46 protein-coding genes and 3 pseudogenes (1 of these 49 running past the window's edge) are annotated in these 57,671 nt (G+C 34.0%); 42 read left to right on the top strand and 7 right to left on the bottom strand.

Annotation, left to right across the window (positions count from 1 at the left end; genetic code table 11):
- The 5 genes from CD31_RS18330 to CD31_RS18305 form a co-directional block, all read left to right on the top strand.
- Positions 1-60: the 3' portion of a multicopper oxidase family protein gene (locus CD31_RS18330; protein WP_036079784.1), read on the top strand. It extends 1,476 nt beyond the left edge of the window; the window shows 60 of its 1,536 coding nt (coding positions 1,477-1,536); the start codon falls outside the window, past its left edge; it ends in the stop codon at positions 58-60.
- A gap of 680 nt (positions 61-740) precedes the next feature.
- Entirely contained in the window at positions 741-1,574 is an 834-nt protein-coding gene (locus CD31_RS18320) for a heteromeric transposase endonuclease subunit TnsA (RefSeq protein ID WP_009374053.1), read from the top strand.
- Positions 1,555-3,705: a Mu transposase C-terminal domain-containing protein gene (locus tag CD31_RS18315; protein ID WP_009374050.1), complete on the top strand. Its 2,151-nt coding sequence runs from the start codon at positions 1,555-1,557 to the stop codon at positions 3,703-3,705. The genes CD31_RS18320 and CD31_RS18315 overlap by 20 nt, the downstream gene beginning before the upstream one ends.
- Complete coding sequence (locus CD31_RS18310; RefSeq protein WP_036079781.1) at positions 3,702-5,330, top strand: ATP-binding protein; 1,629 nt, start codon at positions 3,702-3,704, stop codon at positions 5,328-5,330. The genes CD31_RS18315 and CD31_RS18310 overlap by 4 nt, the downstream gene beginning before the upstream one ends.
- A 19-nt stretch (positions 5,331-5,349) precedes the next feature.
- Complete coding sequence (locus CD31_RS18305) at positions 5,350-7,191, top strand: TnsD family Tn7-like transposition protein (protein WP_036079778.1); 1,842 nt, start codon at positions 5,350-5,352, stop codon at positions 7,189-7,191.
- 96 nt (positions 7,192-7,287) lie between these two features.
- Here CD31_RS18305 and CD31_RS23880 read toward each other — a convergent pair.
- A pseudogene (locus tag CD31_RS23880) lies at positions 7,288-7,401 on the bottom strand (cytochrome c biogenesis protein CcdA); the annotation flags it as partial.
- Between the two features lie 337 nt (positions 7,402-7,738).
- On the opposite strand from CD31_RS23880, the gene CD31_RS18300 reads away from it, so the two are divergent.
- From CD31_RS18300 to CD31_RS23875, 3 genes are read left to right on the top strand one after another with little or no spacing between them, the layout of a single operon-like run.
- Positions 7,739-8,311 carry a DeoR family transcriptional regulator gene (locus tag CD31_RS18300; RefSeq protein ID WP_009374044.1) on the top strand — a complete coding sequence of 191 codons (573 nt, stop codon included), beginning with the start codon at positions 7,739-7,741 and terminating at the stop codon, positions 8,309-8,311.
- 14 nt (positions 8,312-8,325) lie between these two features.
- Positions 8,326-9,078 carry an urease accessory protein UreH domain-containing protein gene (locus CD31_RS18295; RefSeq protein ID WP_009374042.1) on the top strand — a complete coding sequence of 251 codons (753 nt, stop codon included), beginning with the start codon at positions 8,326-8,328 and terminating at the stop codon, positions 9,076-9,078.
- 14 nt (positions 9,079-9,092) lie between these two features.
- Positions 9,093-9,977, top strand: a complete 885-nt coding sequence (locus CD31_RS23875; protein ID WP_009374041.1) for a cupredoxin domain-containing protein — start codon at positions 9,093-9,095, stop codon at positions 9,975-9,977.
- A gap of 75 nt (positions 9,978-10,052) precedes the next feature.
- On the opposite strand, the gene CD31_RS18285 is transcribed toward CD31_RS23875, so the two are convergent.
- The 3 genes from CD31_RS18285 to CD31_RS18275 all read right to left on the bottom strand — a co-directional run bounded on the left by CD31_RS18285 (position 10,053) and on the right by CD31_RS18275 (position 13,515).
- The gene (locus CD31_RS18285; RefSeq protein ID WP_009374040.1) at positions 10,053-10,667 is read right to left on the bottom strand and encodes a methyltransferase family protein; all 615 of its coding nucleotides are present in this window, start codon (positions 10,665-10,667) and stop codon (positions 10,053-10,055) included.
- A 114-nt stretch (positions 10,668-10,781) separates the two neighbouring features.
- Complete coding sequence (locus tag CD31_RS18280; RefSeq protein WP_009374038.1) at positions 10,782-13,160, bottom strand: heavy metal translocating P-type ATPase; 2,379 nt, start codon at positions 13,158-13,160, stop codon at positions 10,782-10,784.
- Positions 13,153-13,515, bottom strand: a complete 363-nt coding sequence (locus CD31_RS18275; protein WP_009374036.1) for an ArsR/SmtB family transcription factor — start codon at positions 13,513-13,515, stop codon at positions 13,153-13,155. The genes CD31_RS18280 and CD31_RS18275 overlap by 8 nt, the downstream gene beginning before the upstream one ends.
- Positions 13,516-13,914: 399 nt before the next feature.
- On the opposite strand from CD31_RS18275, the gene CD31_RS18270 reads away from it, so the two are divergent.
- From CD31_RS18270 to CD31_RS18190, 15 genes and pseudogenes are all read left to right on the top strand, one after another.
- Positions 13,915-14,979, top strand: a complete 1,065-nt coding sequence (locus CD31_RS18270) for a flavin-containing monooxygenase (protein ID WP_009374035.1) — start codon at positions 13,915-13,917, stop codon at positions 14,977-14,979.
- Positions 14,980-15,069: 90 nt separating this feature from the next.
- Positions 15,070-15,516: a MarR family winged helix-turn-helix transcriptional regulator gene (locus CD31_RS18265; protein ID WP_009374034.1), complete on the top strand. Its 447-nt coding sequence runs from the start codon at positions 15,070-15,072 to the stop codon at positions 15,514-15,516.
- 254 nt (positions 15,517-15,770) lie between these two features.
- Entirely contained in the window at positions 15,771-16,097 is a 327-nt protein-coding gene (locus tag CD31_RS18260) for an ArsR/SmtB family transcription factor (RefSeq protein WP_036079775.1), read from the top strand.
- Entirely contained in the window at positions 16,090-17,148 is a 1,059-nt protein-coding gene (gene arsB / locus CD31_RS18255; protein ID WP_016993623.1) for an ACR3 family arsenite efflux transporter, read from the top strand. Before CD31_RS18260 ends, arsB begins: the two co-directional genes overlap by 8 nt.
- 12 nt (positions 17,149-17,160) lie before the next feature.
- Positions 17,161-17,580: an arsenate reductase (thioredoxin) gene (gene arsC / locus CD31_RS18250; protein ID WP_016993624.1), complete on the top strand. Its 420-nt coding sequence runs from the start codon at positions 17,161-17,163 to the stop codon at positions 17,578-17,580.
- Position 17,581: 1 nt separating this feature from the next.
- Positions 17,582-17,941, top strand: a complete 360-nt coding sequence (gene arsD / locus CD31_RS18245; RefSeq protein WP_009370518.1) for an arsenite efflux transporter metallochaperone ArsD — start codon at positions 17,582-17,584, stop codon at positions 17,939-17,941.
- 1 nt (position 17,942) lies between these two features.
- Positions 17,943-19,712 (top strand): arsenical pump-driving ATPase, encoded by a 1,770-nt coding sequence (arsA, locus tag CD31_RS18240; protein ID WP_009370516.1) that lies wholly within the window; start codon positions 17,943-17,945, stop codon positions 19,710-19,712.
- The gene (locus tag CD31_RS18235) at positions 19,709-19,990 is read left to right on the top strand and encodes a HesB-like domain-containing protein (protein WP_009370515.1); all 282 of its coding nucleotides are present in this window, start codon (positions 19,709-19,711) and stop codon (positions 19,988-19,990) included. The genes arsA and CD31_RS18235 overlap by 4 nt, the downstream gene beginning before the upstream one ends.
- 65 nt (positions 19,991-20,055) lie before the next feature.
- Complete coding sequence (locus tag CD31_RS18230) at positions 20,056-20,280, top strand: hypothetical protein (RefSeq protein WP_009370514.1); 225 nt, start codon at positions 20,056-20,058, stop codon at positions 20,278-20,280.
- Between the two features lie 105 nt (positions 20,281-20,385).
- Positions 20,386-21,741, top strand: a complete 1,356-nt coding sequence (locus CD31_RS18225; protein WP_009370513.1) for an FAD-dependent oxidoreductase — start codon at positions 20,386-20,388, stop codon at positions 21,739-21,741.
- 442 nt (positions 21,742-22,183) lie between these two features.
- Positions 22,184-24,070 carry a TnsD family Tn7-like transposition protein gene (locus CD31_RS18215; protein ID WP_009370511.1) on the top strand — a complete coding sequence of 629 codons (1,887 nt, stop codon included), beginning with the start codon at positions 22,184-22,186 and terminating at the stop codon, positions 24,068-24,070.
- 296 nt (positions 24,071-24,366) lie between these two features.
- Positions 24,367-24,750 (top strand): annotated as a pseudogene (locus tag CD31_RS18210) (heteromeric transposase endonuclease subunit TnsA); the annotation flags it as partial.
- A 246-nt stretch (positions 24,751-24,996) separates the two neighbouring features.
- A complete protein-coding gene (locus CD31_RS18200) occupies positions 24,997-25,743 on the top strand; it encodes a hypothetical protein (protein ID WP_036079765.1) in 747 nt (248 codons plus the stop codon).
- Positions 25,744-26,261: 518 nt separating this feature from the next.
- Positions 26,262-29,846 (top strand): serine/threonine-protein kinase, encoded by a 3,585-nt coding sequence (locus CD31_RS18195; RefSeq protein WP_036079762.1) that lies wholly within the window; start codon positions 26,262-26,264, stop codon positions 29,844-29,846.
- Between the two features lie 111 nt (positions 29,847-29,957).
- Complete coding sequence (locus CD31_RS18190; RefSeq protein WP_036079760.1) at positions 29,958-31,340, top strand: phospholipase D-like domain-containing protein; 1,383 nt, start codon at positions 29,958-29,960, stop codon at positions 31,338-31,340.
- A 622-nt stretch (positions 31,341-31,962) separates the two neighbouring features.
- On the opposite strand, the gene CD31_RS18185 is transcribed toward CD31_RS18190, so the two are convergent.
- The 3 genes from CD31_RS18185 to CD31_RS18175 all read right to left on the bottom strand — a co-directional run bounded on the left by CD31_RS18185 (position 31,963) and on the right by CD31_RS18175 (position 35,274).
- Complete coding sequence (locus CD31_RS18185; protein WP_036079757.1) at positions 31,963-32,997, bottom strand: YdcF family protein; 1,035 nt, start codon at positions 32,995-32,997, stop codon at positions 31,963-31,965.
- A 238-nt stretch (positions 32,998-33,235) separates the two neighbouring features.
- The gene (locus CD31_RS18180; RefSeq protein ID WP_036079754.1) at positions 33,236-34,456 is read right to left on the bottom strand and encodes a PD40 domain-containing protein; all 1,221 of its coding nucleotides are present in this window, start codon (positions 34,454-34,456) and stop codon (positions 33,236-33,238) included.
- 563 nt (positions 34,457-35,019) lie between these two features.
- Positions 35,020-35,274 carry a GlsB/YeaQ/YmgE family stress response membrane protein gene (locus CD31_RS18175; protein ID WP_016991561.1) on the bottom strand — a complete coding sequence of 85 codons (255 nt, stop codon included), beginning with the start codon at positions 35,272-35,274 and terminating at the stop codon, positions 35,020-35,022.
- Positions 35,275-35,915: 641 nt separating this feature from the next.
- On the opposite strand from CD31_RS18175, the gene CD31_RS18170 reads away from it, so the two are divergent.
- From CD31_RS18170 to CD31_RS18080, 19 genes and pseudogenes are all read left to right on the top strand, one after another.
- A complete protein-coding gene (locus CD31_RS18170) occupies positions 35,916-37,508 on the top strand; it encodes an ATP-binding protein (RefSeq protein WP_036079752.1) in 1,593 nt (530 codons plus the stop codon).
- A gap of 85 nt (positions 37,509-37,593) precedes the next feature.
- Positions 37,594-38,271, top strand: coding sequence for a response regulator (locus tag CD31_RS18165; RefSeq protein WP_036079749.1), 678 nt, complete (start codon positions 37,594-37,596; stop codon positions 38,269-38,271).
- A gap of 39 nt (positions 38,272-38,310) precedes the next feature.
- A complete protein-coding gene (locus tag CD31_RS18160) occupies positions 38,311-39,267 on the top strand; it encodes a tripartite tricarboxylate transporter substrate binding protein (RefSeq protein ID WP_036079746.1) in 957 nt (318 codons plus the stop codon).
- Positions 39,268-39,578: 311 nt separating this feature from the next.
- The gene (locus CD31_RS18155) at positions 39,579-40,871 is read left to right on the top strand and encodes a CitMHS family transporter (RefSeq protein WP_036079742.1); all 1,293 of its coding nucleotides are present in this window, start codon (positions 39,579-39,581) and stop codon (positions 40,869-40,871) included.
- 284 nt (positions 40,872-41,155) lie between these two features.
- Entirely contained in the window at positions 41,156-41,638 is a 483-nt protein-coding gene (locus CD31_RS18150; RefSeq protein WP_036079739.1) for a VOC family protein, read from the top strand.
- A 482-nt stretch (positions 41,639-42,120) separates the two neighbouring features.
- The gene (locus CD31_RS18145) at positions 42,121-42,813 is read left to right on the top strand and encodes a stalk domain-containing protein (RefSeq protein WP_036079736.1); all 693 of its coding nucleotides are present in this window, start codon (positions 42,121-42,123) and stop codon (positions 42,811-42,813) included.
- A gap of 201 nt (positions 42,814-43,014) precedes the next feature.
- The gene (locus tag CD31_RS18140) at positions 43,015-44,373 is read left to right on the top strand and encodes a TraB/GumN family protein (RefSeq protein WP_036079826.1); all 1,359 of its coding nucleotides are present in this window, start codon (positions 43,015-43,017) and stop codon (positions 44,371-44,373) included.
- A gap of 184 nt (positions 44,374-44,557) precedes the next feature.
- Entirely contained in the window at positions 44,558-45,511 is a 954-nt protein-coding gene (locus CD31_RS18135) for a sugar kinase (RefSeq protein ID WP_036079733.1), read from the top strand.
- 12 nt (positions 45,512-45,523) lie between these two features.
- Positions 45,524-46,144: a bifunctional 2-keto-4-hydroxyglutarate aldolase/2-keto-3-deoxy-6-phosphogluconate aldolase gene (locus tag CD31_RS18130; protein ID WP_016992813.1), complete on the top strand. Its 621-nt coding sequence runs from the start codon at positions 45,524-45,526 to the stop codon at positions 46,142-46,144.
- 13 nt (positions 46,145-46,157) lie between these two features.
- Complete coding sequence (gene uxuA, locus CD31_RS18125) at positions 46,158-47,222, top strand: mannonate dehydratase (RefSeq protein ID WP_016992812.1); 1,065 nt, start codon at positions 46,158-46,160, stop codon at positions 47,220-47,222.
- Positions 47,223-47,231: 9 nt separating this feature from the next.
- Positions 47,232-48,253, top strand: a pseudogene (locus CD31_RS18120) (zinc-binding alcohol dehydrogenase family protein).
- Entirely contained in the window at positions 48,246-49,079 is an 834-nt protein-coding gene (locus CD31_RS18115; RefSeq protein ID WP_036079729.1) for an SDR family oxidoreductase, read from the top strand. Before CD31_RS18120 ends, CD31_RS18115 begins: the two are co-directional and overlap by 8 nt.
- A gap of 36 nt (positions 49,080-49,115) precedes the next feature.
- Positions 49,116-50,381: an MFS transporter gene (locus CD31_RS18110; protein ID WP_052125406.1), complete on the top strand. Its 1,266-nt coding sequence runs from the start codon at positions 49,116-49,118 to the stop codon at positions 50,379-50,381.
- Positions 50,382-50,402: 21 nt separating this feature from the next.
- A complete protein-coding gene (locus tag CD31_RS18105) occupies positions 50,403-51,902 on the top strand; it encodes a UxaA family hydrolase (RefSeq protein WP_036079726.1) in 1,500 nt (499 codons plus the stop codon).
- 12 nt (positions 51,903-51,914) lie between these two features.
- Positions 51,915-53,180 (top strand): mannitol dehydrogenase family protein, encoded by a 1,266-nt coding sequence (locus tag CD31_RS18100; protein WP_052125405.1) that lies wholly within the window; start codon positions 51,915-51,917, stop codon positions 53,178-53,180.
- Entirely contained in the window at positions 53,168-54,175 is a 1,008-nt protein-coding gene (locus CD31_RS18095) for a zinc-binding alcohol dehydrogenase family protein (protein WP_036079722.1), read from the top strand. The genes CD31_RS18100 and CD31_RS18095 overlap by 13 nt, the downstream gene beginning before the upstream one ends.
- Before the next feature lie 15 nt (positions 54,176-54,190).
- Positions 54,191-55,189 carry an ureidoglycolate dehydrogenase gene (gene allD / locus CD31_RS18090; protein ID WP_036079719.1) on the top strand — a complete coding sequence of 333 codons (999 nt, stop codon included), beginning with the start codon at positions 54,191-54,193 and terminating at the stop codon, positions 55,187-55,189.
- A 73-nt stretch (positions 55,190-55,262) separates the two neighbouring features.
- Positions 55,263-56,261 carry a LacI family DNA-binding transcriptional regulator gene (locus CD31_RS18085; protein ID WP_036079717.1) on the top strand — a complete coding sequence of 333 codons (999 nt, stop codon included), beginning with the start codon at positions 55,263-55,265 and terminating at the stop codon, positions 56,259-56,261.
- Positions 56,262-56,403: 142 nt separating this feature from the next.
- Positions 56,404-57,615, top strand: a complete 1,212-nt coding sequence (locus CD31_RS18080) for an MFS transporter (protein ID WP_036079714.1) — start codon at positions 56,404-56,406, stop codon at positions 57,613-57,615.
- Positions 57,616-57,671 lie beyond the last annotated feature (56 nt).

Raw genomic sequence — 57,671 nt, 5'->3', positions numbered from 1 at the left:
CACTGCCATGTCCTTGAACATGAAGAAAATGGTATGATGGGGCAAGTTGAAGTAAATTAAATATAAATAGATTATTAAAACCTCCAAATACCATGGAGGTTTTTTTATTGGTTTCTATTACATAACTCTTATATCTAGGGTTATTGGTCGTGGTTCATATTAAATAACCTACCCTATAGAAATACTCAATCTTTTTTCTAAAATTTCAATTGAAATTTTTAACAACTTAACAACATTTTTATTTAGTTAATACAAAAGAATACCTTAATGATTTTATGTATTTTTTGTCCCTTTAATGGAAATGAATATAAATAAAATGAAAGGTAATATTTATGGAATTTTATAAAGAGATTGAAATCTACTGTTATAAGTGTCGTAAAAAGACCATTTTTACATGTAAGGATTTGCATAATAAAATCGGTGTTGACAGTCATTGTAGTGAGTGTATTGGGATTTGGTTTGAATGGCAAAATCGAGCGGTAGAAAGAGAATTGGAGAAGTGGATTGTATATAATCAAGGGCTGTTAAAAACATAATGTGAATCGAAGAAAGTATAGTATTTTTCTTACTAAAATTAGCAAACGTCCACTCTTTAAAGGACGTTTTTTATGTGTAAACGATTGTAATATAAATACTTTTATAAAATGGAATAAATTAAACTACAAGTAAGTCAAAAAGTTATAATAATTTTAGAAATTATTTTTTTGAACCATAATTATGTCGACGAGGCGGTGCTTTACATGTCTAAAAGGAAATACGGTTGGTCTGAGAAAAAAAGAAATGACTATATTAAAGAAGGACGAGGTCAAGGGGAACTATCAAATTATATACCTTGGATTAAAATACAAGATATATCGTCACAAGGAAATGCTTCTCGATTAATAGGGTGGACCGCGAAGAGACAGCATGAATTGTTGTCTAACTTGGAAAGAGACTTTTTTCTCTTATTAGATTGGGAAGATACAGTGGTAGACATAAGAGAACAGTTTCCTTTAAATGTTGAAACAACTATTCGTATAGCTGAAGAGAAAGGAATTAAGCACTCTAAAGATAATAGTTCAGGTATACCGATAGATATGACAACAGATTTCTTTATAACAGTAGTAAAAAACTCTGAAAGAAAATATATCGCTAGAACTGTAAAACCAAGTGAACAACTTGAAGATAAACGAGTAATTGAAAAGTTTGAAATTGAACGAGAGTATTGGGAGATACAAGGAATAAGTTGGGGGGTCATAACTGAAAAGGAAATTCCTAAACAACTAGCAAACAATATTCTATGGATACATAAATCTTATTATTTAGCAGAAGAAGATATAAGCTATTCTACTTTATTATTGCATTTATTGATTTTAAAAAAAGATAGCGAAGAGAGTTTATTAGTAGTTTGTAATAAATTTGATGAGGATTATAACTTAGAAACAGGCTCATCTTTAAGTTATATAAAACATTTTATAGCTCGAAAATATATTTCGATTGATATGAGTAAGAAAATTAACCCAAGCAATCTAACTTTAGATCAAATTATTATGAATGTTTCTAAGGAGGATAACATTGATTACAATATCAGTTAATGAATTAATTAAAGACTTGACGTGTAATAAAGTATATCGTCTACTTTGGATTGATGAAAGTAACATCGTTACATATGCAATTGATATAGAAGATTCCAATGCCTTACCATTCCTTTTAAAAGTTAAAGATATACATCAAGGATTTATAGAAAATTCATACTCCAAATTCGAATCTGATCACACAAACATACTAATTAACCACATTAATTTACCTGAGGGAATGAAACAAAAGAGAGACACAGCGTGGGCAATTATCAAAAACTTAGTGAATGATGAACCTTCAATTTATAAGAAAAAAGAACGTGGGCAGCTAATAAATGAACTTGTAAATAATAAAGTATGTACAAAAATGACTGCTTATAAATATTTGAGAAAGTACTGGCAGAGAGGAAAAACTATGAATAGTTTGCTTCCGGATTATAGTAACTCTGGAGGTAAGGGAAGAAATAAAAAAAGTGGTACTTTGAAAAGGGGAAAACCTAGAACCACTAACAGTGTAGGAATAAATGTAACCGATGAAACAAGGGAAATATTTCGTAAATCGATTAAAAGGTACTATTTTACAAGCAAGAGAAACTCATTGTCATTCGCATATAAAATGATGATAAAGGAGTTCTATGCAGATGAAGTTCGTTACGAAAACGGAACAAAATATATAGTAATACAGGATGAAAATAAAATTCCTTCATTAAGACAATTTAGATATTGGCACAACAAAGAATTTGGTATTGAACAAAAAATAGTAAGTCGAGAAGGTGAGAAAAAATTTGAACGAGATCATCGAGCAATATTAGGATCTTCAACTTATGAAGTCATGGGGCCAGGATCACGATATCAAATAGATGCGACTATTGGTAATGTGTATCTGGTATCTAGTTTTAATTCTGATTATATTGTAGGTAAACCAATTATATATTTTGTGGTGGACGTATATACACATATGATTACAGGAATGTATATCGGATTTGAAGGTCCTTCTTGGGCAGGAATGATGATGGCAATAGCAAATGCAGCATCAGATAAAAAGGAATATTGCAGTAGATATGGTATAGAAATTTCAAATGAAATGTGGCCATCTGCGCATCTTCCTGAAATTATTCTAGGGGATAGAGGTGAGTTGGAGGGATATAACGTGAATAGTTTAATTGAAGGGTTGGATTTGGTAGTGGAGAATAATCCTGCTTTTCGACCAGATTGGAAGGGAATTGTGGAAAAATTGTTCGATACTTCACAAAGTAAAATAAAGCCGTTCTTACCAGGTTACATACAGAGTGATTTTAGGGAACGTGGGGCTAGTGATTATCGTTTAGAAGCTAAGTTAACTATAGATCAATATACAAAAATTCTAATCAATTTTGTTTTATTTTATAACAAAAATCACTATATGAAGGATTATCTAAGAGATGAGCAGATGATACGGGAAAATGTAAAACCGACTCCTCTTAAACTCTGGAATTGGGGCATTAAAAATAGAGCAGGTAAGCTAAGGAAGGAACATCCTAATACTATAAAGTTTTACTTATTGCCACGAGATACAGCTACAGTAACCTCAAAGGGAATAAAGTTTAAAAATAGGTTATTTAGCTGTGAAACAGCTATAAAGGAATCTTGGTTTGTACAAGCTAGAACAAAGAAAAGTTGGACAGTTGATATTTCATACGATCCTCGAAACATGGACATTATTTATCTGCACATTAATGATAAATCACTTTTTGAAAGTTGCTTCCTTTTAGATCATCAGGAGAGATACAAAAATAAAGTACTTGAAGAAATTGAACAATTATTAATGATTGAACAAAACACATATAAAATTGAAAGTCATAGTTTGTTACAAGAAGAAATTAATTTTTATTCTAAAATTGAAGGAATAGTGGATGAGGCAATTAAGACACCAAATCAAGATGAAAATAATAAAATCACTAAAACGGAAAAAATAAAAAATATTAGAGAAAATCGGGAAGTTGAAAAAAGTTTACGAAGAGAGTATGAGGCATTTCAAATAGGTGTAACTGAGATTGATAATGATAAAAACATTATTTCTTTTGCACCTTCTGAGCAGAAAGATGAAAAAACTGAAACATCTACGATAATGGAATTATTTAAAAAGCAAAGAAGGAAGAAGAAGGAATGAAAAATGGGAAGACAATTGAATTAGAGAGTGGTATTGAAGTTCTATTGGCAGAGTATCGTGAACAAGAAATAATTGATTATAAAGGGAATCCCCTTATTGAAGCGTTACCTCCGATACTCTCTAAAGAAGAAGCGTTTGATCAACTTAGCTTTATACCTATGTTTCATAATAGTGAAAGAAATTTATCAAGTCATCATCGTTACCATGCTTTACTAAGATTATCAAGATTTTATCAGCCTATAAATCAAACCTTAAATCTAGAACAGCGTTTTTCAGGTTTCATTAGGTATGGATATGTTAATCGAAATCCATTACATAAAAAACATGTTCAAGCATTACTTGATTTACACAACAAGCTTGTTAATAAAGAGGAAATTGGATTACCGCCAGATATACGTTCTTCTGCTTCAAGTTTCACTTTAATGGGATATCCAGGAATAGGTAAAACATCTGCGATAGAAAGGGTACTATCTCTTTATCCGCAAGTAATATTGCATCAAAATCCAATCAATTTGATTCAAATTGTATGGTTAAAATTGGATTGTCCACATGATGGATCATTAAAAACTCTTTGTATGGACTTTTTCAAAAAAGTTGATTCGTTGACAGGTACTAATTATTTTGAAAAGTATGGTAAGCCATCAAATTCAGTTAGTTCAATGGTAACTCGTATGGGGCAAGTCGCTCGTTTACACTCAATAGGCGCTCTAATCATTGATGAGGTTCAGCACTCGTTATCTGCATCAGGTGCTGCATCAGAAATGATGATGAATTTTTTTGTAACGCTAGTGAATGAAATAGGAGTACCAGTAATGTTTATTGGAACCATGAAAGCCAAGGCATTATTACAAAAGGATTTCAGACAAGCACGTAGAAGCAGTGGCCAAGGCGACATGGTATGGCAGCAAATGAAACAAGATGATGATTGGGAAGTATTAATCACAAGTATGTGGGATTATCAGTGGACGAATGAATATACGGAACTGACAGAAGAATTATTAAACACGATTTACGAAGAGAGCCAAGGAATTGTGGATGTTGCTGTTAAGTTGTATTTACTCGCACAAGCGAGGGCAATCAATTCTGGCCTTGAAAAAATAACCCCTAAACTTATACAAAAGGTAGTGAAAGAAGATTTGAAACTTCTTCAACCTATGTTGGAGGCTCTTAAATCCGGAAATCAAAGCGACATTGCAAAATACGAAGATATTGTTCCAATGGATATTGAAGATTATATTCTAAATAGATTGCCAGTATTAGACCTTAAGGCCAGGGTTCAGGCGAAAAAAGAAAAGATGGCACAAGATCGTACAAATAAAGAACTTCCAATACTAGAAAAATTAATCCTATCCTTAATTAATTTAGATGTTTCAGAAAAAATTGCTGAAAACGCTGCTAAATATGCACTGAAAAATTCACCTGAGTCAACAATTCCACAACTAATGACTCTATCACTCCAATACATTGAGGGAAAGAAAGAAAAGAAAAATGAAGCGAAAGGCAATATTTCAGTAAATAAACTTCAATCAATAGTTGATATAGGAAAGAAGAATAAACGCTCTGCTTATGAGGCATTATGTGAAGAAGGATATATTAAAAATCCTTTAGATGACTTAATAATGTAAGGGTGTGTAAATAAAATAGATGTTAGCATTTTTTCCTTCAATTTATAAAGATGAACTATTATATAGTGTGTTGGCTAGATACCATAAACGTTCAGGGAATTTAAGTAATAAACATTCAACTTTAGATTTGTTTGGAAAAAAGAAAGCATATATTATTCCTGATTTACCTACTGATTTAGAGATATTATTAGAAAAAGTAAATCCTTTTTTAAATTCGAGTATTGATGAATGGATAAATTATCATACATTGTATAACTACTATACAAATTTTACTTCAAAAGAAATAAAACAGAGTGTTCGAAATAAAATGTTATATGGCTGTGGCAATACTTCCTTGCATTATTCAACAGGTCAAATGGCTGGGACAGTAAAAGAGCCTATGTATTTTCGCTATTGTCCTAACTGCTTTGAAGAAGATATTCAAGTGAATGGAGAAACATATTGGCGGACATATCACCAATTACCAAGTGTATTTATTTGTTTAAAGCATTCTGTCTTGCTTGTAGACAGTTCAATCTTAATTAGGCAAGGAAACTCTTCGTATTTTTATTCAAACATTGAAAACAGTTTAGAGAAGGGCAATAAAAGTGATGTTTCAAAAGTAAACTTTGATTTGCTACGTCATTTTGCTGTAGAAAGTAGCAACTTAAATCAAAAGGATTATAAATTTGATCAGTTAAATTTATTAGAGATTTATCATTACCTATTGGATCGCGAAGGGTATGTAAAATCAAACGGCACAATCGACCAAAGGCGATTAGAAGAAGACTTTATTAAGAAGTTTAAGGTCGATTTTTTAATATTGATGCAATCATTTCCAAGTGGTGTAGAAGGACAGTGTTGGTTAAGGGCAATAACAAGAAAACATCGAAAGTCTTTTCATCCTGTACGGCATTTACTGTTCATTTATTTTTTAGGTGAATCGGTTGATACAATTGAACAGTATGCAAATAAACGATATAGTCCATTTGGTGAAGAGCCATATCTATGTTTGAATCCTGCGGCAGAACACTTTCTACAGCCTGTAATAACTAATTTAAAGGTTACTCGTTGCTATGATACTAAAAGGCCGGTAGGAACCTTCTCCTGTGCCTGTGGCTTTGTTTATTCTCGTAAGGGGCCAGATAAAACAGAAGAGGATAAAACAAATATAGGGCGTATTAAGATGTTAGGTGATACTTGGTTGAGCAAACTCCATCAATTGGTTGAAATAGAACAGTTGAGTTATAAAGCATGCTCAAAAATATTAAAAGTCGACACCAAAACAATTATTAAGTATTCTAAGCAAAGAAATAGTAAGCCTATGAACAAGGAAAATCATATTAAAAGTGATTTGAAGCAAAAATGGCTTGATTTAATTAACCAATACCCCATATTATCAAGAACAGAACTTAGAAAAAAAGACCCATCACTTTATATGCGAATTTATAGAAATGATAAGGAATGGTTAAAGGAACATTCCCCAGTTGTTAAAGTAAATAGGGTTACTAATAAAAGAGTTGATTGGGTACAGAGAGACCTTCACATCTTGGGCATGGTAAAAAAAGCAGTGGAAGATATAAGTGCTAAAGAAAAACCAGTTAGAATAACCGTAAGCAGTATAGGTAAAATGATTAATAATAAATCGTTGTTAGAAAAAAGAGTAAATAAACTGCCCAATACGATGAAGTATATTGAGAGTGTTAAAGAAAATACGACCAATTTTCAAAAGAGGCGTATTAGTTGGGCTATAGATCAATTAAAAGATGAAGAACTTGAAGTTTGGAAAATAATGCGAAAAGCAGGAATCAGTGAAAGATTTTATTCTGGGTTAGAGATAGAAATAAAAAGGCAGATAATAAGTGCGAAGCAAAAATTCTGATATAAAGAATGATACCAAAAAGCCGTGTTCATAGCTGAAAACACGGCTTTTTTTGTTGTAGTCATAATGGTGTTGTTCATCTTTGAAATCGAAAAATTAAAATCCTGTGAATCCACCAAAGAAGGGAGTAAACCAAGCAATAATTTTTGTCATCATGTCAAAATAGAGTAGCACACCCATTACTATCATTAACCATCCACCAATGCTCATAATGAGATGACTTTTTGTCTGGAAAAAGACGTTGCATGCTGTGCAAATCATATTGACTAGAAGAACTTGAACAGTGAACAAGTTTGTAATCAAAGCAATATTTATTCTTCTATTTAGCAACAGAAGCACAGTAATTGAAACTACTGTGCTTCTGTTTTTTAGTTCAATACATACTATGCAACCTCTCATATTCATGTGGGGGGAGCATCTACAGAAGATTTTATAGATAATTGACATAACTATGTAACAAAATATCCCGAGGTTTATATTGATTATTCTAATTGCTGTAATAAAATGATGTTATATCTTGTTAAGTTATAACATTCAGGAGGAAACTATGCTTTCAGAGAGACAACAACTTATACGTGACATGATTCTATATAGACACAATTTGAAAATCTCAGAATTAAGTCAAACACTTGAGGTATCAGAGATGACAATACATCGAGATATAAAACCTCTGATTGAAGAAGGGCTTATTATGAAGACATATGGTGGGATTACACTTATAAGGGATCAATCTATACATCGTGTTGAGGAAGACGAGTGTGTGTATTGTCATCGTAAGTGTGATGATCGATTGGTTTACAGGATAATTCTTTTAAATGGAGAACGTGAAAATGCTTGTTGCAGCCATTGTGGAATACTGCGGCATCGACAGTTAGGTGATGAGGTAGCACAAGCAATTTGTACCGATTTTTTAACAGGGACAACGATTAGCGCTCATCTAGCTTGGTTTGTTTTAGACACTACTGTCCATATTCGTTGTTGTTACCCACAAGTGTTGGTATTTGAGACTAAAGAATATGCAGAGAACTTTGTAAAAGGATTCGGAGGTAAAGTCCTTACATTTTCCGAAATAATGAAATCATTTCCTCAACACCTTAAATTGTCCTGTAAGAACAGTTGAAGAGGGGAATTTAAATGAATGAGGTACTTCTTCAGATACATGTGTGGTTAAGTCAGTTAGCCAATTTAGTAGCAGAACCAATTTATACATTAGCACTAAAACTAGATGTATGGGGAATGAAGGCTTTCTTATTAGGGTTGGTTGGGGCAACTGCACCATGTCAACTTACATCTAATTCTACTGCTGTTGCTTTGATTACATATGAGACTGAAAAAAATAAAAGGTGGTTGAATGTAGGGAGTTATATTACAGGCAAATCTTTAGTGTACATATTGTTAGGCATAATGTCTGTATTCATCGGTAGTACAGTTGCTGATATTCCTTTCATTGGAACAATGTTTTTCCGTAAATTATTTGGCCTTACTCTTATTCTAATTGGATTAGCTCTCCTTGGAAATATTTCAGTACATTCCTCTGCATCACAACGTATCTTCCAAAAAGTCCAAAAAGGATTGAAATTGAAAAATACATCTCTTTCTTTTGGGTTGGCTATGGGTTTTTTATTCTGTCCTACGTTGTTTTGGTTATTTTTTGTCTTGTTATTGCCGACAGGAAATGGAGAATTTAATTTGATAGGTCCCATTTTTTTTGCAATTGGAACAGCAATGCCACTCATTTTATATGTGATACTACTGACTATTAGTGAACGGTTATTAAATCCAATGAAGAAGACTTTGTATTCATTCCATAATGTATCAAGGAATATTTCTGCAATCTTCTTTATATTGTCAGGATTATTCGAAACTTTAAATGCTTGGATAGGATAGAAGGGAATTTGTTTATGATATATATATTTAGTTTTAGTATTATTTTTTTGTTAACCGGTTACGTCATTTTTTCTACCTATCGTGCCAAATCGTTCTTATCAGAAATGACTGCTATGATGATTGCAATGGCTGTTTCTATGATGGCTAGCATAGTAGTAGGAACCATATTAGGAGTAATATTAGTAGGGAAAATGACTGTCCCAGTAATCTCCTCAGTACTTTTTGGCATGATAATTGGATATGTTATTGGGCGTCCCTTTAGTTTATTGGCTTCATTAGATGGACTATTAGCAGGTATCATGGGCGGCATGATGGGTGCAATGTTGGGGGTAATGGTTTTTTCTCAAGATCCTGTCGTTATGATGATATTTGTGGATGCAATTTTTATCATTGTCATGATTCTTATATTGAAATTAATTAGACAAGAAGTTAAGGGAACAGATACAATAACGGTAATATCAAATAAAAATAAATGGAGTAAAGTTATTTTTTGTGTAATTGCCGTATTATTAGTTGTTTCTGTTGTATTCTTTAAACCCATTTCTCATTACTTCAGAGATCTTTTGGGTGATACAACTCCGGTTTCAGACGATTCTTCTACAAAAATAAATGAAGTAAAAGCAGAGCAAAAAGACGGTTATCAGGAAGCCGTCATAATGGTAGAGCCATTTGGATATACACCTGAGAATGTAAAAGTAAAAGCTGGAATCCCAGTTCAACTTCATTTTCAAAAGAGTTTTTCAGGTGGATGCTTATCATACTTAATAATAGAGGATTTCCAAATAGAAAAAGATCTTGATAAAGGTGATAACTTGGTCGAATTCACACCAGAAAAACCGGGTATATATACGTTTCATTGTGGAATGAATATGTATTTTGGAAAGATAATAGTTGAATAATGGATAACAACGAAACAAAGCACAGCCATTAAGAGTCTGTGCTTTGTTTTAGTTTCACCTTTAAAATTTCTTTACTTATGTAGATTTAAAAAATAAGTATCGTGGGGTTTTATTCTTATACGAGAGATATTCTACTTTAAGCATATTCTCTAAGTGTTTTTCTTCTTGAAGAATAAGGTTATGAATTGAAACTATATTTAGTAAACAAATAATTAATGTAACTAAGTTAGGGAATGTCAAAAATAGACCTATAAACATTAAATTGAATCCAACAAATGCAGGATTTCGACTATATTTGTATAAACCATTGGTGATTAGCGAGGTTTTTGTTTCTTTATCTATACCAACTCTCCAAGAGGTTTTCATTGTTATCATTGATAAAATAAAAAACAGTAAACCAATGGTAATTGTCATTAATCCAAAGTAATGCATAACCTCATTGGTGAATAGTTTAGGTAAAATATTATCAATCGAATTATCAAATATTGACTCTAAAAGCCATGCAATTCCCCATACGAAAGTTGAAATTTTAACAAACATTTCGGAAGAATCGACGGATGTCCCCTTATTTCCTTTTCCTAACACATTTGCTTTTATCCCTGATTTCTTATTTAGAATAACTAGCTTTAATGAATAGGAAAATAAAAACAAAGCAAACAGAATCAATGAAAAAACATTTACCAGTTCCATTTTTATCTCTTCTTTCTATAATGAATTAAGTGCTATTTTAAGAAAGTAAAGTACTAGAAATAAAAAGATGGACTTTCATATAAAAAGCCCATCTATTGAATAAAGTGCGTTAATTCATTCTTTAACACGCATTAAACGTAAGCTGTTTAATGCTACTAACAATGTTGCTCCCATATCTGAGACAATGGCAATCCAAAGTGTTAGCCAACCTGGAATAACTAATAGTAATGCAGCTAGTTTAATTAAAATGGCAAATGCTATATTTGCCTTGATAATATTTAAGGCCTTACGACTTAGCTTTATTGTAAACGGTAATTTCCGTAGATCATCTGCCATTAAAGCAACATCTGCAGTCTCTAATGCAGTGTCTGTACCAGCACCACCCATGGCGATACCGACTGTAGAAGCTGCTAAAGCAGGAGCATCGTTGACACCATCACCGACCATCGCAACATTGCCATAGTCTTTTCGAAGTTGTTTTATATAGGAAAGTTTGTCTTCAGGCATTAATTCAGCTTGAATTTCAGAAACCCCTACATGATGACCAATTGCATTCGCAGTCCCTTTATTATCACCAGTTAACATGATTGTTTTCTTAACACCCATGTTATGCAATTTCTCAATAATTTCTTGGCTAGATTCACGTACCTCATCAGCTACGGCAATGATTGCTTGAATCTCTTTTTCAGTTCCTAATATCATGGCAGTTTTGCCTTCATTTTGTAACTTAAGGATGTTTCCTTCTAAATTCTCTGGAATAGGTACATTTAACTCTTGGAACAATTTTGGGCTACCGATGTAATACAAAGTACCATCTACTTCACCTTTTATTCCTTTGCCAGTAATGGCTGCGAAAGCATCAACGTTGATATTTTTGAATGAAACATTTTCTTCTTCGGCTCTTTTAATAATCGCAGAAGCTAAAGGGTGCTGAGATCGATATTCTAAAGCCGTAATTATGGCTAGAATCTTTTTTGAATCTTTTTGGGTATTCATTACATCAAAGTTTGTAACCACTGGAACACCTTTTGTAAGCGTACCTGTTTTATCAAAAGCAATTGCCTTAAGCGAACCCATTTCCTCTAAATAAATGCCACCTTTAATTAAAACCCCTTTTTTAGCAGCATTACCTATAGCTGAAACAATTGAAATTGGTGTTGAAATAACAAGCGCACATGGACATCCAACTACAAGTACTGATAAACCTTGATAAACCCAAGTTTCCCAACTACCATCGAAGAACAGTGGGGGAACAATTACTACAAGCCCTGCAATGACCATGATAATTGGTGTATAATATTTCGCAAATTTATCAACAAATGCTTGTGAAGGAGCGCGTTCACCTTGAGCTTCTTCAACTAGATGTATAATTTTTGAAATCGTTGTATCTTCAACGTATTTTGTAATTTTAACTTCTAATAAACCCTCTTCATTTAGTGTTCCAGCGAATACCTCATCATCTACTGTTTTTGAAACTGGTACTGATTCCCCTGTAATAGCTGCTTGGTTGACTGCAGAAAGACCGCTAACCACGATGCCATCCATTGCAATTTTTTGCCCAGGTATAACAATCATAATATCGCCAATCTCTATATCATCTACGTGTACCATGATTTCTTGACCATTTCGACGAATTAAAGCTTCTTTTGGTGCAATATCCATTAATGAGCGAATTGATTGACGTGCTTTATCCATTGAATAACGCTCTAAAGCTTCACTAATAGCGAATAGGATAACAACTATGGATGCTTCTGCCCATTCTCCTATAAATGCAGCACCAATGACAGCTACCGTCATTAATGTTTTCATGTCAAAATCAAAGCGAGTTAAATTTTTGAAACCAACTTTGAATAGATTGAAACCACCGATTACAATTGAAGCTATAAATAATAGGGAGGTAATAAGATTTTCTTCACCGTTTACGTATTGAGATAGATAACCGAATACGATAAATAAGCTTGCGTATAAAAGTGTGCTATGTTTTTTGTAAAATGGTACTTTCTTTTCAACTTGCCCCTCACTATTGTCAGAAGATGGAGCTTTAGATCTGTATGAAGGTGTATCCATTGATACTTTTAAATTTTCAAAAGCTCCAGCTTTTTCAAGTTCCGCAATAGTTGTTTCGCCAGTTACGGAAATTTTAGAAGCACCGAAGTTTACTTTTGCATCTTGAACCCCTGGAAGCTCTTTTACATTACGTTCAAATTTACCTGCACAGTTTGCACACGAGAAGCCTTCAATTCTATAGGTAGTATCTGTTTGGGGTGGAGTAACACGTTTTTGTTTTTCTGGCGTTACTTTTAAGTTTTCGAAAGCTCCAGCCTTTTCTAACTCCTCCACGGTCGCATCGCCTGTAACTGATATTTTAGATGCCCCAAAGTTCACCTTTGCATCTTGAACACCAGGTATTTCTTTTACATTACGTTCAAATTTACTTGCACAGTTGGCACAAGAGAAACCGTTCACGCGGAATACCTGTTTTTCCTCAGTCATTAATTTCACCTTCTTTATGTTCTTCAAATGCAACACTGATTAAATTCTTAAAATATGGGTCATGAATAGCGTAATAAACCAATTTCCCTTCTTTACGATATTCAGCTAATCCTAAATTTCGTAGTAAACGCAAATGGTGCGACGCAGTTGCTGTTGTTGACCCAATAATATTAGCGATATCGCAAACACATAATTCATCTTCTAGTGTTAGCGCATAGGCAATTTTTACACGTGTATCATCCGAAAGTGCTTTAAAAACTTTAGCAACATCCATTGATTTTTTTTCTTTTAACTTGTCTTGAACATAGTTTACTTTATCCTCATGAATACAGGTGATTTCACATATTTCTTTCATATATTTTCCTCCAGTTATCATTCAAACGTTCAAACGATTATTTGATTGTTTTTATAATAAACTTAAACATTCAAATAGTCAAACAGTTATTTGAATGTTTTATTTATTTAATGCAATTTATTATTTTTGACCAGAAAAGTATATGCAAAAGCCTAAGCTTGAAAAAAGTTAATTTTTTTGGATATGTATGGAAAAAGAAATGTAGATCATTAAATTAGAGGTTAGCTATTGAATATAATAATTATTAGTTTGAATAATAGTTGCAAATTGCAAATAAAATTGCTATATATATTTATTAAGGATAGAATATTTTTGTGTTTTACTTAGTTTTATTAATTACAGCTATTATTTTTAATGAATTTATATTTGCAAAATGCAAATAATGAAGGGGGATAAAAAATGAAAGGGATTCTTGATACAATCGTTATTGGGGGAGGGCAGGCTGGACTTGCAGCAGGCTATCATTTACTGAAAAAAGGTCTACGATTTTTAATATTAGAAGAAAGTAATCAGATCGGGGGTTCTTGGCCAAATTATTATGACAGTCTTAAATTGTTTTCTCCAGCAGGGTTTTCCTCTATGCCCGGCATGAAGTTTCCTGGAAACCAGAATCTCTATCCGAAAAGGGATGAAGTTATTCGATACTTACAAGATTATAAAAAAAAGTTCCAATTACCTGTTTTAATTAATCAGAGAGTAGATATGATTGAGAAAAATAACATAGGTTTTATTGTTCGAACTGTCACAGGCGATAAATTTCAAGTTAGAACAATCATAAATGCTACAGGCTCATTTAATAATCCTTTTATTCCTAACATTCAAGGAAGAGAAGTCTTTCAAGGGAAAACACTTCACTCTTCAGAATATCGAAATCCACAGCCATATCACAACCAAAGGGTAATCGTAATCGGAGGAGGTAATTCGGCTGTGCAAATTGCTGTTGAATTGTCTAAGGTTAGCCAAACTACTCTTTCAGTACGACAGCCAATAAAATTTGTAAAACAACGTCTACTTGGACGGGACATACACTATTGGTTGAAGGTATTTGGTTTTGATACCTTTCCTTTCTGGCGCTTTGGAAAAACGGCACCCAGATCAAATGCTGTGAATGATATAGGAGGATATAAAGATCGAATTAGTAAGGGGAGTCCGGAACAACGTTTAATGTTTACTTCTTTTTATGAAGATGGAGTTATTTGGCCGGACGGAGAAAGGGAGCCTGTAGATACCATTATCTATGCCACAGGATACAGACCACATTTACCCTATATGAAATTACTTGGTGCATTAGATGGGGAAGGAATGCCTTTACAAAAGGCAGGTATTAGCAGTATCCCTGGATTATATTTTGTGGGACTAGAAGGACAACGATCATTTGCATCTGCAACTTTAAGAGGTGTGGGAGAAGATGCCGAGTATGTTGTGAAAAAGTTACTTCACCACATGAAAAGTAGAAACTTTTGAAGTAGGAAAAACATCTTCAAAAAAAGTTAAATATATTTTAGTTGTATTTTGCAAATAAATAATATATATGTCTTTATAGGAGATGATTAAATGGAAAATAAACGTGAACTTTTTCAAGTTTTAACTCAAAAGTTTGCTCTACTAAATAAAACATGTTGTACTGTAGGATCAATTGACATCACACCAATACAGAGCCATATTCTATATGAGATCGACAAACAAAATAATCCTTCTATGCAACAAATAGCAGAGGCAATAGGTATGGATATTACTACATTTAGTAGACAGATTCAAACTCTTATTAAGATGAATCTTGTCAAAAAAACTCCTCTAACATCAGATAAAAGAGTGTACATTTTGTCATTAACTGTGGAGGGTACATTTCTCGCTACTACAATTGATGAAATGATAAACAATTATTTAAATGAAGTTTTTTCACATTTGAATGACTTCGAAAAAGAAACTGTTTTACGTTCAATTGAACTCTTAAATAAAGCTATGGCTAAATCAAATTTGTGTTGTACACCTTCTCCATAACTCGTTACTAAAGAAAAATTAATGGAGATAAATTAATCTTTATCATTATCTTTTAAAGCGTACGTTTAGGTAACTGAACGTACGCTTTTTACAAAGTATAAAAATTTTTTTAAAATGGGTAAATATCTGTTGCAATTCAAAACATTAAATCATAATATAAGAATATAGTTATATACTGATTATGTCACCTTCTTACGAGGTGATTTTATTTAAAATAATATATAAGAAAACAGTTATATAAGGAGTGCAGATAAATGGAAAACACACTAATTGAAAAACAACTAAAAGCAGCAGCGGATTTGAATCGCATTAAATTACTTGCATGCATGAAAAACGGGGAGGTATGTGTATGTGATTTTGTGGATGTGCTAGGAATATCACAACCAGCCGTTAGTCAACATCTACGAAAATTAAAGGAGGCAGGCATTATTACGGAACGGAAAGTAGGGACTTGGAAACATTACCGTTTAGTAGAGAATCAAACGCCACTGATGAAGGGCATTTTAGAACAAATTCAGCCTTTAAAGGGGTGCAATTGTGAAACCGATTGCTGCCATGTAGGGGGAAATATAAATGAGTAATGAATCTTTAACAAAACAGCTTTCTTTTCTAGATCGTTACCTTACCCTTTGGATATTCGTTGCGATGGGAATAGGTGTTGTATTAAGTATCACCATGCCTAATGTTGGGGAAGCGTTAGAGTCCATGTCTATTGGAACAACGTCCATACCGATTGCTATAGGGTTAATTGTCATGATGTATCCACCATTAGCGAAAGTAAAGTATGAAGAAATGTGGCGAGTGTTTAAGGATTGGAAAGTGCTATTACTATCACTTTTACAAAACTGGTTACTCGGCCCGTTCCTCATGTTCTTTTTAGCGATTATCTTCTTACAAGATTACCCAGAATATATGGCTGGACTCATTATGATTGGCTTAGCTCGATGTATTGCCATGGTGATTGTGTGGAATGATTTAGCGCGTGGAGATCGTGAATATGTAGCTGGTTTAGTTGCCTTTAACTCCATTTTTCAAATTGTGACGTATTCAATTTTTGCTTACTTTTTCTTAAATGTATTACCTGGTTGGTTTGGTTTAGAGAATTTCAATGTATCCATTTCTATGTGGGAGATTACAAAGAGCGTTCTAATTTACTTAGGGATACCATTTGCAGCAGGATTCCTCACACGATGGATAGGAATTAAAGCAAAAGGAAAACAGTGGTATGAAGAAAAGTTCTTACCGAAAATTTCACCACTTACTTTAATTGCACTGCTGTTCACGATTGTGTTGATGTTTGCTTTAAAGGGTGAGCAATTAGTAGAACTGCCACTTGATGTAGTGCGAATTGCTATTCCATTATTTATTTACTTTGTGATCATGTTTGCTGTGTCATTCTTCTCTTCCCGTAAAGTAGGTGCATCTTATCCTGTCACAGCAGCTCTTTCTTTTACAGCTGCAAGCAACAACTTCGAGTTAGCAATTGCTGTTGCAGTGGGTGTGTTTGGCTTGCATAGTGGCGTGGCATTTGCCGCTGTTATTGGACCACTAGTGGAAGTACCAGTCCTCATTGGACTTGTATGGGTTGCCTTACGTTGGCAGAAAAAATACTTTAAAACCATTAAATTATAAGGAGCAATTACTATGACAAATACACTTTATTTCTTATGTACAGGAAACTCATGTCGAAGTCAGATGGCTGAAGGATGGGCAAAGAAATTACTACCTACCAATTGGACAGTTAAAAGTGCTGGTATTGAAGCACATGGCGTAAATCCGAATGCTACTAAAGCGATGGCGGAGGTAGGGGTTGATATTTCAAATCATACATCCGATTTAATTGATTTTGAGACATTAAACAATGCAACATTAGTTGTCACTTTATGTGGGGATGCAGCTGATAAATGCCCAATGACACCTCCTCACGTTCGTCGTGAGCATTGGGGATTTGAAGATCCAGCGAAAGCGACAGGTACTGATGAAGAGAAGTGGGCTGTATTCCAAAATGTTCGTGATGCAATTGGTAAACGCATTGAACAATTTGTAGCTGAGGAGCTGAAATAAATTGAAAAAAATTCATATCTATGAGCCAGCAATGTGCTGTTCTACAGGCTTATGTGGACCTTCTATAGACCCAGAATTATTGCGAATGTCATTTATTATGAATAATTTAAAGAAAACAAACATAGAAGCTGAAAGATTTAATCTTACAAACGAGCCAAATGCTTTTGTAGAAAACGAAGCAATCAATCAACTATTAGTGTCAGAAGGAATGGATGCCTTACCTGCAACGTTTGTGGATGGAGAATTACTTTGCAAAGGAATCTATCCAACAAATGAACAATTTTCACAGTGGTCAGGACTTTCAGAAGACGAATTACTACAAAAGCCAAAAGTACGCTTGTCACTAAAAGGAGATGCGTAAGATGGAACGCTTTACAAGAATTCATTTCCCTGACACCCCATTCCTGTTTTTCACGGGGAAAGGGGGCGTTGGGAAAACATCGGTTGCTTGTAGCCTATCAATAGCCATTGCAAGGGAAGGGAAAAAGGTACTTTTAATTAGTACAGACCCCGCATCCAACTTACAAGATATTTTTGGCCAAACGCTTTCTAATAGTCCAACAAAAATTGAAGGCATAGACAATTTATTTGCGATAAATTTGGACCCTGAACAGGCAGCACAACATTACAAAGAGCAAATGGTTGGTCCGTACCGTGGAAAACTACCTGAAGTGGTATTACAAAATATGGAGGAACAACTTTCTGGTGCTTGCACAGTAGAAATTGCTGCCTTTAATGAATTTGCTTCACTATTGACTGATACTTCAGTGATTGGGAATTTTGACACTGTGGTGTTTGATACAGCCCCTACAGGGCATACGTTACGATTATTACAGTTGCCTTCTGCATGGTCTACGTTTCTAGACGATAACACGACTGGCACTTCATGTTTAGGTCCTTTAAAAGGGCTAGAACCACAACGTGAAGTCTATAAAGAGGCAGTTGAACGTTTAAAGAATGCTAATCAAACAACGTTAATGTTAGTGACACGCCCAGAAGAAAATCCTTTAAAGGAAGCTGCACGTGCTTCTCACGAATTGTTTGAAATAGGCATTCAAAATCAGACTCTACTAATTAATGGATATATGAGCAATGCCAATTCTACTGATGATATCGAAGAGGCTTTCATTGCGCGTCAAGCTGATGCAATAGCAAGAATTCCTGAAGAACTAAATCAATTTGAGCATTTCTACTTACCTTTTGTACCGTACTCATTATCAAGTATTGAGCGTATGCAAGCATGGATGACTGACAAAGAAGTTATACATGCAGATGAATCAAATGAAGAAACTAAGATTCCTGAGATAGAAGAAATGATTGCAGATTATTTAGAACGTAAACCGAAACTCATTTTTACGATGGGGAAAGGTGGGGTTGGAAAAACAACTGTGGCTTCTTATATTGCATTACGATTAGCAGAAGAGGATACTCATGTACATTTAACTACAACAGATCCCGCCGCACACCTCGATTGGACATTCGGAGATGACAACGTTAATAATTTAACGATCAGTCGTATTGATCCAAAAGCAGAAGTGGCAAACTATGAAGCAGAAGTGCTTGCAAAGGCAAGTGAAACGATGAATGAGGAAGGTTTAGCATTTGTGAAAGAGGATTTGGCTTCTCCTTGTACAGAGGAAATAGCTGTATTCAAAGCATTTGCTAACGTTGTAGAAAATCATCAAGATGAAGTCATTATTATTGATACCGCACCAACAGGGCATACGTTGCTTTTACTAGACGCAACAGAAGCTTATCATCGGGAAATAAGCCGTTCACAAGGGGATATTCCTCCAGCTGTTTCTAACCTGTTACCAAGGTTGCGTGATGCCTCTTATACGAGTGTTGCCATTGTAACTCTTCCTGAAGCAACACCTGTTTATGAAGCTTCGCGCTTACAAGAAGATTTACACCGTGCTGGATTATCTGTTGATTGGTGGGTTGTTAATCAAACGTTTTCATCTATCTATACAACAAGTCCAACATTAATTCAAAAACAACAAGCTGAAACGAAATGGCTAAAAGAAGTTAGATCCATCAGCAATAATCAATTTGTGGCCATTCCATGGGTAAAAACGCCACCGGTTGGAACACAAGGCTTACATGAATTAAAAGGAGAGAAAATCAAATGAAAATGAGTCTAGAAGGTAAAAATTATTTAGAACAGGTATTAGCTGATTCAGAGGTTAAAACGCTTCGTTTCTTTGGTATTGCAGGCTGCTGTGGGGTTAATTTAGGTGTAGGCTTAGAAGCACCAGCAGAAGAAGATGCAATTCAAACAATTGAAGGTATCGAAGTCGCAATTCATCCTGATATTGCACCGCAATTAACAGATGTTACGATCCATGCAGAAGAAGAGAATGGTGAGCTAGGTTTAGTATTAGTTGGATACTCACCGACATCTTGCTAACAAGTGATCCTAAATATACTGTCTGTCGTAGCAATTATTCAATCCGTTGAATGGAGGATGCAATAATGACAGTAAACCATGCTAGCGAATTAACTAAAGATTATTTTATCGCTTATTTAAAGTTAATAATGAATAGTAGAGAATACACATTGATACAGGCTAAAGAGTTTGCTTTTGATTTCTTCTTTAAAGGAGATATGGATCGTTACGGCACTTCTACATGGTTGCAATTTGAAAAAGCTATAAAAGAAATTGATAAAATCATGTGTGAAATGGAAGTGTGTTCATAACTATCACAAAAGCTTAAATAAATTACGTCTAGCTTACTGCTAGACGTAAAAAATATATTTTATATAAGGGAATGCTTATATAAAGAAAAAAGAGGAGAAGTTTATATGAAAACACTAAAAGTAATCAATCAAAATCAATCTTGTTGTACTCCTGTTCAGGACATTGAAGTCCAAGAGACTGTTAATAATTCCAATAAGAATTTACCGATTGTCATAATTGGTGCAGGTCCTATCGGGTTAGCTACTGCTGCTCATTTAGTAGAGCAAAACCAGTCATTTATTTTACTTGAAGCTGGCAATGAAATAGCACACAATATTCGTACTTGGGGGCATGTCACATTATTTTCTCCATGGCGTTATAACATCAATAGAGCTGCTAAATCATTATTAGAGGGGTCTGATTGGGTAGAACCTAACTTAGAAACAATACCTACAGGGCATGAGTTAATTGATCTTTATTTAAAACCTTTGGCAGAGTTAACACAAATAAAACCTAGTATCCGATTGAACTCAAAAGTAGTAGGTATTTCAAGACAATTAAATGATAAAATGAAATCAAAAAATCGATTAAATCAGTTCTTTAATATATATGTTGAAAAAGAGGATGACATCGATATTATTGAGGCAAAAGCAGTTATCGATGCAACGGGTACATGGGGGAACCCAAACCCAGCAAATTCTACAGGTGTTTGGCTGAAAAATGAGAAAGTATTAGCAGATCACATTGAGTATGGTATTCCAGATATAAATACGAATCCTAAGAGATATGCAAATAAGAAGGTTGCTGTCATTGGTGGTGGTCATTCAGCGATCAATACCTTATTAGCTTTGGCTGAATTACAAAAAGATAATCCTTCAACAAAGCTTGTGTGGATTATGCGTAAAAGATCTGTAGAAGAAGCCTATGGCGGGGAGGAAAAAGATGCGTTGGCAGCACGTGGCGCACTCGGTATTCGCATCCATGAATTAGTAGATACAGGAAAGATTGAGGTAGTAACACCTTTCTATATTTCACAGGTGAAAAAAGAAGAGAATATCCATATTGTAGGTACTATTAATGGAGAACAAAAAGTACTTACAGGATTCGATGAACTTATTGTTAATGCAGGAAATCGACCTGATTTTACCATGAACAATGAACTGCGTTTATCTATTGATACAGCAACAGAAAGTGTGCAAGCATTAGCGCCACTAATTGATCCTAATGAGCATAGTTGTGGCACAGTCAGAGCGCATGGTGAAGAAATACTACGCCAACCTGAAAAGGACTTCTATATAGTCGGAGCTAAAAGTTATGGACGCGCACCAACATTTTTAATGGCAACCGGCTACGAACAGGTTCGTTCAATAACAGCTTATTTATCAGGAGATGAAGAAGCGTCGAAACGTGTTGAATTAGAATTACCAGAAACAGGCGTATGTAGTATTAATCTTGTCAATCAATCAAATACATGTTGCTAATTGGGGGGATATGTTTTGTTAAATCAGTTATTTATAGTGGGAGTATATATATTAATTATCTTAATGTTATCATATATTACACATGAATATCTGGAAAATAAGTTTAGTAAGCAATGTTATTTAATATGGTTGATTTGTGTTTTTTTAACTGGACCTATAGCATTCACCATATATATTATTTGGGATAAGAAAAACAACATACCTAATACAAATGTAAAATAGGTAAGTCTAATGTGGAGAATTCTATAAAGTTTAATTAATTGACTGTTAGTGAAAGCTAGCAGTCTTTTTAAAATACTAAGGGAAATGGGATGGACAAACTTATGGAACAGATTTGGGATGACAGACATCATTACTAATTGAAATATACTTTAGGTAGCGTTTTTACTTATGAAAAAAGCTTTACTGAAAAAACATTGTAATAAATAAGAGGAGTAAGGATATGATAGGTTATTTTCCAACGCCATATGAAGATGAACTATATTACAGTATAATAGCTCGTTATCACATTCATGTAGGTAACTTGAGTAGAAAACATACAAATAAAGAACTATTTGGAAAGAAGGTAAATATTAATTTAGAATTACCAATGGGACTCGCTCATTTAGTATCCCAAATCAATATATTCTCGAAAGAATTTACTAAAGAGTATTTTATTAACCAGCATACAGTGATACCGTTTGTAAAACCCTTTAAAAGTGAAGAATGGAATGAGAAAATTTATAAAAGTGATTTTAAAAATTTATATATTTTTTTATTTAGTTACAGTAAATACAATGTAAAAAACAAGAAATATTTATATTATTGTGCAGAATGCTTAAAGGAACAGCTTAAGTCAAATGGTGAAGGATTTTGGAACAGGATTCATCAAATTCCAGGGATTTTTGTTTGTACTAGGCATAAGACTCCGTTATTAGAGTATTCGTTAAAAATATCCGAGATGGGCTTTATAAATTATTTAATTCCAACAATTGAAGATATTAGAGAACCACTTAGGAGCTATAGTGAGGAACTAATGAAATATTTGATCGATCTAGCAGAGGACGTTGAATACATTATTAGAATGAATTACAAATCGTTTTCTGAAGAGTATTATATTAGCAAATATGTAGATTTATTAGGTAAGAAAGGGTTTGCATATCCCATTAAAAAGCGAAGAGAATACTTACAAAAGTTAATAATTGAATATTATCCAACAGATTTTCTAGAGTTATTAGATTCATTTTTCAAGATAAGTGACAAGTTTTCTTGGGTTCCTAGTTTAATAAATATTGAAGAAAATAGGTCGTTACATCCGATAAGACACTTATTATTAATGAGATTATTAAGTGGATCAGCCAAAAATTATTTTGAAAAGGAGAACTCATTTAAACCTTTTGGTGAAGGACCTTGGGTTTGTATGAACCCGTTTTGCAAGAATTATTTAAAAGAGAATATAAAAAATGTGAATGTTAGAGTAAATAATTCAGATAGGAAAATTCAAGGTATCATAAAGTGTAATTGCGGTTTTGAGTACATAATTAAGGAAGGGGAAAAATCTCCTTTTGATATAAGGGATTTCCATAGAAGAATAGTAAAGCGAGGCCGAGTATGGGAACTTAATTTTAATGAATTACTTAAACAAGATCTAACACTGAACAAAATAGCGGAATTAGCAAATATATCTAGGGATACAGTAATAAGGATTAAGAATAGGGGGCATCTTTCTTCAGTTCAATTAAAAAACAAAGAAGGATTAATGAACAAACAAAAATTAAAAACGGAGTACTACAAAGAGGAATTTCTAAAAATCCGAAAAGAAAATCCAGAATATTCACGCTCTGACTTAGGTAAAGCATATACTAAAATATACGGATGGCTTTTACAATATGATAAAGAATGGTTAATTCGCAATTCTCCTTACTTGAGGAGTACTGGTAATAGAGAAAAAATAGATTACTTAGAGAGAGATAAAGAATTACTAAGCAAAGCAAAATTAATAATAGATAGTTGGTCAGAACATGAAGGAAATTTAAAGAGATTGGTTAGGAAAAGTAGGACAGGGATAATAAATTTACTTGATGTCAAAGCAAGTTATAGTTTGTTCAGTGGAAAATACCCACTTACTACTAAGTATATCAATTCGAATATAGAGACGGTTGAGGATTTTCGGCATAGAAGAATAAAAATTGTTATGGATACCAAATATAAAGACGAGATTGTAACAAAAAATATGGTTATTGAAGCAGCTAATCTTAAAAACTATATTAGAATTAATATAGAGAAACGAGAAAAATTACTAAAATATATAGAGGATTTAGTAACTATCCATAATAACAAATTCTTATAGAATAAAGCTGTGAAGAAACATATTTAAACTATAATGTAAGTACATAATTTTCGTATTGGTATACAACTTTTTTGTAACAGTTTATTGCAAAATAAGTTAATTTGATGAAAATAAGTATACGACTTTATTGTCATTTTAAAGATAAGAAAGACACAAGAATGCGGGTTTGAACATTTGTTAGTATACAACTTTATTGAAACTCTTCATTGTTGTAGATTTGAAATAAAGTCGCGACGATTGTAAAAAAGTTGCGAAGCTTTACCCCTTTGGTTATTATTTAGCCAAAGGGGTGTTTTTTGTCTAAAAGAACTAGAACATCTAAAGTTGAAAAGTGGATTAAAGAAGGTCGTGGCTCGGGAATCGGTGCCGATTATAAACCGTGGTTGAATATTCAAGATGTTTCCTCATTGGGAAGATCCACTCGTTTAAAAGGTATTAAAACGAAAGGCAGCACGAATTTTTATCAGATTTGGAACGAAACTACTTTTTTAATTGAATATTCGGATTTTGTTTTTGATATTCGAGAACAATTTCCTTTATTGCCGTTGGAAGAAACAATTGTCATTGCTGATGAATTAGGTCTAAAACATCCTACAGACCCTAAAACGAATCAGCCAGTTGTAATGACAACGGATTTTTTATTAACGGTAGAAAAAGGAAATGGGTTAGTAGGGCTTGCACATTAGGAGTTTTCAATAATTTCAGTATTAAGGAAATTCAAAACTTAGCAAGAAAAGTAATAGTGGAACATCCCATTGAAATGGATTATAATGCTATGAAATTATTAGTTATTAATGAAATATTAAAGATTAGTAAAGTTGATCAGATAAACAATATTGAAGTTAAAAAAGGAATATTACCACTACTACAAATTCAAAAAAAGGCTATAAATAAAAAGTTACATCCGTATGAGTTATTGAAAAAGAATGGGTATATTAAAAATCTTATTTGAAGGGATAAATGAGATGGAGGCTATTTTTAAAGAAACACTTTTAGATATGGAGATATATATTAATAGGACTATAGAAAGCTATTTTGATGTAGATATATATGGATATGAAAAAAACACTTATTATCGTGAATTTAGATTATATGAACATCAAGAACTAGAGTTTGATGAGTTCAGTATGTTAGATAGAATTTCGTATGGAACATACGGTTTTATTGATGAAGAAGAGTATAATAATGGCTGGATATGTACGAGCGTAGAAACCGCCAATTTTTCTATAGAATCTGTGAATGTGGATTCTTTCAAAAAAGAAGTTACTTTTATATATTTAATAACGGGTGAACCTGGATACTTATACAATTTAGCATTGGATTATACTTTCTATGTAGAGCTTTATGTTGGAGGATGTAAAAAAGGCTTACCTTTTTGGCAACAGTCCTTATATTTAAGTTATTTAATGTATAAAAATAATAATTTTCTGGGGAGTTTTATGCATCTTTTTATTGCTTTTGAAGGTCTTTTAAGATATCAGACTGGAGATACTAAAACACAAGATTTAAATGAAATTTATAAAAAACATACTTCTAATAATTTGCCTTCAATTATAAAAAAGTACAAAAAGATACGAAATAGAGTTATGCATGGAAATGAAAGTGCTACAGCAAGTTTAACAGATAATGATTTGGAAATACTATTGGATGGAATTGAAAAATTATATAGATAATTCCATTTGGGTTTTGGATAGATATATAGATAAACTATCATTTTTTACACTAAATGTTTTTGTATATTCAGCCAATACTTATAATAATTTGATAGTGGGAACCTTAAAATATTAGATTAATTAAAAATCAACGTATTAGAAATTTTTATTTTAATACGTTGATTAAATTTATAGGTAAAACAATAATTGAAAGAATTAAACTGACAGAGGTACCTAGTACAGTATAAATTTTTAATTAGATACAGAGATTCAAATATTTTTATTGGTTAAAAATGTTATAATTTATGTTATATAAAAATTAATGATTAGTCTATATATTTGATTAGTAGTAGTTACTTAATTAAAGATTAAATTAGATAATGGAGTATTTTTAATTAGTATAAAGAATGATTTTTATAGAGGCTCAGTTTAAATAAATTGAATATAAGCGAGTATAAACCGATTTATAAACAAAAAACTTTATTTGATACTGGACTTTTATAAATGTGAAATAAAAGTAACTTATGGAGGGGAAATAATTGAATTGGATAAGTGAACATCGATATAGAGTTATTAAACCACTTTCGGGTGGTAATATGTCTAAGGTCTATTTAGCTATAGATTATGGTTCAAAAGATGAGAAAGAAGTTGTTATAAAATCATATCCATTAGGAGAAAATAGGGATTTCCAAAAAAACTTATTTTATAGGGAAGTAGAAAACTTAGAAAGGCTTAATCATAATAATATAGTTAAAATAGAAAACAAAGGGATAGACGAGAAAAACAACCTTAACTTTATTGTTTTAGAGTATTTACGAGGCCAGTCTCTAGATAAAATAATTTTTAAAGATATTCTCCCAGATTCAGAAAAACATAAGATTATATTAGAGACTCTTTCAGGTTTAGCACACGCACATATTAAAGGTATATTACATAGAGATATTAAACCCTCAAATATTTTAATCGATGAAGAGAATAATGTGAAAATTATTGATTTTGGAATCAGTAAATTGAATGATTCAATGTTTACAGAATATACTTTGAATTTTTTAGGAACTCGTAAATATGCTTCTCCAGAACAAATGCGAATGGAAGATTTAGATCAGAGAAGTGATATTTATTCAATTTGTTACGTAATCACTGAATTGTTATTAAGCAAAGATATTAGAGAAAATATTATCTTAGAAGTTAAAAATTCAGGATTAGATGAACATATTAAAGACTTATTAATAAAAGGCTTAGATGAAAATAAAGAAAATCGAATTAATAATATTAGTGATTTGATTACAGGATTTAAAAAAGCTATTTCTAATGAAATAAACTTATATGCAAATGAATATGCAATAGGATTTACTAACAAAGTTATAAATAAAATGTTTACAGAGGGCTTAATTTTAAATGAATCGAGAAATGAAGCTGCAACACTAATTTCAAAAGACTTAAATCAAGAATATATTTTAATGAACTATTCTAGAAATCAAAAAAGAAAAGATTCATATTCTTATAATATTTATGGTAAACAGTATGAGTATCTTTGTGTAATTGATGACAAATCAAAGGATAAGTTTACTATATTAGATATAAAATTCTTTACTCAATCTTCTATACATGAGGGCAATAAAGAGTTGGCAATAAGGATTGATAGAAAGTTTCAAGTATTTGCCTATTCGGATGAGAATTTTGATGTGTATGATGATATCAATGAATTAATTGAAGAATTTGAAGCCAATTATAATAAGAGTAATTTTAAAGCTCAAAAAGAGAAAGAAGAGAAATCCATTACTTCAAAATGGAGTACAGCAATTAGTTTAAAGAAAAAGTTACTTGATAAAAAGAAAAATACATTACGATATATTAATTTTGAAGTAAATGAAGACGGAGATAGGATTGTAGTAACTTTAAAAGATAAAGACATAGAAAAAGCATTTAGCGATGATCAACTTTTAACTATGACCTCTGCAAATAATATAAATCGGGAATTAAATGTAGGATATTGCGTAGAATTTTCTGAAGGAAAATTATTAATTCAACTTTCAAGAGATGTTTATCCAGAGCAATTTGCTAAAAGTGGAGAGATTTCTATTAATGAAAGAATGGAAGAAGTATCTCTAAATAGACAAGAGAGAGCTTTAAAAGCAATTAGGTTTAAAGAAACTGCTAATCCTTTAATACCTGATATAATAATGAATCCATCTTTAGCTAATGTTTCTCCACTAGTTCCAGAGATTGAATTTAAATCAAAATTAGATAACTCCAAAGAGAATGCAGTTTTAAAAGCTCTTCAATCTGAAGATATATTTTTATTACAAGGACCGCCGGGTACGGGTAAAACAACTTTTATTGGAGAATTAGTATATCAAATAATAAGTAAGAATCCAGAGAGTAAGATTTTAATTTCTTCTCAATCTAATGTAGCTGTTGACCATGCATTAAATAAGATTCAAAGTATTTTGCCGGGTATTTCTATGCTGAGGATAGGAAGAAAAGATAGATTGAGTCAAGGCGCTGAACAATATTTAATTGAAGAACAGCTGGACTTGATGATTAATCAAATTAAAGAAAAATCAAAGCTTTTTTTAGAGCAAATTAAAAACGAGGTTAATTTAAGTCCCTCAACACTAGATAAATACGAGAAAATATCTTTAATTGATAAGATAAATGAGATGATCGGAAATCTTAATAACGAGATAATCGAAAATGAGATGAAGTTACAATCTGTTAAAGAAAAATATAACAAAATTATTGTTTTAACAGAGGGTCTGAATGAAGTTTATTCAAAGCTCAGTAGTAAAATTCAATTTGTAAATGAGAGGGAACTATCAGGGATTTTGAATAATTTTAAGGAAGAGTATTTGAATTTGGGTCTTAGAATTGTAAATGAAATAGATTCAGCAAATGAAATAGGCGAAGAAAAGCAAATGCTTGAAGATATTGTAATGGAATTGACAAGCAAAAAATTAAAAAAACAAACTGAAATTGATGTTTTAAAAGAGCAATTAAAAGTTGAAAGTCCTGAAGCATTTATTTCTTTAAAATCTATGATTCAGCAAGAAATGAATGATAAAAAGGCATTAATAGATGAAGTAACAAATATAGAAATTATTCAAAAAGAGTGGATAAGTAGAGTAAGTGTTGATAACAAATTTGAAAGCTTACTAATTCAGAAAGCAAATATAATTGGTGCTACGTGTTTAGGTGTGTCAAGTTTACAAAGTTTAAATGATATTTCATTTGATTGGGTAATTGTAGATGAAGCTGGTAGAGCAACAGCCCCAGAATTATTAGTTCCAATAGTTATGGCTAAAAAAGTTGTTTTAGTAGGAGATCATAAGCAATTACCGCCTGTCATTGATGAGGGTTACTCTGAATTAAATCTAAAGGAACATAATATTAATATAAAAGATTTAGAAAAGAGTTTATTTGAAGAGCTATTAACATCAATAAATGATGACTGTGTAGGACTATTAAAAGAACAATACAGGATGCATAAAGGTATTGGCGATTTAATAAGTTATGTATTTTATGATAATCAACTAGAATCTCCAGCTAATATAGAAGATAAGCAACATGGATTTACTAAATGGAATGGAAAAAGCTTAGTTTGGTTATCAACTAGTGAACATCCAAGAAAAGCGCAGCAAGAGTTGAAAAACAGAGGTCATATTACTTATGAAAATAAACTTGAAGTAGATATTATTTTTGATAAATTAGTTGAGATGGATAATGATTATAATGGACGAGGTTTATTTAAAGAAGTGGGTATTATAGCAGGATATCAGGCACAAAAATCTGCTTTAAGAAGAAAATTAGAACGAGAGTATAAAGATAAATTTAAAAATATCTCTGTTGAAATTAATACTGTAGATGCTTTCCAAGGAAGGGAAACTGATGTTATTTTCTATAGTATAGTTAGAAGTAACAGTAAGGGACAAATTGGATTCTTAAAAGATGCAAGGAGATTAAATGTAGCTTTATCAAGGGCTAAAGAACTTTTAGTAATCGTAGGTGATCATAGTTCAGTTACACAAGAAAAAATATTAAGTGGAAACGTTGAGAATCCTTTTGTTAAAGTATATGAATATATGCAAAAAAATAATCAATATTGTATTTTAGAGGGGGTGTAGGAAATAGAAAAGTTAGTAGAAAAACATATTGATTCGCTTCCACATTATAAACTTGTAAAATATTTAGATATAGTAATACCATTTTATAATATTTCGTTAGATATAACTTTGTTGAAGAAAAAAGATATAGGTATTATCGAAGAATTTTTATTAAAGTTTTATAAAATAAATATTTTTGATGAGGAAAAAATTTCAAAAATATTAGGGATTGATTTATTTTTAATTAATAACAGTATTGCTAATTTATTTTTTCAAAATTTAATTAAGATGAATCAAGATAACAGGATAAGTCTTACTAAAAAAGGTGAAGAGGCTTTAAAAGAGGCTAAGACAATTCAACCAGAACAAGTTACAGTTAACTTTTTAATGAACGGATTAACAGGTGAACTAACTCATTCTACAAGAAAACTATTTACAGGAAATGAAGTTAGGAAGAAAAATCTTTGCGCTATCAAACCTCTTTTAAATAAACCTACACTAGAAGAATTTGAATTTAACAAGATAAATAAAGTTTTAAAGGAAAAACAAAAGGAATTTCCAGATGATTCTTTAGCAGGGGATTTAATCACCATAAATGAGTTAGAAAAGTGTTATTTATCTTACAGAAAAAGAAGTATGCTAATTTTTATGCATGAAAATGATGCTGAGGCTGATCTAGAAATAAAAATCTTTGATGGTATGGACCGTGAGAACGAATTAGAAAATATTATTTTAAGGATGGAGAAAGATGGAATTAAACAAATTCCATTTGATAGGAAGGACACATTAGATGTTATTAATAATGAGGAAGTATCTATAACTACTATTAATCCTTCCTTAATGGAAGAAGCTTTGTTTAATACAAAAAAACTAACCTTAAATAAACAATTATCAGAACAGTTGACACAACAACTCCACAAAAAGGAGATTCAACTTAATGAAAATGATTTAGACAGCGAAAGTAAGATAACTGATACACAAGTTATAAGAGGACTTAATGAAAAAATAGCTCTTTTAGAAGCTGAAAAAGACAATATAAACAGATATATAGAAACATATGAACATAGAAAAATACTAGAGGATTCTTTTGAAAAAGCTGAAAAACTAGTTTTAATTATATCTCCTTGGATAAGATTTGGTGCATTTGATTACATTATTCAAAATAAAATTCGTAAAGCTCTAAAGAGAAAAATTAAAGTAATTATAGGTTACGGGATTTCACCAGATGATGTAGGCCATACAGGGGCAGTAAATATTCTTGAAAAAATGAGAAAAGAACCAAATGGGGAAAATTTAATTTTAATTAAATTGGCTAATACACATGAAAAAGTATTATTAGTAGATACGAAATATGTAGTTATAACAAGTTTTAACTGGTTATCATTTAAGGGAGATCCTAAATTAGGGTTTAGACAGGAAACTGGTCTTTATACAATCGATTCAAAAACTATTCAGGCGAACATTAACAGTTTAGAAAAAAGAATGAATATAGATATTCAACAGTACTTAAAGTGAGTATTTATTTTACTTCAAAATTAAACAACATTATTATTTGAAATAAACTTCTTTCTAACTCTCAAAGAATATTTTAAACAACTTTAAAACCACCTATCAAATTTATTGATAGGTGGTTACTGCATTTGTGAGATGAAAATTAAGCAACTTTATTATCTGCACACATTTTTGTGAGTTATAACTAATACTGTCATAACTTATAATTATATTTGTCATATAAATATAAGATATTTGTGACACTATAATAAACCTTGGTACAGAGTAGTTGTTGCTGTATCAGGGTTTATATTTTTTAGATTGTTTTTTATAAAAAGGGACTAACAAATAATTAATATTGTCATTTTTTAGTTGAATTTCAAACAAAGATTGGACGTTTATAATAAACTTTGATTAAAAATCCTGTGCTGTTATGCATGGTCTTTTTTGTTCAACAAGCGGGCCAAATTGTGGAGTAAAACTAAAATTGTTGTCATGATTATTTTGCTCTCATCACCATCTAACTCACAAAATCCAAAAAAACAAGGTATTCATACATAACGAGAGAAAATATGAACCACTAATTATCTCATATTAGATTAGAAAAGCCATTCACAAGAAATTGATGAATGGCTTTTTGTATCAGTTATAAAAATAAAAAAGAAAAAATGGTTAGAAGGACTGAAAATCCTAATATTGTCCCAACTATAATGGTATGACGTTTACGTTGCATCACGACGATAGCAATATATTCGCGAATCATAGCATTTGGCCAGTAATAGAGCGCGGTTTTTGAACCAATTCCTTGGCTTTTTAAACCTGCCTTTTTCGCATACAGACTTGCCCTAAATAAATGGAAATTGTTTGTAGTAAAAATGCTGTTATATTTACTACCTTTTACTGAATCCATGATTTGTTTTGAGTAGAGCATATTTTGAAATGTATTGATAGAACGAGCTTCGGTTAAAGTATGCTCCAAAGGAATTCCTTTCTCTATAGCATAATTTTGCATTGCTTCAGCTTCAGGAAGATCTTCATCCGGGCCTTGTCCACCTGAGAAAATTAATATAGGCGGGGAGGCTATAGCTACTTGTTTCCAATAAAAATCAATTGCTTTATTAATGCGACTTGCCAAAAGTGGTGGCACTTTATCTTTAATTAAACCACTACCAAGAACAATAATAAAATCTTGGTTTAATTTTGGTCTGTTAAATTGGTATAACAAATATGCGGATAAAAAGTTAGTTAAGTGTAAAAAGAAATACACAATGATAAAGGAAACCCCAGTGTATAACGGTTCAAAATAGTAAGGCAAAAAGCGCATGGGATTCACCAGACGGAATAGAATGAATAACAGAAGAAAAATTCCTGAAATTAACGTTAAACTGTTAGCAAACCTCCGGCTTTCCCTTTTCAGCAGGATTCGTGCATTTAAAAATAATCCAACACATATAGTAGATAATCCAAAAGTTAATATAAATACCAGAATAACGATTGGAACAATAGCGAACAATCTTACAATTATTAAATCGGAACTGAACCCTAAATAACAAAGAAAAATGATAAATGAACAAAAAAATACGTTAAATAGAAAACCATTTATTATTCTTCTAGAATCTGTTAAATAAGAAGCAAGAAAAATAACGAGGAAAATTAGAGTTAGAATTCCAGAAATAATCATATATTATACCTCGTTTCTTTATAAGTACGTACAGTTCATTATAAATGATAGTGGTATCAGTTTATATAGCCTTAATATTTTCCTTTGTTTAGTTTAAACGATGTTCAACAATCGGGGTGCAGTACCTTTTGCAAGAATGATAAGCTCTCTTTTTCATTAAAGGGCCATTTAATTGAATAACATTTCTAATTTAAAAAAGGTTTCATGCTTATATGGCATAAGTTTTTGTGCGGATTTTTCAGTTACTTGCTATAAAAAAAGTTGGTGCAGTGTCTACATTTTTTAACCACCGATATTCTAGACCATCTACTCTATCTTTAATCCAAACATCTCCTTGGTTTTCTTTTTTAGATGTTCGATACCAAGTAATCGTTGAACCAACTACTTGAGGAGTATTATCTATTTTATTGTTCTTTGGAAATGTAATCTGCCTTTGTTCTCCTGATTCAAGATTAATTACATATAGCGCTGTAAACATAGTTGGAACCGGTCCCAATTTCCACGCTTTATTTTCTTTTGCTCGAGCAACAATTATTTCATCTAGAGAAAACCATTCCAAATCTAGATCTACATATCCTTTGGGTGTATAGCCCTTTTGTTTATTCGCTGTAGGAATCTCGGTAACGGTTGTATCTTTGTTTTCAACAAAAAATCTTCCTTCACCCGATATGAAGGCTAGTTGATTTTTTGATGGAGCCCACTTTATCCAATTTTCATACCCAAGCATTTTCCCTATCACTTGAAAATGATCCCCTACTGATGAAAGTACTGATAATGTATTGCTATCATTTGACCAAGACGCTGTGGGTGTTAATAGAAAACTAATCCAGCTCCCATCAGGACTAAACGTTAAATAGTCAGCATCGATGGCGAATAAATCCGTTGTATTTGTTTGAATGGTGTAAAAGGGCTTTATTTTATTCGTATCAAGATTGGCATCTACTGGCACTTTAAAAAGGCGAACAGGTTCCCATCCAGTAGGAAGTAAATTAGATTGAGATGAAACGATAAATGCTTTTCCGTCGGGGAACCATTCAAAATCACTAACACCTAGAGATACATTTTCAAAACCTTGTGGTCGCCCATTTTTGGTTTTTGTAACGTTTAGGATACCTCCCGAATTGTAAGCTAGTTGATTGGATGTTGGCGACCATTTGATTTCATTTGCTTCAATTATAGGATACGGCTTATAACTTTCCTTTTTCTTTACATCATAAATATATAAATTCGTTTTTCCACCCTCCTCCTTACCTGCTAAATAGGCAATAAATTGACCGTCTTTTGACCACTTTGGAGAGGATACGTACTGACCTGTCGTAAGCTGTAGTTCCTTATCACCCTCTTTTATCCAAAGCTGGTGGTCTCGTATGAAAGCAGCTTTAAGTGGACCTTCAGCAGAAGCACCTATTGAAAAACTAAAACTAATAAATAGTATTAATAATAAAACCCTAATTGCCATTAATTAATCCCCACCTCTTTATCATAGGATGTTCTTTTGAAGGGAATAAATTCGTCCATCAAACATAACAAATGCTGGATTGTTGCCTTTTGCTGCTACCATCTTCCATTACCTGCTACGTTTTGAATAGCAACAATATATAAGAAAACAGCCAAAAATAAAGACAGGATAAAACTACAAATTCTTGTAGAATCAATTCTGTCATTGCTATCAAATGTTATTTACGTACAAACGTTTGATACATTATAGCCTTTAGAGAAGCGATTTCATCATTGATTGCTTCAATGTGGATACGTTTCGTTAAATTTGTAATTGTTCTATCTAAATTTTTAATTACAGCAATCTTTTCACCATTTTGCAGGCGCTATTGTTGTATAAGCTGTTCTGTTCTTCTTGCATTCACGGAGCGGAGGATTGTTAAGTTAATGACGAACAAAGTAAAAGCGGTCCTCCACAGATATAGTGTGGAAGGCCGCCTTTTTGTTATAAGCAAGTCACCATTTATTATTGGTTACAGCTGATTCACTTAATTGTATAGAAATAAATTAAGAGATCTATTTAGCTTACGAAGCATTACGCAATGATTTCAGAATTAAACTCAAAATGAAAACTAGTATAATTGCTCCAATGAGGGCAGGGAAGATATAGAAATCAGAAATTTTAGGACCCCAACTTCCAAGAAGCATACCACCAATCCATGCACCAATAATACCTGCAATAATATTACCAATAATTCCGCCTGGAATATCTTTACCCAAAATTATACCTGCAAGCCAACCGATAAGCCCGCCAATTATTAAAAACCAAATGAAACTCATACTATCCATCTCCTATTTTATATTTTAAATATTTTGTTATAGTGTTTTATAACCTTTATTGAACTCTTTCAAACTATAAGGAGGAAAAAAATAAAAATTAGGGGAAGTTTCAAGGGAATAACAGACATTGGCGCATTTCTGTAAGAAGAGGAGCATCTTTATTTTAATGGTATTAATAAATTCATGTTTATTCTATTTTCATCCTGAAGAAAATGTATAGCTAAGAGACACAAGTTTATTTTGACTAAGAATTAAAAAATGGAGACTTAGCGTATAAGCGTTTCTTTGATGAGCATGAACAACAGGACTTTCCGAATGTGTTTATAAGATTTTATTATTGATTTATATAAACCTTCCACCGATTTTGGTGGAAGATTTTTATGAATTCAAAAATTCCTTTGAGTTATAGTATAATCAAGAAATTAAGCTGGAGGTTTTCCTCTGATATTTTAGTAAGTTCTTTTGATTTTTTTAGTTAAAACAATCATGAAAGTCAAATTACCATGAGCTACGTCTGTTATATTTTCTTAAATACGGCAACAAAGAATTTAACTTTTTAGATAAGCATATTGGTATATTCTTAATAAAAGTAGGATAAAGGTTATATGAATTATACTAGGTGAAAAGGGTGAAGGTTAAGTATATTGAACAAAAAAAAGATACCATTACAAACAAAAATATTAGGATTGATTAGCACGTTAATTCTTTTTATTGTTTTTCTTCTTGCCAGTATATTTGCTTATTTACAATATGTCGATGCAAGGACTCAAGTTAAACAATTGGCATTGCAATCCGCTATGACAATCTCTCTTATGCCAGAACTTAAAGAATCCATTGGGAAAAGTGATTTAGACCTACGTTTTCGTCCAATTGCTGATCAAGTAATAGATCAGGTAAATGCAGAAAATATTATTATTGAAGATCGAGAGAAGATTATTTATTCGCACAGAAGCCCAAGGCAAGTTGGTCAGAAGAGTTTTGATCATACAAATAATTATGGGTTAATATTTGGAGGTTCTAATAATTTTGAATTAGAACGAGAGAGTGGTTCTGTTTTAATCGGGAAGGTTCCTATCATAGCAGACAATGGAGAATATACTCGTGTAATTGGAACCGTAGCGGTTGAATACGCAGAAAAAGAGATTTTTCAAAATATCTATAAACGAATTAAGTCCATTCTCATCGCATCTCTGATTGTTTTAATTTTAGGAATCATTGGTGGTGTTTTTTTAACCAAAAGTATTAGAAAAGATACTATGGGGTTGGAACCGCATGAAATCTCCTCGCTATATAGAGAAAGAAGTGCCATTCTGTTATCCGTTATGGAAGGAATCATTGCAATCGATCAAAATGGTTTCTTAACATTAATCAATCATTCTGCTAGGTCGATGTTGAACCTCAAGGATGAATCCTTGATTGGTCAACATATCCAATTTGTCTTACCAGCAATTACTATCGATGGTGTATTACAGAAAGGTAAGCCCATTCATAATGTAGAGATATTAATTAATGATAAAGTATATATATTTAATTTTATTCCCATTATCGAAAATGAAAAGATTATGGGTGTGGTTTCTAGTTTTCGTGATAAAACAGAGCTTAAAAAGCTTATTGATACGATCACAGAGGTTCGTGAATATTCTGAGGGACTCCGTGCGCAAACGCATGAGTACTCTAATAAACTTTACTTATTGTCAGGATTAATCCAATTAGAGAGATATCAGGATGCATTTGAATTTATACAAAAGGAATCAGCTAATCACCAGCACCAAAACCGAATTCTATTTAATCAAATTCAAGATATAAATGTTCAAGCGATCTTATTAGGGAAACTGGGCAATGCATCAGAAAAGAAAATTGCCTTTGAAATTGATCCTGATAGTTATGTAGATGTCTTACCAAGTCACATTGAAATCACGGATATCATCACAATCATTGGAAATCTTATTGATAATGCATTTGATGCTGTAGCCGATCGAAAAGAGAGAAGGGTATCTTTCTCAATTACAGGAATTGGGAATGATATCATTATAGAAGTAGCAGATAACGGAAAGGGAATTGCTGAAGATATGTTAGATTTTATATTTGATTTACGTAGTTCATCTAAAGGAAAAAATAGAGGGTATGGATTATTTAATGTTAAACAAATTGTAGAATCTTTAGGTGGAACAGTAGAAGTGAAAAATGACAAAAATGGTGGGGCCATTTTTACGGTATTCCTACCGAAAAAATGAAATTTACTCAGTGAGATGGGGGACTCCCATCTAAATCGGATGTCTAAATATCAGCATAGGGAGATAAAAGAAGGAGAGGGAAAAAATGATTAAGGTTGTCATTGCGGAAGATGATTTTCGTATTGCACAAGTGCAAGAACAGTTTTTGCATAAGGTACCAGATGTAAAGGTCGTTCAGAAGGCATTGAATGCAAAGGAAACGATGGACATACTAGAGAAATATGAAGTTGACTTGCTTTTTTTGGATATCTATATGCCCGATGATCTTGGAACAAATTTGTTAGCAAGGATACGGGATCATTATCCAACAATTGATATTATTATAGTGACTGCTGCAACAGAAAAAACGATGCTTGAGACAGCAGTCAGATATGGTGTGAGTAACTATTTGTTGAAGCCAGTAACAATGGAGAAATTTGTTGAAGCGGTGGAAGAATATAAAAAAAAGAAAAAACTTCTAAGCTATCGTGATGAGGTCGACCAAACATTGATTGATCGATACTTTGGCGTTGCTAATCAATTGTCCTCAGCTCAAAAAGAATTACCTTCAGGTGTTGATCGTCATACTTTAGAAAAAGTGAAAGAGGTAATGAAAGAACTAAAAGGTGGTATTTCCATAGAGGAGATGGGTGAACAAATCGGTGCATCTCGAACAACTGCGAGAAGGTATTTAGAGTTTCTTGTTTCAATTGATGTCTGTACGGCAAAACATGAATATGGAGTTGTTGGAAGACCTGAGAGGAAATATTACTATAAAGAATAACAACAAGGTTAACTCAAAAATTAGGACAAGGGATGAACAATGAGAAAAATAATGTTTATTTTCGGGCTTGTTGTTATGCTTTGCTTTGGTTGTTCACAAGATGAGGGGCATGAAGCGATAACTGATACAGTAACAATCATTGCCCCAAGCTCGATTGGTGGAGGTTGGGACAAAACAGCAAGAGCCATACAGGACATTTTACTGAGTAACAATTTGATTGATGAGGATATTCATGTACTGAATAAAATTGGTGCTGGTGGAGAGCTAGGATGGAAATATACTAAACAACAAAAAAAGCATGTGCTAGCAATGAATTCAAGCCTACTCATTACTAATCATTTGTTGGGGCAAAGTAAGTTAACCTACAAAGATTTTACACCAATTGCCACTTTGGCTACAGAATGGAGTGTCGTAATTGTCTCCAAGGATTCAGAAATAAAAAGTGCAAAAGCTTTAATGGAAAAGCTCAAAGAAACACCCCAAGCATATAAAATAGGAGTTTCCCCTAGACTAAGCAATGATGATCAAATTTCTTTTGTATTAGCGAGTAAACAGGCAGGAGTGCAACCTGAAAAACTAGATTTTTTTGTTTATGAGAATAGTGGTCAAGTAGTTGATGCATTATTAAAAAAGCAAATTGATGTGGCAACGATGACTTTATCCGAGGCTAAAAAATATTATGATTTGAATCAAGTACAATTGCTTGTCATTTCCTCGGAGAAACGTTTAAAGGAGCTCCCCGAAATTCCTACATGGACGGAAGAGGGAATAGATGTAGTTTTTAAACACTGGCGCGGTATTATGGGACCACCTAATATGTCAAAAAAGGAAATCGAATTTTGGGATATGACATTTGCAAAAATGATCAAAACCAAAGAGTGGAAACAAATTTTGCAGACGTATATGTGGGAAGATTTTTATATGAACAGTAGAGATACATCTAGATTTCTTGATGAAGAAAATAAGAAATATGAGAAATTATTGGAGATTTACTAAGTAAAATACTCTTATTATGTACAATTTTTTTATTAGGTTGACTATTGAGAACTATGTGTTTTCCTTTCTACCGTCTCATCCGATGGTGGAGAGAATACATAGTCCAAGGTTAGCCTCTTTTTTTGTTTAGCAAAAACATACAATGCTTTCCGTGAACAAAATGTACGAAATAGCTATAAAGAAATTAATAAACATTAATTTGTAAACGATTACATTTGGCCGATGTTATTTTATTATAAGGTGTAATATTCGGAAAATTAGTTATTTAACGAATTAATAAATAATTTCACAAAGCATTTAGGGGGAGTATTATGCTAGCAATTTTAGGTTTTTTAATGATAATAGTCTTTATGATTTTGATTATGACTGGCCGTCTTACAGCAATGATTGCATTAATTGTAGTTCCAATTACGTTCGCAATTATTGGTGGATTCGGAAGTGAAATGGGACCTATGATGTTGGATGGGATTAAAAGTGTCGCTCCAACAGGGATTATGATTTTATTTGCAATTCTTTTCTTTGGTATTTTGATCGATGCTGGCGTATTTGATCCAATCATTAAAACGATTCTTAGACTAGTAAAAGGGGATCCTGTAAAAATTGCTATCGGAACAGCCGTATTAGCCCTTTTTATTTCTTTAGATGGTGATGGTACGACAACATACATGATTACTATTTCTGCCTTTCTACCGCTTTATAAAAGAATTGGCATGCGACCAATTGTATTAGCTGGTATTGCCGTTTCAGCTTCAGGTGTGATGAACCTTCTACCTTGGGGAGGACCAACAGCAAGAGTTATGACAGCCCTGAATCTGGAAATGTCTGAGGTTTTTACACCAGTGATTCCAGCGATGATTGGCGGGGCTATCTTTGTTCTGTTTATGGCATTTACCCTTGGAAGACAGGAAAAAAAGCGGATTGGTATTATAGAATATGATTATGAAGCGGCAGCTCAGCCTGCTGCTACAGCTGAAGATGACTATTTGAAACGTCCAAAACTGATTATCTTTAACTATACTCTGACAATTGTTCTTTTAGTAGCGTTAATTATGGAGTTATTACCACCTGTTGCATTATTCATGCTTGGTTTTGCGATTGCGATTACTGTAAACTATCCAAAATTGAAAGATCAGAAGGAACGTGTTGCGAATTATGCTGACAATGCATTATCTGTTGTTTCTATGGTTTTTGCAGCTGGGATATTTACAGGGATTCTTTCAGGTACATCAATGGTAGATGCGATGGCAAACTCAGTGATTCATTATATTCCAGATGCAATGGGTTCTCATTTTGCTGTTGTTACAGCCATTCTCAGCGCACCTTTTACATTCTTTATGTCTAATGATGCCTTTTACTATGGCGTACTGCCGTTACTTGCAAAGGCAGGAGCAGTATATGGCATTGATCCAGCCTTTATCGGTAGAGCTTCTCTTTTAGGTATGCCAGTACACCTTCTAAGTCCGCTTGTTCCCTCTACTTATTTATTAGTAGGTATGGTAGGAGAGGATTTCGGGACACTACAACGTATCTTCTTAAAGTGGGCATTCGGTTCTACAATTGTCATGATTATTGTCTGTGTAGTGTTGGGGATTTTCCCTCTTTAAAAGCCACGGCTTATGGGGCGAAAAAGATTACCTAGTGAAAATATTTTATTTATAAGTGTAAGAGAAGCCTTATTTTAATGGGCTTCTTTTTTATTTTCATATTCGAATAACTACATAAACTGGAAATTATTTAGAAGGATGTTTCAGATAGGCGCTTTAAAATGTTTTTATTCGTAAAAAGGACGATCATCATATACGATAAAAATATTGAGACTTAGGATTATTAGTGCTCTATTCTGCAATTAAAAAGAAATTATTAAAATAGGAGAAAGGTGGTATGAAATATGAAAATCCGTAAGATTGATCATGTGGGGATAATCGTCAATGATCTTCCTGCAGTGAAAGCATTTTTTCTTGACTTTGGTCTTGAGGTGCTAGGGGAAGGAAAAGTGGAAGGTGAATGGGTGAAGAGGATGGAGCGGGTATTAGGGCTTCAAGGTATTAAAGAGGACGTTGCAAAAACGTCAGATAGTGACGTAAATCTAGAAATAGTAATGTTGCGAACACCAGACGGCGAGGCGAATATTGAACTAGTAAAATTTAACGCGCCATCAAATCCAATAAGCATTCAGCAGCCTTTAACAAATACTAAGGGTATCCAACATATTGCCTTCAATGTTGAAGATATTGAAGCCCTCGTTAACAATTTGACAAAGAAGGGCGCAGAACTTATTAGTGACATTTATAGCTACGAAAACGCCTATAAATTATGCTACGTGCGTGGGCCAGAAGGAATTATTTTAGAGCTCGCTGAAGAAATCAAATAGCTAATCAGCAACTTTGTTGAAAAGAAACCACTAAAAGGGGGTTTCTTTTTTGCCCCTATAGGAGCTCATACTTATACTTAAATATCACAATTTTCTACCCTGAGGGTCTAAGTTGATAAAATACCGAAACCTAAGGGCATAAAAAATAGGATGTTTCCAACGATATTCCTTAATGAAACATTAGCATGTAAACCATATATAGCCGCAATTGGAGTTAGGTTCATATCTCCTCTTGCGGCATAAAAGTAGAAAGGGAAGAGGGTTAAAGAGTATAAAAAAATTCCTGAAAAATAGAAAAAAGGCTTTCATCATTTCATTATTAAAGGAGAATTGTTTTTTAACAGCTAAAACTATAATTCTGTAAATGATTCAGAACTAGCTAACAGTTTCCCTTAAAAATATTCTGGTATAAAATCATTAAAGTCTGTAAGAAATTTCTGGTATAATTACATAAATCTATGTTTATTTTGAGGAGTGATGTCGTGAAGAAGCTATTTATAATAACTAGTTACTTAGGGTTTTTTATATTAGGAGGTATGACTTTTACCTACTTTTCAACAACGGAAGCAGCAAGTGACATGAAAAAGATCAGCGTGTTTCAGGATCCGATTAATTACTATGTAGATAAGGTTGAAAAAGTGCCGTCAGAAGGTCAATCTGGATTTAATTATCAAGGCACAATATATGTCCCAATGCGTTTTATCGCTGAATCTTTAGGTGAAAAAGTAACATGGGATGGGAAAACAAAGTCTGTTTATATTGGTGATGTTCCCAAATTCACCGCTTTAAAAGATGTAAAACCTATTGGGAATGAGGAAGACCACTTCTTCCACAATCCAAGCTCTATCACTATTAGGACAGGTGAGAAGTTTGAGCGATCCTATCAACTTGGTGGTTATCATGGAGGAGGCGCAGTTCAAGACCATACAGTGGAATACTTAGCCAATGGAAATTACAAGGGATTCGAAACCTATCTGGCACCAATTAAAAAGTTAGCAGCTAATTCTTCCGGAATAGGTTTCTTGAAAATTTACGCAGATGGTAAATTGGCTTATGATAGTGGAGCAATCAAAGACAAGGTAAAGGTTTATGTTAATTTAGAGGGTGCTTCAAAAGTGAAGTTTGAACTTGAAGGCAGTGGTTTAGGTATATTAGATCCTAAATTTATTCAATAAACCTTCTATAAAAGACGATGACATAATAATTTGTCATCGTCTTATTAATTTTGGTCTCTTTATCACTATTTCAAAATAGATAATTGCCAATACATATTTGGCAATATTTTCACCTTTAAGTATAAAATAGTTGGGTAGTATATGGTATAATTCCATACGATACTGATACATAAAAAAGGAAAAGGGAGAGAAAAGAATTTGATGAAAAAGATGATGAAACGAACGAGTGCAGCATTGCTTGGTGCCTCATTAATGCTGACGACAGTTGTCCCTGTTATTCATGCAGAAGAGCAAACACCACCCCTAGTACCGTCGATAAGTGAATGGGCGATAGAAACTTTAAATGAGGGCGAAAAATACGGGATTTACTCAACTGAATGGTATTTTGATGGCTTCCTTCAAGAAATTTCAGTGGATAAAGTAAATGAACTACTAGCTTTAACGGAAAAGAAAGTTGCTTCTCTAGGCCTAGCTGAAAATAAACAATACAAACCAGTAAGTGTGAAAAATGATAACACACGTGGGGATATTGTAAAGCGCTTGTATAATATTGTGGCGCGTTATGATTTACCTGTTGGTACAGATGCTGTTCAATTCATGAAAGAGCAAAACGTATTACAAGGCTCTCCAAGTGGACTGCAACTAGAGAAAAAGGCAACGACTCAACAGGCTGTTTTACTAGCTGTTCGTTTCATTCAGAGTACATATGCACTTGCAGAGCAAGGATCTAAAGGGGTAGCCTGGGTAGTAGAGGATGAGGATACACTTATCTACTTATTAGGTTCGATTCATTTAGGGACACCAGACTTATATCCATTCGATAAAAAATTAGTAAAGGCGTTTGATGAATCTGATGCACTGTTAGTAGAAGCAAACATTTTAGATACAGAAGCACTGGAATACTATTCAGAAAAAGCAATGTATACAGATGGCTCAACATTGAAAGATGCTGTTGCACCAGAAACATATGCAAAGCTTGAACAAGTGGCAAAGCTTTATGGTCTTCCAATGGAGCAGCTAACAGTGCAAAAGCCGTGGATGCTTTCTAGCGCACTATCGATGTTAGCTATGGACGATTCCTTTGGTATGACCCCACAAGAGATGGCAATGCACGGTATTGATATCTACTTTTTATTAAACGCACAGTTGCAGCAAAAGCCAGTAATTGAATTAGAAGGTACAAGAGCACAGGTTGATATGTTTGAAGGATTATCACCAGAGGCACAGGAGCAGTCATTAGTCGCTGTACTGGATAGTATCATTAATCCATCTGAAGACAATCAATCTGAAGTTCTTCAAGAGTGGTTTACAAGCTGGAAGCAAGGAAATGTTGAAGAGTTTGCAAAAAGCTTCCAAGCAATGGAAGGTACATCCTCTGAATTTAATGAAATGCTATTTGGTCTACGCGATGAACAGATGGCAAAGAAAATCATGAATGTACTGGAAGAAAAAGAAGGTAAGTACTTTGTTGTTGTTGGTTCAGGTCACTTCCTAATCGATAAAAATATTCGCTATCATTTGGAGAAAAACGGCTACAAGGTAAAGCCGTTTTATCAATAAAATCGATTTCCCCTCGTAAAAGGATAGATTATTTTCTGTCTTTTACGAGGTTTTTTTATGCATGTAAGACAATAATGATCATTTGACTCTAACAATCTAAATAATCGGATTATTGTTGCAACGAAAAAAAAATCGTGTTAGTATTAGTAAAACGTTTTACTAAAACGTTTTACTTGTGAAGGGGATGAAAATATTGAGAAATAAACGAATTGCAACGATTGGGGATGCAATGGTCGTTTTTAATCCATCTAAGACAGGTCCTCTACGTTTCGTTCCTTCCTTTGAGCGAGCTGTTGGTGGTGCAGAATTAAATTTTGCGATAGGTGTTACACGTTTAGATATGGAAGCAAAATGGATTAGTTGTATTGGAGACGATGAATTTGGCAAGTTAATTTATAACTTTGCGCGTGGTGAAGGAATCGATGTGTCACATGTTTTACGAACACCACATATTCCAACGTCTATCTACTTCAAGGAAATACGGGAAGACGGTGCAGGTAAATCGTTTTACTACCGCAACCCATCACCTTTACTTGAGCTGACAGAAGATCGTATAGATGAGTCAGTACTTGATGATGTGGACTTATTACATATTAGCGGCGTGTATTTAGCGGTATGTGAACATAACATTGAAGTTGCATTGAAATTGATTGCTTTAGCACAAGCAAAAAATATTCCTATATCCTTTGATCCAAATTTACGTTTAAAACTATGGACTATAGAAGATGCCCGAGCGGTATACGAAAAAGTGTATCCATCTATCAATCTTCTGTTAACAGGGCAGGATGAATTTGAGCTTTTATTTGAAGGGCGTACAGTTAAAGACGTTCAAGAGTGCTATAAAATAGATGAAATTATTGTGAAAAAAGGTGAACAAGGCGCCACGGTTTATACAGCCACTGAACAGTATGATCGAAAAGCTTTTTCTATTCGTGCCATTGATACAGTTGGAGCAGGGGATGCATTTGATGCTGCCTATGTCTATAGCTATTTAAATGGTGATGATATTGGAGAACGCCTCCGTTTAGCTAATGGTGCAGGTGCATTGGTAGCAACAATTAAAGGAGATAATGAAGGGCTCCCATCCTTGCAAGAATTAAGGCAATTTATTGGTGATGAAAAACTAATTGAGCGATAGGAGTTGTCAGGAATGCAAAAAATCGAAATTTTGAAAGCGTTGTCAGATGCAAAAATTGTGGCTGTTATTCGCGGGAATTCACCCGAAGAAGCGACTGAAATTTCAAAAGGTGCTATCTCAGGTGGCATTCGAGCAATTGAAATAACGTATACAACGCCTTTTGTGGAAGAAACCTTTAAAGCATTACGCAATAGCGATGCAATAATTGGAGCTGGCACTGTATTGGATGTTGAAACTGCACGCCACGCGATTTTAAACGGTGCTAAGTTTGTTGTTAGTCCAAGCTACAACGCTGCAATTGCAAAGCTTTGCAATCGCTACAGCATTCCATATTTACCAGGCTGTATGACCATTACAGAAATGGTGACAGCACTTGAAGGTGGAAGTGACATTATTAAATTATTCCCAGGAAATCAATTTGAACCAAACTTTATTAAAACCGTAAAAGGTCCTCTACCACATATCACAATTATGCCAACAGGCGGTGTTGGTTTGGCTAATATGAACGAATGGTTAGACGCAGGGGCTGTAGCAGTTGGGATTGGTAGTGATTTAAATAAAGCATTTGCAAGAGATGGATACGTAGGTGTAGTTGAACGTGCCAAAGCTTATATGGAAAATCTATCAAACTAGGAGGTAATGAAGTATGAATATGACGTTTAGATGGTATGGTCGTGGCAATGATACAGTGAAATTAGAAGATGTGAAGCAAATACCGAATGTAAAAGGAATTGTTTGGGCACTTCATCACCTACCAGCAGGAGAAGTATGGACTAAAGAGGTCATTCAAGATGAAGTTGACTATATTCAATCGTTCGGATTCCATACAGATGTCGTAGAAAGTGTCAATGTCCATGAAGATATTAAATTAGGATTGCCAACACGTGATCAATATATTGACAACTATAAACAATCGATTCGCAACCTTGGTGAAGTAGGTGTCAAAGTTATTTGCTATAACTTTATGCCCGTATTTGATTGGACACGTACAGACTTATTCCATCCACTAGAAGATGGCTCAACGGCTCTCTATTTCGATAAGGAAAAGGTCATGAACTTAGATCCACAAGAACTGGTGAATGAAGTAAGCGCTTCTTCGGATTTAACCCTTCCAGGATGGGAGCCAGAACGATTAGCCCGACTTTCAGAATTATTTGAGCAGTACAAAGAGGTAGATGAAGCCAAACTTTGGGACAACTTAGCTTACTTCTTACAAGCAATTTTACCAGTTGCAGAAGAAGCAGGTATTCAAATGGCGATTCATCCAGATGATCCACCGTATTCCATCTTTGGCTTACCGCGCATTATTACAGGAGCAGAAAGCTATGAAAAATTAATTAAAATCTCAGATTCAATAGCAAATGGTTTTACATTCTGCTCAGGTTCAATGGGAGCAGACCCACAAAATGATATGGTAGCCATCGCTGAAAAATATGCATATCGTGCTCCGTTTGCCCATATCCGCAATGTCAAGATTATGGAAAATGGTAGTTTCTTTGAAACATCGCATTTTACGTCGGATGGTTCAATCGATATTAAAAATATTGTACGCACATTAAATGACCAAAACTATGAAGGCTATGTACGTCCAGATCATGGTCGCCATATTTGGGGAGAACAATGTCGTCCAGGCTACGGCTTATATGATCGAGCACTTGGAATTATGTATTTAAATGGACTTTGGGATGCTTATGAAAATCTGAAGAAATAGGTGACATGTATGAAAGCACTACAAGTAATCAAACCTTTTGAAATGGCTTATTTGACGTAGCAGAACCAGTGATAACAGAGTCAACAGATGTCCTTGTTCAAACAGAATATGTTGGCATTTGTGGCTCAGACATGCATATTTATCATGGTTCGAATCCATTAGCGACATTGCCTCGTGTACCTGGGCATGAGGTTGTTGGCCGTGTGTTAGAGGTTGGCCAAGAGGTACAAGGGTTAAAGGCTGGTGACAAGGTTGTTGTCGAACCAATTCGATATTGTGGTGAGTGCTATGCTTGCCGTAAAGGACAACCAAATGTCTGTGAACAGCTTTCTGTTTTTGGTGTTCATGAAGATGGAGGTATGCGTGAGCGTTTTGTTGTTGCTGAAAAGCAATTGCATAAAGTAGCAGACCACACCCCTTTAGAAGAGGCAGTCTTAATCGAACCTTATACAATTGGCGCGCAAGCCGTATATCGTGGTGAATTGCAGGCTGGTGAGACGCTGTTGATTCAAGGCGCAGGGCCGATTGGCATTTGTATTTTAAAGATGGCTAAATTAATGGACGCACGCGTGATGATTTCTGATTTGGATCCAGCTAAGCTCTCATTCGCAAAAGAACTTGGTGCGGATGAAGTTGTCAATGTAAACGAGCAAGATTTATTAGAGGCTGTTAATCAATGGACAGATGGAGTAGGTGTCAATGTATCTATTGATGCAGTTTGTATTCCACTAACATTCAAGCAATCTATCGATGCTGTTTCAGTTGCTGGAAGAGTGGTAGTCCTTAGCTTTGGAGAGGAAGCCATTGAGCTAGCCCCACTACCAATCACAAAAAAGGAATTATCGATTAAAAGCTCACGTTTACAAACATTCCAATTTGAAAATGTAGTGAAGCTTGTTGATGCTGGAAAGCTACAGCACCAAGGTTTAATTACACATACTTTCTCATTACATGAAGCAAAAGAAGCCTTTGAATATATAGAAAAAAACCCAAATAAAGTACGTAAAGTTATTTTAAAAGTAGGTGAGTAAGGTGCATGAAGCATTACAAAATAAAGTGGCTGTTGTAACAGGTGGTAGTGGTGTTCTTTGCTCAGAGATGGCAATGGAATTGGCTAGACAAGGTATGCGAGTTGCTATTTTAAATCGTACGGCGCAAAAAGGAGAAGCAGTCGTCCGATCGATTACAGAAAATGGCGGAGAAGCAATTAATTTTTCTGTGGATGTTTTAAACAAAGAGTCATTAATAGCAGCGAGACAAGCAATTTTACAGCAATATGGTCAAATTGATGTACTGATTAATGGAGCGGGCGGCAATCATCCAGATGCCATTACAGCTGATGAAATATATAAAGAACAATCGACTGCACCAAATTTCTTTGAATTAACACCAAGTGGTTTTGAAAGCGTATTCTCGAATAATTTTACAGGAACATTTTTAGCTGCCCAAGTTTTTGGCGAAGCATTGCTAAAAACGAAGGGGACAATTATTAATATTTCATCCATGAGCTCCTATGCTCCTATGACAAAAGTGCCTGCATATAGCGCGGCAAAGGCAGCGATTAATAACTTTACGCAATGGATGGCTGTGCATTTTGCAGAAGCAGGTTTACGTGTTAATGCCATTGCACCAGGATTTTTTATTACCGAACAAAACCGTAATTTATTGCTAACAGAAGATGGTTCATTAACTGCACGTTCAGAAAAAATCATTGCAGCTACACCACAAAAGCGTTTTGGAAAACCACAAGATTTATTAGGAACATTATTATTTTTAGCTGATGATACATACTCAGCATTTGTCACTGGCGTAACAATTCCTGTTGATGGTGGATTTATGGCTTACTCAGGCGTTTAACAAAGGAGATTTATTTCAAATTTAGGGGTGAATGATATGAAACAACAAGGTATTTTTGGAGACGGCAAAACGGTTGTTATTGTCATGCTATTTTTAGCGGGTGTCATAAACTATTTAGATCGTTCAGCATTATCAATTGCAGCACCATTTATTCAAGAAGATATTCATCTAACGTCAACACAATTAGGGATTATCTTTAGTAGCTTCTCTGTTGGGTATGCCATTTTCAACTTCTTAGGTGGAATGGCTTCCGATAAATTTGGTGCCAAGTTAACGCTATTTGTAGCGATGATTGTATGGTCTTTATTTAGTGGAGCAATGGTTTTAGTCGTTGGGTTCGCTTCGTTGATTATTGTTCGTATTGTATTTGGTATGGCGGAAGGACCCTTGTCATCAACCATAAATAAAATGGTGAATAACTGGTTCCCGGCGGATAAACGTGCCTCTGTAGTAGGGCTAGCAAATAGTGGTACACCCCTAGGTGGTGCGATTGCAGGTCCAATCGTTGGTTATATTGCATTAGCATATGGCTGGAAATATTCATTTATTGCGATTATGATTCTTGGGTTTATTTGGGCAATTGTATGGTTTAAGGTGGTAAAAGAAAAGCCGAACAAAGAAGACAGTGTAGAACCAATGGCAAATTTAGAGATTGCAGCAGAAGATATCAATCATAGTCGTGGTCTATCATACTATTTAAAACAGCCAACAGTATTGTTTACAGCCTTTTCGTTCTTTGCCTATAACTATATTCTATTCTTTTTCTTAACTTGGTTCCCAAGCTATCTAGTAGAAGCTCGTGGAATGGCTGTAAAAGATATGAGTATTGTAACGGTTATTCCGTGGATTTTAGGATTCCTAGGTTTAGCATTGAGCGGAATTGTCTCAGATTTCATTTATAAACGTTTTATGCGTAAGGGAGTTTTATTCTCTCGTAAAGTCGTTCTAGTTACATGTTTATTCTTAGCAGCTGTATCGATTGGCTGTGCAGGCATTGTAACAACAACAGTTAGTGCTGTTGCGCTTGTTGCTACCTCTGTTTTCTTCTTATATTTAACAGGAGCTATTTACTGGGCAATCATTAATGATGTGGTGGAATCTAAGTATGTTGGATCTGTTGGTGGCTTTATGCACTTCCTTGCAAACACAGCTGGTATTATTGGGCCAACTTTAACAGGTTTCTTAGTAGACAGAACAGGAACATTCTCCGCAGCTTTCCTACTTGCAGGCGGCTTAGCGGTTATCGCTTCTTTAGCAGTTATTAAATTTGTTACACCAATAGTTCATAAAGAAATAGCTTAGAAATAGAAAGGATGGATTCAAATGAACAATCAAGCAGTTATTAAAATTCATCCGATGGACAATGTTGCCATAGCCTTGAGTGATCTTCCTCAAGGCTTTTTACTTCCATTGGATGGAAAAGAAATAACGTTACAGCAACAGGTACTATCTGGTCATAAGATTGCCATCACAACTCTTTCTAAAGATGCACATATCATGAAATATGGTTTTCCAATTGGTCATGCGACAGAAGAAATCCCAGCAGGTAGCTGGGTTCACTCACATAACATGAAAACCAATTTATCGGGTGAATTAACCTATGAATTTATTCCAAAAATACATCCCGTAGCGGAGTCTCGTCACGCACAGCGCATGTTCAAAGGTTATCGTAGAAAAGATGGTCAGGTTGGTGTTCGAAATGAAATTTGGGTCATTAATACGGTTGGATGTATTAACAAAGTAGCTGAAAATCTGGCGAAGTTGGGCAATCAATTATTGAAGGCTGACAATTTTGATGGTGTACAGCATTTCGCTCATCCATATGGCTGCTCACAACTTGGTGATGATTTAACGTATACACAAAAAATCTTAGCTAATTTAATTCACCACCCAAATGCAGGGGCAGTTATTGTATTAGGACTAGGGTGTGAGAACAATTATATTGAGCTCTTTAAGAAAACAATCGGTCATTATGACGAACAACGCGTTTCCTTTTTAAATGTTCAAGAATCAGCAGATGAAATGGAAGAGGGTCAACTACTGCTTGAAAAAGCCTTTGACTATGTGACGACATTCGAAAGACAAGCATTACCTATTTCAGAATTGAAAATTGGTTTGAAATGTGGCGGTAGTGATGGTTTCTCTGGCATTACAGCTAATCCGATGATAGGCGTATTTTCTGACCAATTGATCTCAGCGGGTGGTGCAACGGTGTTAACGGAAGTTCCAGAGATGTTTGGTGCTGAACAGATTTTAATGGAACGTGCAAAAGATGCCTCTGTTTTTGAGGATATTGTACATTTAGTAAATAATTTTAAGCAGTATTTTATTAAATATAAACAACCTGTCTATGAAAATCCCTCTCCAGGAAACAAAGCGGGTGGAATAACAACATTGGAAGAGAAATCACTTGGCTGTATTCAAAAAGGGGGCTTCCAAGAAGTAAAAGAGGTACTTGATTACGGTGACCGTATGACGACAAAGGGGCTACATTTACTAAACGGTCCAGGAAATGATCTTGTATCAACAACAGCACTTGCCTCTACAGGCTGCCAAATCGTTCTTTTCTCAACAGGTAGAGGTACACCGTTTGGGGGACCTACACCTACAGTTAAAATTTCAACAAATACACCACTTTATGAACGTAAAAAAAATTGGATTGACTTTAACGCAGGGCAGTTAGTGGAAGGGAAGCCGATGGATGTATTAGTCGATGAATTTATGGATTATATAATAGCGCTAGCTTCAGGTGAAGTGCAAACAAATAATGAGAAATATGGATTCAAAGAAATCGCCATTTTTAAAGATGGCGTCACGATGTAGGAGAGAAATGATATGAAACATCCTATTAAAATAATGCAAATAGGTGATGGGAATTTTATCAGAGGCTTTTTTGATCTAGCAGTTGAAAAACTACAAGTCCCTTGCAGTATCGTTTCAGTCGCAGCAACAGCAAGAGGAAAAACACTCAAACAGCTAGAAGAACAAAAGTTACAGTTCAAAGTGATGGAACGTGGGCTAAAAAACGGTGAGATTATAGAAGAAGAAACCACTGTTAAGATTATTCAAGATACGATTCACCCGTATGAGAACTGGCATACATTTTTACAATATGCGCAGTCTGAAACATTAGAAATGATTGTGTCTAATACAACAGAGGCAGGGATTTATTATGAAAATATTCCTTATCCCACGGCTTGCCCAACAAGCTATGCAGCAAGGCTAACCGTCTTTCTAGAACAATATTACAATCATTTTCAAGGTGAAAAGCAATTGGCAATTGTGCCTTTGGAATTAATAGAACAGAATGGCTCTACATTAAAAACGATTTGTCTACAGCACGCTAAAGACTGGAATTTGCCTACAGCATTTAATGAATGGCTTGCTACGTTAACTTTTTGTAATACACTAGTCGACCGTATTGTAACAGGTTATCCCCGAGATTATCAGGGGAAGGACGCCCTTTACACAGTTTGTGAACCCTATTTCTTATTTGTAATTGATGAAAAAGAGCCATTTAAACATTGGCCAACAAGTCTTGATTTACCTTTTGTCTTTGATGATTTAGACATGTATCGGAAACGCAAAGTCGCCATTTTAAATGGTAGTCATATTTTGCTTTCAGCATTCGGCAAGATTTTTAACCATACAACTGTAAGAGAGGCATTTTCTCATGCAGGTGTTCGAGCCTTTATTGAAAAAGTAACAAACGATTTTACCCAACGCTTCCAAGTGGATGAACACTATCAGCAAGATGTCTTTGAACGTTTTTTAAACCCCTTTATTGAGCATCAGCTCTATGATATTCAATTAAATGAGTTATCCAAGTGGCAAACACGTATTGCCCCATACACTGAAACAGAAATATACTATCAAGCTTTAGCAATAGGGATATATGCAATGAATCCAACACGCTTTTCCATTCGTGAATCTGATCAAGTTATTGAAAAACTGACTGAAATCCATAACGATTTTGAACAAGGTCAGACAGAGCCAATGCAACAATTTATCGAACATTATTTCCAGTGTGATGCAGCAGAGGTTATTCAGCAATTAGCCACAATTACTAGTTTATTGGAGGAAATAGCATGCGACAATTGATCATTAATGAACCGTTTCAAATGGTGGAACGTGAAGTAGACAAGCCGAGTATTGAAGGAAGTCATGATGTTTTATTAAAAATCACGCATATTGGCGTATGTGGAACAGACACACATGCTTTTGCAGGTGAACAGCCATTCTTTCGTTATCCACGAGTATTAGGCCATGAACTAGCTGCTATCGTGGAAGAAGTTGGTGAAGCAGTTACGGACATTCAAGTAGGTGATCGTGCAACAGTTATTCCATACATCCATTGTGGGGAGTGTGCTGCATGTCGTCGAGGTCAAACGAACTGCTGTAAGTCCTTGAAAGTATTAGGTGTACATATCGATGGAGGTATGGGCGAATATATCGTAGTTGAGGACAGTATTGTAATTACTGATAATGCTGTGTCAGGTGACCAATTAGCCATTGTAGAACCATTAGCTATTGGTGCTCATGCAGTACGTCGTTCGGAACTAACAGAAAATGATACGGTACTTGTTATCGGTGCAGGGCCCATTGGACTAGGAGCTGCACGTTTTGCTAAATTACGTGGCGCAAAAACAGTATTAATGGATTTGAACCAAGAACGTTTAAAGGAAGGACAGGCATGGTCGGAAGCAGATGGTGTGATTGTTGGCAGCCATGACATAATGGCTCAGTTACATGAAAAATTTAATGGTGAACTACCTACAGTTGTCTTTGATGCAACAGGCAATCAACAATCAATGGAATCTTCTTTCCAGTACGTAGAGAATAGTGGCACATTAGTGTTTATTGGTTTAATGAAGAAAACCATTACATTTAATGATCCTGAATTTCATTCAAAGGAATTAACATTGAAAAGCAGTCGTAATGCTACGGCAGAAGATTTTGAGACGGTTATGAACTACATGCAGTCAGGAGCTATAAAGAAAGGCTATGTCACGAAAAATATTGCATTCGATGAAGCGATTTCTTACTTTGAGGCAAAACAATACAACACAAATAAAGCACAAATCTATGTTAAATAATGGGGAGGATTTTCAATGAATATTTCTGTATCAGCATTAAAAAAAATAGTAGTTCAAAAATTCACAACTGAAGGTGTTGACGCTGAAACAGCAGCACAAGTAGCAGATGTTTTGATTTATGCCGATTTACGTGGTGTCAGTTCTCACGGTGTTATGCGTGTGGAGCATTATATAACACGTTTAAAAGCAGGTGGCATAACGAAAAACCCTCATTTTTCAGTAGAAAAAAGAGGCACAAATCACCTTCTTTTTAAGGGTGATAATGGCTTTGGGCATGTCATTTGTAAGGAAGCGATGGATGAAACCATTAAAGTTGCTAAGGAACATGGCTCATGTACAACGATTATTCAAGAGAGTAGCCATTGTGGGGCACTCGGCTATTTTCTTGAACAAGCCACGAGTGAAAATTTAATTGCTATTATGTGCTCTCAAACGGACTCCGCAGTTGTTCCCTTTGGCGGAAAAGAGCCTTACTTTGGTACGAATCCAATAGCTTACGGTTTTCCAACCAACGATAAACCGATTATTTTGGACATGGCAACAAGCAATGTAGCGCTTGGGAAAATTTTATATGCACGTGAAAAAGGGGAGACAATCCCAAATACATGGGGTGTTGATGCACAGGGAGCACCAACTACAGACCCACATCAAGTAAAATCTTTAACACCATTTGCAGGGCCAAAAGGATATGGTATGGCACTTGTAGTAGATGTTCTTTCTGGAATTTTAGCAAGTGCAGCTTTTGGTCCTCACATTTCAAAAATGTATGGCAATTACGAACAGAAACGTAATTTAGGGCAATATTTATATGTATTAGATCCAAATATTTTTGGAGATGTTGATCAATTCAAAGCAAATATCTCGCAAATGATAAATGAATTACATGATGCGCCAACAGCACCAAATTTTGATCAGGTACTAGTGCCTGGTGAAATTGAACAGATACGTAGTGTGGAAACAATGGATAAGGGCATTGACTTACCTGACCAAGTATATAACTATTTGAATAGTTAATTTAACCAGTAAAGTATGCTATGCTACATAATACCAAGGAGAGTTTTATATTATAGGTAGGAGATTGATTTTAGTGAAAAAAACAACAATTGCCGATGTTGCACAATATGCAAATGTTTCAAATAGTACAGTATCGCAATATTTGAATAAGCGATATGAATATATGAGTGCAGAGACTCGTAAGAAAATTGAAGAGGCTATTGAAGCATTGCAATATCGTCCGAATTTAATGGCTCGTAGCTTAAAACAGAAATCTACCTTTACAATTGGTATTATTGTGGCGAATATTATTCATGACTTTTCAACAAAAATAATAAATGCATTGGAAGCAGAGTTTGATAAAGAAGGCTTTCATATGATTGTGTGTAACTCGGCGGATAACCCTAAAAAAGAGAAAAAGCATATCGAAACTTTACTAGAAAAACAGGTAGATGGCTTAATCGTTTTTCCAACAGGAGAAAATAAAAATCTCTACATAAGACTTCATCAACAGGCAATGCCAATCGTTTTTATTGACCGTTTTATTGAGGGAGTAGATATTCCTGCTGTATTGCTTGATAATTTTTCTGCCATGAATACGGCTGTGGAGACATTTCGAAAACAACCAATAGCCTTTATCACTACTTCTTTAGCCTTACCGATTACTCCTCGTGTCGAACGTTTAGAAGGATTTCGTCAAGCGCTCAGAAATAGGAATTTGTTGATTGATGAGCGCTATATAAAAAATGGTGAGCCAGCTGAGATGACAGAGATTTTTAATCAGTTATTTACATTGGAGCAACCACCTAGGGGAATCATTGCGGCTAATGATCGTATTTTCCAAGAATTAATGCTCTATATTAAAAAAAGAAATTTACATGTGCCTAATGATGTACAAGTAATCGCTGTGGATGATGTACCATATGCCAATTTTTTAACACCTTCCATTACAACATTACAACAGCCTATTTTACCAATGGCACAGAAAGCGGCATCATTGCTCTTAGCAAAAATAAAAAAAGAACAGCTAGCTGATGACCAAAAACTATACCGCTTCAAACCGATATTAATTCAGCGAGATTCAACTAACTAAAAAGGCAACCCAAAGCTATGAACTTAGCTAAGGGTTGCTATTTTTAGTTGCACAGCTATTCATCGATAGATATGATTATCTAAAGGAATACTTTTATGTCAAAAAAGACCAATCATTCATTTTGGTGATAGAAAGGGGACTTATGAGCATTGCTAGGAAGTATTGGCTCATTCTATTTGGCTTTGGTTTCTCGTATTTAGGAAATTGGGTGAATCTAGTTGCCCTCAATTTATTAGTTTGGCATTTAACAGAGTCGCCTACTGCTATGGCTAGTATATTTATTGTAGGACCGATTGCTCGAATTTTAACGAGCTTTTTTGCAGGCTCCATTATTGATCGATCGAATAAACAAAAATTAATGATCTATAGTGATATCATTCGTGGCATATTGATTTTATTGTTACCTTTTACGTCCTCTATTTGGCTCATCTATAGCGTATTATTTTTATCTAATATAGCAAGTAGCTTTTTTGGACCGAGTAGTACCTATTATATTTCAAAATATGTTCCAGACGAAGATAAACAATCCTTTAATGCAATATTAGGAATGTTTAGCTCAGGCTCGTTTTTAATTGGGCCAGCATTGGCTGGGTTTATCATTGCCATTTCAAATATATCTATAGCGTTTTGGTTTAATGCTTTGACGTTCTTTATCTGTGCACTCTCAATTTTTAAGCTTCCCGCAGTAGAAGATCATCAGGACATGCACCGAAAACCCATTACTTGGAGCTTGCTAAAAGAGGATTATGGTATTGTCTATGGCTATATAAAAAAAGAGCAAGTCTTTGCCAAAGTATTTCTATATTTTCAGGGTGCAATGATGATTGCCTTTGCATTAGATTCACAGGAAGCAACATTTATTAAACAAAACCTACAAGCTTCAGATAGTCTATATGGTGTCATCGTTAGTATCGCTGGGATTGGGGCTATTATTGGTGGAGCAATGGCTGCTCGTTATGCTAAAAGGTTTTCAACAAGACAATATATTGTCTATGGTCTGCTTTTGACCACAATCTGCTATACATTGTTTTACTCTTCACCGAATGTGATAATGGCGATTGTTAGCTTTATAGCATTAGGAATATGTATGTCATTTTGTAATGCAGGCTACAGCACTTTTTATCAAATATGTGTACCGACATCAATTATGGGCCGTTTCGGTAGTGTTTCAACGATGGTCATGAATGTGCTACAGATTGTCTTTACATTAGCCTTAGGATTGCTAGCGGAATGGCTCTCCCTACAAATGGTCTGCATTGCCTTTGGAATCTTAGCAATTTTCATTTCTCTAGTTTTATATGTATTTATGCATTCAAAATCCGCCTATGAAGGTTTGAAGGAAGAGATTGTCTAAAAATCATGTCAGGCTATGAAACTTAATTATTTCAAATGAAGGTAGAATTATTGGAT

The organism is Lysinibacillus boronitolerans JCM 21713 = 10a = NBRC 103108 (genome assembly GCF_000772935.1).
Lineage (GTDB): Bacteria > Bacillota > Bacilli > Bacillales_A > Planococcaceae > Lysinibacillus > Lysinibacillus boronitolerans.
Note: the sequence above shows the minus strand (reverse complement) of the source record. Positions and strands in the feature narration are given on the sequence as shown.

Bases quoted from the DNA above. Each gene is read 5' to 3' on its own strand.
- CD31_RS18320 (WP_009374053.1), top strand. From the start codon at position 741: ATGTCTAAAAGGAAATACGGTTGGTCTGAGAAAAAAAGAAATGACTAT.
- CD31_RS18310 (WP_036079781.1), top strand. From the start codon at position 3,702: ATGAAAAATGGGAAGACAATTGAATTAGAGAGTGGTATTGAAGTTCTA.
- CD31_RS18305 (WP_036079778.1), top strand. From the start codon at position 5,350: ATGTTAGCATTTTTTCCTTCAATTTATAAAGATGAACTATTATATAGT.
- CD31_RS18300 (WP_009374044.1), top strand. From the start codon at position 7,739: ATGCTTTCAGAGAGACAACAACTTATACGTGACATGATTCTATATAGA.
- CD31_RS18295 (WP_009374042.1), top strand. From the start codon at position 8,326: ATGAATGAGGTACTTCTTCAGATACATGTGTGGTTAAGTCAGTTAGCC.
- CD31_RS23875 (WP_009374041.1), top strand. From the start codon at position 9,093: ATGATATATATATTTAGTTTTAGTATTATTTTTTTGTTAACCGGTTAC.
- CD31_RS18285 (WP_009374040.1), bottom strand. From the start codon at position 10,667: ATGGAACTGGTAAATGTTTTTTCATTGATTCTGTTTGCTTTGTTTTTA.
- CD31_RS18280 (WP_009374038.1), bottom strand. From the start codon at position 13,160: ATGACTGAGGAAAAACAGGTATTCCGCGTGAACGGTTTCTCTTGTGCC.
- CD31_RS18275 (WP_009374036.1), bottom strand. From the start codon at position 13,515: ATGAAAGAAATATGTGAAATCACCTGTATTCATGAGGATAAAGTAAAC.
- CD31_RS18270 (WP_009374035.1), top strand. From the start codon at position 13,915: ATGAAAGGGATTCTTGATACAATCGTTATTGGGGGAGGGCAGGCTGGA.
- CD31_RS18265 (WP_009374034.1), top strand. From the start codon at position 15,070: ATGGAAAATAAACGTGAACTTTTTCAAGTTTTAACTCAAAAGTTTGCT.
- CD31_RS18260 (WP_036079775.1), top strand. From the start codon at position 15,771: ATGGAAAACACACTAATTGAAAAACAACTAAAAGCAGCAGCGGATTTG.
- arsB (WP_016993623.1), top strand. From the start codon at position 16,090: ATGAGTAATGAATCTTTAACAAAACAGCTTTCTTTTCTAGATCGTTAC.
- arsC (WP_016993624.1), top strand. From the start codon at position 17,161: ATGACAAATACACTTTATTTCTTATGTACAGGAAACTCATGTCGAAGT.
- arsA (WP_009370516.1), top strand. From the start codon at position 17,943: ATGGAACGCTTTACAAGAATTCATTTCCCTGACACCCCATTCCTGTTT.
- CD31_RS18235 (WP_009370515.1), top strand. From the start codon at position 19,709: ATGAAAATGAGTCTAGAAGGTAAAAATTATTTAGAACAGGTATTAGCT.
- CD31_RS18230 (WP_009370514.1), top strand. From the start codon at position 20,056: ATGACAGTAAACCATGCTAGCGAATTAACTAAAGATTATTTTATCGCT.
- CD31_RS18225 (WP_009370513.1), top strand. From the start codon at position 20,386: ATGAAAACACTAAAAGTAATCAATCAAAATCAATCTTGTTGTACTCCT.
- CD31_RS18215 (WP_009370511.1), top strand. From the start codon at position 22,184: ATGATAGGTTATTTTCCAACGCCATATGAAGATGAACTATATTACAGT.
- CD31_RS18200 (WP_036079765.1), top strand. From the start codon at position 24,997: ATGGGTATATTAAAAATCTTATTTGAAGGGATAAATGAGATGGAGGCT.
- CD31_RS18185 (WP_036079757.1), bottom strand. From the start codon at position 32,997: ATGATTATTTCTGGAATTCTAACTCTAATTTTCCTCGTTATTTTTCTT.
- CD31_RS18180 (WP_036079754.1), bottom strand. From the start codon at position 34,456: ATGGCAATTAGGGTTTTATTATTAATACTATTTATTAGTTTTAGTTTT.
- CD31_RS18175 (WP_016991561.1), bottom strand. From the start codon at position 35,274: ATGAGTTTCATTTGGTTTTTAATAATTGGCGGGCTTATCGGTTGGCTT.
- CD31_RS18165 (WP_036079749.1), top strand. From the start codon at position 37,594: ATGATTAAGGTTGTCATTGCGGAAGATGATTTTCGTATTGCACAAGTG.
- CD31_RS18160 (WP_036079746.1), top strand. From the start codon at position 38,311: ATGAGAAAAATAATGTTTATTTTCGGGCTTGTTGTTATGCTTTGCTTT.
- CD31_RS18155 (WP_036079742.1), top strand. From the start codon at position 39,579: ATGCTAGCAATTTTAGGTTTTTTAATGATAATAGTCTTTATGATTTTG.
- CD31_RS18150 (WP_036079739.1), top strand. From the start codon at position 41,156: ATGAAAATCCGTAAGATTGATCATGTGGGGATAATCGTCAATGATCTT.
- CD31_RS18140 (WP_036079826.1), top strand. From the start codon at position 43,015: ATGAAAAAGATGATGAAACGAACGAGTGCAGCATTGCTTGGTGCCTCA.
- CD31_RS18135 (WP_036079733.1), top strand. From the start codon at position 44,558: ATGAAAATATTGAGAAATAAACGAATTGCAACGATTGGGGATGCAATG.
- CD31_RS18130 (WP_016992813.1), top strand. From the start codon at position 45,524: ATGCAAAAAATCGAAATTTTGAAAGCGTTGTCAGATGCAAAAATTGTG.
- uxuA (WP_016992812.1), top strand. From the start codon at position 46,158: ATGAATATGACGTTTAGATGGTATGGTCGTGGCAATGATACAGTGAAA.
- CD31_RS18110 (WP_052125406.1), top strand. From the start codon at position 49,116: ATGAAACAACAAGGTATTTTTGGAGACGGCAAAACGGTTGTTATTGTC.
- CD31_RS18105 (WP_036079726.1), top strand. From the start codon at position 50,403: ATGAACAATCAAGCAGTTATTAAAATTCATCCGATGGACAATGTTGCC.
- CD31_RS18100 (WP_052125405.1), top strand. From the start codon at position 51,915: ATGAAACATCCTATTAAAATAATGCAAATAGGTGATGGGAATTTTATC.
- CD31_RS18095 (WP_036079722.1), top strand. From the start codon at position 53,168: ATGCGACAATTGATCATTAATGAACCGTTTCAAATGGTGGAACGTGAA.
- allD (WP_036079719.1), top strand. From the start codon at position 54,191: ATGAATATTTCTGTATCAGCATTAAAAAAAATAGTAGTTCAAAAATTC.
- CD31_RS18080 (WP_036079714.1), top strand. From the start codon at position 56,404: ATGAGCATTGCTAGGAAGTATTGGCTCATTCTATTTGGCTTTGGTTTC.